Here is a 42,748-nt window from a genome sequence, read left to right as displayed (position 1 = left end):
ACCAAGTCTCACGTGCGTTCGACTTGAATTTTCTGTCAGCTGGTTATTTACCTAAATATGCCTTTAACAGTGCAAGCGTATTTCTGACTCCGTCTATATGAGAGCGCTCATAGTTGTGGGATGCATACACACCCGGTCCGATAAGTCCGTGGCGGATATCAAAGCCGCCGCGCAGGCTGGCTTCTACGTCAGAGCCATAATGCGGATATACGTCGATCGCATAGTCAAGACCGTTTGCTTTTGCAAGTTCGGACAGCTCTGTTACCAGATCATAGTTGTAAGGTCCACCGGAATCCTTTGCACAGATGGATACCATGCGCTCGGTACAACCCAGATCATCACCGACACAGCCCATATCCACGCAGATCATTTCTTCGGTATCTGCCGGGATGGAACTTCCGCCGTGTCCGACTTCCTCATAAACAGTAAATAATAAGGAAACTTTGCGATTCAAAGTAATTGTTTTCTCAGCCACTTCTTTTGCAATACCAAGCAGGATAGCAGCAGAAAGTTTATCATCCAGAAAACGACTTTTTATGTAACCGCTTGGAGTTACAACCGTGCGGGGATCCATTGCAATGATATCACCCACCTGTATGCCCAGTACTTTTACATCTTTCTCTGTACTTACATTCTCATCCAGCAGGATTTCCATATTTTCCTCTGTCGCTTCTACTTTCTGATCCGCTACGTGTGCGGACGGTTCCTTGTTTAATACGACACCTGTGTATACTTTTCCATCTCTTGTATGTACGGTGCAGTTTTCACCGTCAGCCGTGCACCACTGATGTCCGCCCAGTGTCGTCGGACGCAGGCGGCCGTTGCTCTTGATGGAACGCACCATGGCACCTAACGTATCTACATGAGCGGCCAGGATCAGCGGACTTCCTTCCCCACCGATTGTTACACAGACATTGCCCTTGCGGGAACGTTCCGGTGTAAATCCCATTTCTTCTAAGGTGGAAACCAGATACTGTGCCACTTCTTTTGTGAAGCCGGACGGACTTGGAATAGAGGTCAGAGCTTTCATCTGATCCGTAATAAAAGTAATCGTTGAATTTTCCATAATCGAACTCCTTAATTATATACTTTTAATTTTATGATGCCAGGGTCAAAAGCCTGAAACCACGATGTGCTTGCACAGGAGTGGTTTTATGGCTTAATGACCCGCCCTGATATGAGCATAAAAGTGGAGCGTCAGCTTCACGATATGCGAATATTGGGTAGAATTGTGGGAGTACGAAGTACGGAACAATTCGTACGGCATCTTTTGCCCCCAACATCATTTTACTCTGTTATTCTATAACGAAACAGAAAAATATTCCAGTACAAAAATAGGGCAGCGTCAGCTGTGGCACCGTTTGGAGTAAATGAAATGCGGATGCAGAAAAATGTCCGTGTCCGTGTGCATGTCCTCCGCCAGCCCTCCATTTCAGAAAAGTAAAATTATACAAAAAACCGTATTTTTCACTACGGACTTTTGCGTGTTTTTACCTTATTCTGAATATAATTCTGTAAGATAAGGACAAAAAGAGGAGAAGTGTACGCACATCGAAAACAGCTGTCCGAAAAATAAATACAAAAATTAGCTGTTTTGGTTGACCATTATGTAAAAAACAGGTATAATAAACAATATTGTCGACAATTTACAATAGTAAAGTGTTACAGAATTGTACAGAATTGGCGACAAAGTGACGTATGAGAATGAGAGAGGAAAGGTGTAAAAAATGGCAAAGTACACAGCACGAAGAGTCTTAATGGCGATTGTCACGGTGCTGGTAGTTGCATGTGTTACGTTTTTCTTGATGAACGCAATCCCGGGAAATCCGTGGTTATCTGAGAAAACTCCGACACAGGCCACTATCGACGCTTTAAATGCTAAATATGGACTTGACCAGCCCCTGATTGTTCAGTTGGGCAAATATCTCGGAAATCTTCTTCACGGAGATTTCGGTACATCAATCAAAATGCAGAAAAACCGTGCAGTTTTAGACATCATCAAAGATATGTTCCCAGTTTCTGCAAAAATCGGCGTATTTGCGCTTTTATGGGCAATTGCAGTCGGACTTCCGCTTGGATGTCTGGCAGCTTACAAAAGAGGTACATGGGTAGACAGCTTCCTTAGAGTTGTTTGTACAATCGGTATCTCCATGCCTGGATTCGTAGTCGCAACAATGCTGTTGCATACATTATGTGGGGGTATTCCGGGAGTAAAAGTTTTCCCGGCATTATTTGACGGAACACCAAAGAGTTATGTCCTGCCATGTCTGGCACTGGGATTTTACCCAATGTGTTATCTGTCAAGACAGACCAGAACAGCGATGCTTGATTCTATCAATCAGGAGTATATCAAGACTGCGCGTGCAAAAGGTCTGAAAAACAGCAAGATTATTTTCAAACATGCACTGAGAAATGCACTGATCCCGGTTATTACTTATCTGGGACCGCAGATTGCATTTACACTGTGCGGCGGTATGGTTGTTGAGCAGGTATTCTCTATTCCGGGACTGGGCCGTTACTTTATCCAGGCTATCCAGACCCGTGATTATCCGTTGATTATGGGAACCACTATTTTCCTGGCTTCCTTCATCATCATCATGAACCTGATCGTAGACCTGTGTTACAAACTGGTAGACCCGCGTATCAATCTGTCGAAGGGAGGAAACTAAGTATGTCTGGAAAGAAAAGATTTCAAAAGCCAGGCTCTCTTCAACCGAATATTGATGATATTTTAGAGTGGAGCAAATTACCGGAGGATGCATTTGATGCGGCAAGCTCACAGGAAAAAGCAGATTTTATCAAAGATCGTAAGAGTGTTTCCTACTGGGCAGATGCATGGCGTCGTCTTCGTAAGAATAAAGTGGCAATGGTTGCACTGGCAATCATCATTGCCATGGTTATTTTCGGATTTGTGGGACCGAGCCTGGTTCCATATACTTACAAACAGCAGGTGCGTGGTTCCGAGGCATTGCATCCGTGGCATTATACACTGGAAGACCAGCAGAAAATCAATGATTACATGGAAGAGAAAAATCAGACTGCAAACCTGACACCGGATGAGGCTGTCGAGAAAGCCAAAGCAGAAGCGGCCGCAAAAGGCAAAGAGTTATCCCGTATTGAGGAATCCAAGATTCGTGCGAAAGCAAATGTTTCTCAGTCAAAAGAGAGTGAGGAGCACGTGACGGAAGCCGAGGCTGCAAAAGCCCTGGGCATCAAGCATAAAGCATTTGGTTATTCCACACAGGAGCTTCAGAAAAAAGCAGACGGGGAGAAAGTATTCCCACATGTATTTGGTACCGATGACCAGGGACGTGATATCATGGTCCGTGTCATGGTCGGAACAAGAATTTCTATCATCGTTGGTGTATGTGCGGCAATTATCGTACTGATCATCGGTGCGTTATACGGATCCGTTTCCGGTTACTGCGGTGGCGCGGTAGATACCGTAATGCAGCGTATTGTTGAGATCATCTACTCCATTCCGGAGATGCTGATCATCCTGTTGCTTTCCGCAACTTTAAAACCGGCGTTGGAGCAGTTCCAGAACTCCGGTGACGGCCCGATGCAGAATCTGGTAACGATTCTCGGACCAAACCTGATCTCCATGTTTATCGCATTCGGTTTATTATACTGGGTAACCATGAGCCGAATCATCCGTGGACAGATCCTTCAGTTAAAACAGCAGGAATATGTAACAGCTGCCCGTGTCCTTGGCGCAAAAGGCGGACGTATCATTAGCAAGCATCTGCTTCCGAACTGTATTGGACAGATTATTACAACCACATTCCTGCAGATTCCATCCGCAATCTTCCTGGAATCCTTCCTTTCTTTCATCGGTGTAGGTGTATCTGCTCCGCTGACAAGTTTGGGATCTATGTGTTCTGAGGCTCTGAGTGGTCTGAGCACATATCCATACAGATTATTTATCCCGGCATTCATCCTGAGTCTTATGATTCTGGCTCTGAACCTGTTCGGTGACGGACTTCGCGACGCATTAGATCCGAAGTTAAAGAAATAAGGAGAGGAGGAGACGATATGGAACAGGAAAATAAAACAGATAAACTGTTAGAGGTCAGAGATCTCCAGGTCTCTTTCTTTACTCCGGCAGGAGAAGTCAAAGCAGTAAACGGAATTTCATATGACGTAAACTACGACGAAGTTATGGGTATCGTAGGTGAGTCCGGTTCCGGTAAAAGTGTGGAAGCATATTCTATCATCGGATTACTTCAGAATCCTGGTAAAGTAGTAGGCGGATCTATTACATTTGAAGGACAGGATATGCTCTCCAAGACAAAAGACGAAATGATCGCATTTCGTGGAAAAGAAGTAGCAATGATCTTTCAGAACCCGATGACTTGTCTGAATCCGGTATATACGATCGGAAATCAGCTGGTAGAGGCTCTGAAAGCACATGATAAAAGTGTCAGCAAAGAGGATGCTGAGAAGCACGCAATGAAAATGCTGGAAGAAGTAGGTATCAACAACGTTGAAAAACGTATGAAACAGTACCCGCATGAACTTTCCGGTGGTATGCGTCAGAGGGTTATGATCGCAATGGGTCTGATCTGCCATCCGAAGCTTCTGATCGCCGATGAGCCGACAACCGCTCTGGATGTAACCATCCAGGCACAGATTCTCGAACTGATGAAAAAACTTCAGAAGCAGAATCACATGGGTATTATTTTTATCACACATAACCTTGGTGTTGTTGCTGAGGTCTGTGACAAAGTATCCGTTATGTATGCAGGTAAAATGGTAGAGCAGGGACCGGTGGATGATATTTTCTATAATCCGGGTCATCCTTATACAAAAGGTCTGCTTCGTTCTATGCCGCGTGTAGATGCAGAAAGCTATGAGCGTCTGATCCCGATCGAGGGTTCACCGGTCGATATGCTGAATCCGCCGGAAGGATGTCCGTTTGCACCGCGTTGTGAACATGCGATGAAGATCTGCCTGCAGAAGATGCCGCCATATGTAGAGATGGGAGAAAACCATCATGCAGCATGTTGGCTGCGTGTACAGGATTGTCTGGCAGAAGCAAAAAAAGGTAATACTGAGACAGCGAATATTGAAAAAACGGAGGTAGACAGCCATGAGTGAGAAGAATGATGTACTCGTTCAGGTTGATCACCTGAAAAAATATTTCCCGGTTAAGGGATTAAAAGGACCTGGTGTACAGGCGGTAGAAGATATTTCTATCTTTATCAACCGCGGTGAGACACTTGGCCTCGTAGGAGAGTCCGGATGTGGTAAAACCACTCTGGGCCGTACGATCCTTCAGCTGCACGAGCCGACTTCCGGAAAAATTGTTTACGATGGTGAGACAATTTTCGAGGGACAGGATCCGTGGCAGAGAGATGCAGAAGGACAGTTACATCATGTAAAAGTCCCGAAGGCAAAACAGGCGAATATGCTTCCATACAGACGGAAAATGCAGATTATTTTCCAGGATCCTTCCGCAAGTCTGGATCCGCGTATGACAGTCGGAGAGATTATCGGAGAGGCACTTGATATTCATAAGCTTTTTCCGAATAAGCAGGACCGTACGGATCGTATCAAAGAGCTGCTTGGCAGAGTAGGATTGAATACAGAGCATGCAAACCGTTATCCGCACGAGTTTTCCGGTGGACAGCAGCAGCGTGTCGGTATTGCCCGTGCACTGGCTGTAAATCCTGAGTTTATCGTATGTGATGAGCCGATTTCCGCACTGGATGTTTCCATTCAGTCACAGGTAGTAAATATGCTGGAAGATATGCAGGAAGAGATGGGACTGACCTATCTGTTCATCGCACATGATCTTTCCGTTGTTCGTCATATTTCACACCGTATCGGCGTAATGTATCTTGGAACTATGGTAGAGCTGGCTGAGAGCTATGAGCTGAACCGCCATCCACTGCATCCGTATACACAGACACTGCTTTCTGCAGTACCTGTTCCGGATCCGGAGGTGAGCAGAAGCAGACAGCGTATCGTTCTGGAGGGAGATATTCCGTCTCCGATGAATCCGCCAAGCGGATGCCGTTTCCATACACGTTGTCCATATGCAATGGATAAATGTAAAGAATGCGTTCCGAAATTCAAGGAATATGAGAAAGGACACTGGGTGGCCTGCCATCTGTTAGAGCAGTAGAATACTGCCGTTGTCTTGTTTGAGACTGTTCTCACTTTTTGGTGGGAGCAATTGAAATTGGGTAATGCAGGGTAGTCCTGTTTTATCAATAAATTTATAAAGGAGAGTACTATGAAAAAGAGATTGGTATCAGTTGTATTAGTTGCAGCTTTCGCTTTTTCCATGCTTGCGGGCTGTGGAAGCGACAACAGCGCATCTAAAGACAACAAAAACAACACATCTGCAGAAGCAGAGAAGACAGCTTCCAAAGACGGTGATTTCAACCTCACTGTAAACTTCGCATCTGAGCCGATGACAATGGATCCGGCCCTGAACTCCTCCGTGGATGGAGCTGTCATGGCAAACCATTTATTCGAAGGTCTGATGAAATGGGAGAGCACAGGTGAGGAAGTTGAAGGTTCTGACGGAACATGCGATAGTGCAAAACTTACTTACGGTCAGGCTGAGAGCTATGACAAAACAGCAAATGATGATGGAACTGTAACATACACTTTCCACCTTCGTGATGGCATCAAATGGTCTGACGGAAAAGACGTTACAGCAAAAGATTTCGAGTATGCATGGAAACGTCTGGTTAATCCGGCTACAGCAGCAGATTACAACTACATGCTTGATTGTGTTGTAAATGCAAATGAGATTATGGCTGGTGAGAAAGATCCTTCTGAGTTAGCTGTAAAAGCAGTTGATGACAAGACATTTGAAGTAACTTTAACAACAGATCTTCCATATTTTGAAGAGCTGTGTGCATTCCCGGCTATGATGCCTGTACGTCAGGACATCATCGAGGCAAATGGAGATCAGTGGACATTTGATCCTTCTACATACATCTCCAATGGTCCATACAAACTGACAGAGTGGACACATAACTCACAGATCGTAATGGCAAAAGATGAGAACTATTACGATTATGAGAACCTTGGACCTGATACTCTGACTTTCAAACTGATGGATGATACAAACGCTATGCTTTCCGGTTTCAAATCCGGCGAGCTTGATTACATCCAGGAAGCTCCGCAGGCAGAACTTCCGAACCTGATCGCTTCCGGCGATATGAAGATCGTAGACTACCTTGGAACATATTATGTATGTTTCCAGACACAGAAAGCTCCGTTTGACAATCCGAAAGTACGTGAGGCATTCACACTGGCTGTTGACCGTAACTACATTGTTGATAAAGTAACTCAGTCCGGACAGGTTGAGGCTGGTGCATATGTACCAAGCGGTATCTCTGATGCTGAGGAAGGATCTGACTTCCGTAAAGAAGGTGGCGATTACTATGATCCGACTAAGGATGCTTACGAAGCAAACTGTGAGAAAGCCAGACAGCTCCTTGCAGAGGCTGGTTACCCGAACGGCGAGGGATTCCCGGTTGTAGAATATCTGTACAACACAAGTGATGCTCATAAAGCAGTTGCTGAAGCACTTCAGAATATGTGGGAGCAGGAACTTGGCGTAACTGTTACACTGAACAACCAGGAGTGGGCATCTTTCCTTCAGACACGTAAAAACGGTGATTACTCTATCGCACGTAACGGATGGATTTCTGATTACAATGATCCGGTTTCCTTCCTTGATATGTGGGTAACAGGCGGCGGAAATAACGACGCTCAGTACTCTAACCCGGATTACGATAAACTGATCGAGCAGGCAAAAGCTGAATCTGATCCTGCTGCACGTATGAAACTGTTACATCAGGCAGAGGACATCTTAGTAGGTCAGGATTACGTAGTTGATCCGCTGTACTTCTATACACAGAAATATATGCTGCGTGATGGAATCGAAGGCATGTACTACACACCACTGGGATACTTCTTCTTTGGATATTGTACACAGTCTAAGTAGTAAATGACATGAAAAGGAATCCTGCTTGCAGGATTCCTTTTTTTGAAATAAATGGAATGGTAAAATTTTAGTGAAAAGCATATGAGCAACGGGATCATGTTTTTTTCAATGGAATTTTATAAAAACATATAAATACATAGGAGCATTTGCTTTAGGAGGATTCAGTATGCGAGCTTATGAAAGATTATTAAATTATGTAAAAGTCTGGACGACGAGCGATGAGGAGAGTACCACTTCTCCGACTACGGCACGTCAGTTTGATCTGGCAAAGCAGCTGGTGGAAGAAATGAAAGGCATGGGTATTGAAGATGCCATGATGGACGAGTACGGATATGTATACGGTCATATTCCGGCGACTCCGGGTTATGAGAATTGTACTGCCATCGGCTTCCTTGCACATATGGATACCGCACCGGATTACAGTGGAGAGAATGTGAATCCGCAGATTATTGAAAATTATGACGGAAAAGATGTGGTTCTGGGCACTTCCGGCAGAACATTGACGGTAAAAGATTTTCCTTCATTAAAAAATATGACAGGGAAAACATTGATCACCACAGACGGAACCACATTACTTGGCGCAGACGACAAAGCAGGTATTGCTGAGATCATGACGGTTGCCGAGGAGTTATTAAAAGGTGATATTCCGCATGGAAACGTGTGCCTTGCTTTTACAACCGATGAGGAAGTAGGAAGTGGCGCCTGCCACATGGATCTGGAACGATTTGGTGCACCGTATGCCTATACGGTAGACGGTGGTCCGGAAGGAGAAATCCAGTTTGAAAACTTTAATGCAGCTTCTGCGGAGTTTGCCATTCATGGTGTCAATGTACATCCGGGCGAGGCAAAGGATATTATGGTTAATTCCATGAAAATTGCCATGGAGTTACAGGGTATGCTGCCGGAGCAGGAAGCACCGGAGCACACGGAAGGTTATGAAGGATTTTTCCACCTGATGGAAATGAACGGAAGTGTGGAAGAGACGACCATGAGCTATCTGATCCGTGAGTTTGATGCAGAAAAATACGAAGCACGTAAAGCTTTGATGCAGGAGATTACTGCAAAAATAAATGCAAAATATGGAGAGGGAACCGTAGAACTGAAACTGGAAGATTCTTACCGCAACATGCGTGAGATGATCGAGCCTTGTATGCAGCTGATCGATTTTGCAGTTCAGGCATGCAAAGATGCTGATGTGGAGCCGGATATCGCACCGATCCGCGGCGGTACAGACGGTGCACGTCTCAGTTTTGTCGGACTTCCGTGTCCGAACCTTGGAACAGGTGGTTATGGCTTCCATGGTGCGTATGAGCACATTACTGCAGAAGGCATGGATAAGTCTGCAGCAATTATAAAAAATATTATATCACAGTTCGCACACCAAATGTAGCAGTGGGAAAGAGTAGGAACATTTTATGGGTGCATTATTGTATCAGACGTTAAGAGAAAGTATTGTGGATGCCATCCGCAGTAAGATCTTTAACCATGAGATCAAGCCCGGACAGCGTATTGTGGAGCTGGAACTGGCGAAAGAATTTCATACAAGCCGGGGGCCGATCCGTGAGGCACTCCGACAGCTGGAAAATGAAGGCATCATTGTGTATGCGAGAAATGTAGGATGTTCTGTGAAAGAACTTTCTTTTCAGGACTCCTACGAAGTATATCTGCTGAGAACCAATTATGAGGTAGTCAGTGTCAGATTTTTACAGGGAAAGATCCCGGAGAAGTCCATGCAGCATCTGGAAGAGATTCTGAAACGTATGAAAAATCTGACGGCAGAGGAATTTGACCAGGTATTTGAATGTGATAATGAATTTCATGAAGAACTGGTAAAAATGTGTGGTATGCCACGGGTTCAGAAAGCGTGGAAAGAGCAGTACTACGGTAATCTTTTCGCCGGATATGATCTGGTGCAGGACAAAGAAGCTATCGCAAAACGGCAGTATGCATCGCATAAGATCATTTATGATGCATGTGTGGCAGGAGATTGTGAGGCAATCTGTAAAGCCATCAAAGGCCATTACTGGAGAACCATCGGTGAAATGATGCGTGAACAAAATGTAGATGCGCCAGATCTTGAGCGTGGCTGGGAGAGTGCGTTTTAAAAACCGGATAAATGATAAAAGTGTCTTATATAGTAAACAGGAAAAACAGTTTGTTTTGATAGAAGTGATTTCGTCAAGGCAGACTGTTTTTTGCTGTAAGAGAAAAGTTTCTTTCAAAAACCCACGATTTCCCAAAAGCGTTGCTTTTTAGACGAAAGCTGGAAGATGTGTGGTTGACTGTAAAATTTGATTTTCGTATAATATTTATTCGATACCAATAAATTTATCAAAAAAGCATGGAGCATAAAACAGGAGTGTGCAGAACAAATATGAAAAACGTACTGAAGATATTTCGAAGAGATTTGAAGCGGCTGCTCCGAAATCGTGCGGCAGTGATGGTACTGGGCGGCGTATGTCTGTTACCGTCGTTGTATGCATGGTTTAATATTGCAGCAAATATGGATCCCTATGGAAATACACAAGGCATTAAGGTTGCTGTGGCAAATTGTGATGAAGGTGCCGACACCGCGCAGATGTCGTTGAATGCGGGAGCCAGCATCATGGATAACCTGAAAGAAAACAAGAAACTTGGCTGGACTTTTGTGGATGAGGAGGAAGCCATTGAGGGAGTAAAATCAGGTGCTTACTATGCAGCCATTGTCATTCCGGAGAATTTCAGTGATTCACTGCTGAGTATTTTATCCGGAGACGTTAAGAAGCCGCAGCTGGATTACTATATTAATGAAAAGAAAAATGCCATTGCACCGAAAATCACAGATACGGGTGCCACGACATTGCAGCAGCAGATCAACGATACTTTTTCGTCCGTGGCTTCTGAAGCAATTTCAGAGATGGTCAGTACATCTGCCGGAAACCTGACAGTGGATGTGGACAATACCAATTCGGAATTGCTCAGTTCTATTTCTGCTGTGCGGGAGAATCTGACCGGTTATCAGAATGTGTTGGATCATTTCCGGGAAACAGTAGGAAGTTCAGATGTATTGATCCGGGATACCCTGTCTTCGTTGGAAAAGCTGAAGAAATCAGCAGCATCTGTATCTGATACGCTGGATCAGAGCACAGATCTGCTGGGTGAGAGCCGTAAGGCAGTTTCTGATTTTTCGTCGGTATTTTCTGACAGTCTGACGAGTGGGGATCTGTTTTTGAATGATGCATATATTACTGCATCGATCAAACTGGGAAATCTGGAATCGAAAGTGACACAGGTGAATACGTCTGTGGGTGGTGGCCTCGATTCAGTGACAGATTTAAATCAGAAAAATCAGCAGATTCTGGATGAACTTGCAAGATTGCAGGGAAGTATCGCAAACGATTCACAGATTTCTGCAGCAATCACAGAGCAGATCGCAAATCTGCAAAAGCAGAATCAGGAGATTGGCCAGGTGCTTGATTCCATGGATAAAAGCAATTCAGCCATCGCAGATATGGTAACTACTTCGCAAAATACCAGACAGAATCTGGAACAGATTATGGGAAACAGCCGGGATGATCTGAAAAAATACCGCAGTACTCTGACGCAGTCTACCGTTCCGCAGATCAGTCAGTCTCTGGATGGACTGGCAGCGGTCAGTGGAGAAATGTCTGCAACATTATCAGGAATCACACCGATGGTGGATCAGCTGAGCACGATGCTGCAGCAACTGCAGACCAGTCTGGATGACAGCGTGAATGCGCTGACCAAAACCGGTTCTGCACTGGAGAAGGTCGATGCGCAGCTGGAAACGGTACAGACGGATATTAAGGCAATGCAAAGTTCTGAGGCTTATCAGGAAATTTTAGAACTGGAAGGCATTGATGCCGAGGCTATTTCCGAGTTTATGGCATCTCCGGTGTCTATTAATTCTGAAGTGTTGTATGATGTGAAAAATTATGGAACCGGTATGACGCCGTTTTATACAAACCTTGCACTTTGGGTAGGCGGTCTTATTCTGGTATCAATTCTGAAACAGGAAGTGGATAAGGATGCAGAAGTATCTGATTTTTCCAATACCAGTGCATATTTCGGCAGATGGATGTTGTTTGTTGTACTTGCAGTGATCCAGGGATTTATCGTCTGCATCGGTGATATTGTATTGTTGAAAGTGCAGTGTGTACACCCGGTACTGTTTGTGGCAAGTGGCATGTTCTGTTCTTTTATCTATGTAAATATTATTTTTGCAATGGCACTTACCTTCAAGCATATTGGAAAAGCATTGGGTGTATTCCTGATCATCTTGCAGATCCCGGGCTCCTCCGGTACGTATCCGATTGAGATGATGCCGGGCTTTTTCAAAAAACTGAATCCGTTCCTGCCGTTCACGTATTCCATCCGTGGCATGCGTGAGTGCATCGCAGGATTTTACGAGAATACTTATGTGAAAAATATGGCAGTGATGTTTGTATTTTTAGCACTGGCGCTCTTTATTGGTCTTGTGCTTCGGCCGCTGTTGATGAATTTGAACCACCTGTTTGACCGTCGTCTGGAAGAGACAGAAATGATGGTCGGTGAGACCGCCGGCAGTGAAAGACAGCTTCCGCAGATGCAGCTGATGCTTGAAATCTTGATGCGGGATGATTTGACAAAACGTCGTTTTTTGGAAAAATCCGGAAAGTTTGAATTGAAATATCCGAAAATGGTGCGCATTGGATTCGCAGGAATCCTCGTGATTCCACTTGTATTTCTGATTTTATCCTTTGTATTACCGGCAAAATTTGTATTTCTGGTGCTCTGGATCATTTCCCTGATCGCACTGGTGGTTTATCTGATCTGTGTGGAGTATGTGCATGACCGTATTGTACGTCAGCTGGAGATGAGTGGACTGGAACCGGAAGAACTGGTAAAAAAGATTAAGGAGGGAGACATCTGATGAAAAATGTATGGAAAATCTTTCAGCGGGATATGATGCGTGTCCGTAATAATGTCATTGCGCTGGTTGTCATTATTGGTATCAGTGTCGTTCCCTGCCTGTATGCGTGGTTCAACATTGCAGCCAGCTGGGATCCGTATTCCAACACCGGAAATCTTAAGGTGGCTGTGGCCAGCGTGGATGAAGGATATGAGGGAAGTCTGATCCCGATTGAAATCAATATCGGTGATAAAGTGTTGTCTGCTTTGCGGGAAAATACCCAGATGGAGTGGGTGTTTACCACAGAGGAAAAAGCTACCAGCGGAGTGAAATCCGGAAAATATTATGCAGCGATCGTGATTCCGAAGGATTTCAGTAACAAGATGATGAGTGTTTTTTCTGAAAAGGTAGAAAAACCGGAGATTACCTATTATTCTAATGCCAAGGAAAATGCGATTGCACCGAAGGTAACAGATAAAGGAGCCGGTGCAGTGCAGCGTCAGGTAAATGAGGTATTTATCGAGACGGTTTCGGATACAACACTGACGGTACTGCAGGCAGTTTCCAATATGACACAGGCCAGTGGTGCGGAGACGATCGTGGATAATCTGAATACAAATCTGAATCAGATTGCCGGAGATCTGACAGCTTCTGCCGGTTTGCTGGAATCTTTCTCGGATATGACAGGTTCCGCGCAGAAACTGTTGAATTCTACTACGGAATTTCTGCAAACCGTACAACAGCAGACGAAGGAGAGCAGGCAGACATTTCAGGAGACATCAAAAACATTTTCCGGTCTGGATGATTCCATGGATGCGGCCGCAGACAGTGTCGGAACAGCACTGAAATCTGCAGAAAATGTGTATGATCAGATGGATCAGGTCATTTCAGGCGCCTTTTCTGATGAAAGTGCGGATGCACAGCAGATTGCATCCACGCTGGATACTCTGGCTGGTCAGGTTGGAAATGTGGTGACTGCCTATACTTCCGTCCGGGACTCTGTAGCAGCAGTCGCAGATAAATATCCGGAGACATCCCCACTTGTTGATGCAATTGTGGTTCGGATGGATACTTCCATTCAGCAGCAGAAAAATCTGCAAAGCAAATTACAGGACAGTGCAAAAGGCCTGCGGGATGCCACCACCGATCTTGGCACCGCACGGAATGAGTTAAAGGATCTGGTAGCAAAGAACCGGGAAAATATGTCCGGTATGTCTGCAAGTTATAAATCTTCGGTACAGAAATCATTAAATCAACTGTCAGCGTCCCTGACATCTTCCAAACAGGAGATTTCCAGTCTGTTGTCGCAGCTGGATCAGAGTGCCAACGGCATTTATAAACTGACGGATACGGCAGATTCTGATCTGTCAGAAATCCAGAAAGTGCTGGGAGATTCCGGTGAACTGCTGACGGAAGCTTCTGACAGGATTGCAGATACGACAGCTAAGCTGGATGAGATGGAAACGAGCGGAGATTTTTCCGAGCTGGAAGCTTTGATTTCCGGAGATAAATCTGCGATCAGTACATTTTTGGCAGCTCCTGTCTCACTGGATACGCACAAAATATATGAAATTGCTAATTACGGTTCTTCTATGGCTCCGTTTTATTCCGTATTGTCGATCTGGATCGGTGGTATCGTTCTGGTGGCAATGCTGAAAGTCAATGTATCTGAGAATTGCACGAAAGGATTAAAAAATGTCAAGCTGCATCAGATTTATTTTGGGCGTTTTATTACATTTATGATCGTTGGGTTATTCCAGAGTACATTGATCGCATTAGGTGATCTGCTCTATCTTGGGATTCAGTGTGAGCATCCATTTTTGTTTCTGCTGGGCTGCTGGTTCTCAAGCCTGGTATTTGTAAATATTATTTATACGCTGACGGTGTCTCTGGGAGACATTGGAAAAGCGGTCAGCGTCATTCTGCTGGTTGTGCAGGTAGCCGGAACCGGTGGAACCTTTCCGATAGAGGTAGCACCGTCCTTCTTCCGTGCGGTTTATCCGCTGCTTCCGTTTACACACAGTATGGCTGCGCTGCGGGAGACGGTGGGAGGCATGTATGGCATGAATTACTGGATCGATCTTGGAAAACTTGCAATATTCTTAGGTATTTCCCTGATCGTCGGTCTGGTGCTTCGCAAACCGATCATCAAGGCAAATGATGCTTTTACAGAAAAACTGGAAGAGACAAAACTTATGTAATGCTCCAAGTGGATGTAAATTTACGCAAAATGAATTTTTGAAAAAAATCCCCGTTGTTACTTAAAGATATAAGCAACAGCGGGGATTTCTTTGTCCCAATCGTTAAAAACCACAGGTGCATTTTTAAAAGTCATTTTCATGATCATTTATATAAGAAAGAATAAAAGCAATGTGCGCCTGGTAATCTTCACATTCGTTCTGCATAATGGAAACCGCTTTTTTTACTTTATTCAGTACCGTATTGCGGTGCTGGAAAATAGCGGTGGCTGTCTGGTTGATATTTCGCCCGTTTTTCAGAAATTGCATAAAAATATAACACAGATCGCCGTTGTGGGTCTCATCATACTGGCGGAGTACTTCGTAACAGGGGGAAGCAGCCATTTTTACCACACCGGTCTTTTTCAGCTCCTGCAGCAGATACTTGGCATAATAATCTGAGAACGAATAGAAGGACGGGGCAGGAGCTTCCTCTCCGGAGGTGCCAAGCGCAAGGGCTTCCCGGGCCTGTGCAGCAGCCGTAGGCAGATCCATCAGAGAGAAAAAGGTGTTGCTGATGCCACATTCAAACTGCCGGTTGCGGAAGTTTTTGCGGAAAATCGTCTGTTCTTCCGGAGCAAGAAAAGTGGCATAGGATTCATTCTCACTGTTATTTTTCAGTATGTATAAAGTATTCTGATAGACAAACGGTTTTAACTGCGGGATCGAAGTACGCAGATTCCAGCTGACAAAGGAAAATGGAAGCTCCTGTTCTCCGTTGTAGCGGATGACCGCGAGCATAAAGCGCCCATTCATGGTCAGATCGGGAATATAACCAAGCTGATCTTCAATCTGCTGCTGCGGGATCTCCGGGTGCTCTAAAATATCATGGAAGACCGGCTCATAAATCTCAGAAGAAGACCGGTTGGTAAAACGTTTCTGCTGGAAAAACAGCTGCAGGTTTTCGGTCACGATATTCATCAGATAGAGGTAATTTGTTCTCGGATGAACGGCACAATGAAAAATCAGTGCATAGCCAACGGTATGATTATTTGCTTTGAAGCGGTACATCATGCTGTAGTAGCAGTCATGGGTGGTCAGGCTGTACCAGCTGATCAGCGGATTTTCCGTCTGTTCTGAGGTGGAGATGAGTCCGTTCTGACGCAGGCGCTCCATGATCTGTGGTGTCACATAACCGGCAGACAGAATGGATTCCATGATCGGATCACTGACTTCCGGATTTTTGAGGTAACCAAGAATGGAGTAATTGCGATCCAGTACCACCATCGGGTGAACAAGAAAATCTCTGGACAGATTCAAAAGATCCTGCAGGGATTTCTGCTGGATCAGCATCAGATGAAAGTTTTTGTCCCAGACATCAAAATCATGAAAGATCTTCAGAATCCGATTGAACACAAGCGGAAAAGACTCATCGGTATATAAAAGAACCATGGAAAGGCCGGATGGAAAATCTGATACATGGAGTTTTTCATCCTGACAGATACACAGGAACGTACAGTTTGACTGGAAATCCTGGTCTGAAGTTCTGTTTAAAGCAGTTAAAAGCACCTGATCCGCAACCAGATAGAGTTCATTTTCATAAGTTCCGGCAAGCTGCGTCTGGTCAAAAAGCTGTACACCGTCAAAGCTGCAGGTCAGATCAATATTCTGGTTTTCATATATGCTGTTGGCAGAAAGCTGATATAAAAGTACGTTTAATGGTATCCGCATCGTGGTTCTCCTTTGTAAAAAACATATGCGCTCATTATATCACGATATGCAAATGTGTGAACAGCATAATTTCAAAGTGCATTTTTGTTTTTTCTGACATACAAAGAGGGGATGCATTGTATTAATATAGATACAAAAGTATAAGGAATATAAATGGGAGGTATAATCATGAACTTTTTTACACCGGCCGAAGTGGCCCAAAATTACATTGCAACCGGAAAAAGTAAGGTCAATACACCGATTCCGAAAATGATCATTCTTGCAATCCTGGCAGGTGCATTTATCGGATTCGGAGGTGTCGGAGCAACTACCGTGGCAGTGTCCATCACAGAACCGTCTCTGGGTAAATTCATCGGAGCCTGTGTATTCCCGGGTGGACTGACGATGGTTCTGATTGCTGGAAGTGAACTATTCACCGGAAACTGTCTGTTGACGATCCCGCTTCTGGAGAAGGAGATCACTGTAAGCCAGATGCTGAAAAACTGGGTGATCGTGTACATCGGTAACCTGATCGGCGGAATCCTGGTAGGTGCAGGCGTTGCGTTTAGTCATCAGCCGTCTCTGTTTGGAAATGGAATGGCCGTATCGGTATTATCTACGGCAGTAAGTAAATGTTCCATGCCATTTAGTGATGCATTTATCAAAGGCATTCTCTGTAACTTTCTGGTATGTACCGCTGTATGGATTTCCTTTGCGGCAAAAGAAGTAGTCAGCAAGATCGTGGGGCTGTTTTTTCCGATTATGATGTTTGTGCTCTGTGGATTTGAGCATAGTATCGCAAATATGTATTACATCAGTGCAGGCCTTTTTGCAAAAACAAATGCAGCTTATGTACAGGCTGCCACAGATGCAGGAGTGGATCTGACAAATCTGACCTGGGGCAATTTCTTTGGTAAAAATCTGCTGCCGGTTTCCCTGGGAAATATCATAGGCGGTGCAGTCTGTATCGGATGTGTGTACTGGTTTATTTATCTCAGAAAAAATAAGGCAGATGCTTAAGAACAGAACGACAAAAATGTATGGATTGCACAAATTCAGATACAAAATTGTGCTTTTGCCATATGCTGAGAGCACAATTTTTTCGTTATAATAGATGCATTACAGTATCCTGTTGTGATACTGGATAGGAGGGATATTAGAAAAATGAGTAAGATTTATCTTGCCGGAAAGCACAGCCGTGATGTGATCATCGGGGATCTGTTAGAGAAATTCTCCAGAAAAGTAGAAGTCTACCCGCCTGGAACATGTCCGTTGACCGTACAGTTATCACTGCTGCACGCTTCCATGAATCAGACCTGTGGAAAATGTGTACCATGTCGTGATGGTCTTCCACAGCTTGCAAAATTACTGGAAAAAATATTAAATGGCGTTGGAAGCATGGAAATGCTGGATAAAATGAAAGAAATCGCTATCATGATCCGTGACAGTGCGGACTGTGCCATTGGTTACCAGTCTGCCATTGAAGTTCTGGAAGGACTCGAAACGTTTGCCTCAGAGTATGAAAGCCATATCAGGGCACATGAATGTCCGCAGAATGTGGGACAGAAAGTGCCGTGTGTAACGCTCTGTCCGGCCCATGTCGATATTCCGGGCTACATTGCACATGTACACGAAGGAAACTACGCAGATGCGATCAATCTGATCCGCCGGGACAATCCATTACCGACTGCCTGTGCCATGATCTGTGAGCATCCGTGTGAGGAGCGCTGCCGCAGAAATCTGATTGATGATTCCATCAACATCCGCGGTATCAAAAAATATGCGGTAGATCAGATCGCAGCGGATCAGGTAGCAGTTCCGAAAGCAAATGTATCCACCGGCAAAAAAGTTGCCGTCATCGGTGGCGGCCCTGCCGGAATGACTGCGGCATATTTTCTGTCTCTGATGGGACATAAAGTAACCGTTTATGAAGCAAAAGAGCATCTCGGTGGTATGCTGATGTACGGAATCCCAAATTACCGGTTCCCGAAAGACCGCATGGATGAGGATATGAACGCCATCCTTTCCACAGGAAATATTGAAGTAAAATATAATACAAATGTAGGTGTGGATATTTCCGTTGAGGAAGTAAGAAACAGTCATGATGCCATGTTTGTTGCAATCGGTGCACAGAAGGGTAAAAAACTCCGTCTGGAAAATATTGATGCAAACAACGTGTTCTCAGCCGTAGAGATGCTGGATGAGATCGGACATGGCCACCGTCCGGATTATACCGGCAAGACCGTAGCCGTAATCGGCGGCGGAAACGTAGCCATGGATGCGGCAAGAAGTGCCCTGCGCTGTGGAGCAAAAGATGTCCGTATCATATACAGAAGACGTCAGGAAGATATGACCGCTCTGGATACAGAGATTGAATCCGCGGTTATGGAAGGAATTGAGCTGATGCTCCTTCAGGCACCAAAGAGCATTGAGAAGGACGAAAACGGCGACTGCTGTGCACTCTGGGTACAGCCGCAGATGATCGGTGCATACCGCGGAGGAAGACCGTCACCGGTCGATTCCGCATCCAAAGAACCATTGCGTGTTCCGTGTGATGTCGTACTGATCGCCGTTGGACAGGATATTATCAGTGAACCGTTCGAAGCGTTTGGTATGCCGGCAGAATGGCATGTATTCCAGGCAGGACTTGATACTGCGGTAGAGGGTATGCCGGGTGTATTTGTCGGCGGTGACTGCGCGACCGGACCGGCAACTGCAATCAAAGCGATCGCAGCCGGAAAAGTAGCAGCACACAATATCGATGAATATCTTGGTTACCACCATACGTTAAACTGTGGTGTGGAAGCACCGGAAGCAAGAGAAAACAACCGTGTTCCTACCGGCCGTGTCAACATTGGCGAGCGTCCGGCTTATGAGAGAAAACACGATTTTGAGCATGTAGAATGCCCGATGACGCACGAAGAGGCGATGCAGGAGTCCGGCAGATGCTTAAGATGTGATGTGTTCGGATGCGGTAAGCTTCAGGATGCCATCGACAAATAATACGGAAAATGTTCAAGTTTATATATGGAGGTAATAACAGATGCGTTTAACCATAGATGGAAGAAACGTGGAAGCAGCAGAGGGCATGACAATTCTTGCAGCAGCAAAAACTGCCGGTATTGAAATCCCTACACTCTGCTACTTAGAGGGCATCAGTGACATCGGAGCCTGTCGCCTGTGTGTAGTAGAAGTAGAGGGGAAAAACGAACTTGCCACAGCCTGCAACACAAAAGTAAAAGAAGGTATGGTTGTGCAGACCGCCAGCCGGAAAGTAATCGATGCGAGAAAGACGGTTTTAAAACTGCTTCTTTCCAATCATAATATTGACTGCTTTAACTGCGAGAAAAACGGTGACTGCCAGCTTCAGAAATATTGTAATGAATATGATATCGATACAACTCCTTACATTGGATCCAGAAGCCTGCTGGAATGTGATGTTCCGAAAAAAGATTCACATCCGTTCCTGTCCTATGATCCGTCCAAATGTATTTACTGCCAGCGCTGCGTACAGACTTGCCGGGTTGCAACCGGAAGAAGAGCGATCAAACTGCGCAGAACCGGTAAATATACAATCATTGACGCACCGTTTGGTGAGGACTGGGAAGAGACACGCTGTGAGTCCTGCGGTAACTGTGCACAGGCCTGCCCGACTGGTGCCCTGACCATCAAGAGAAGAAAAAATTACCGTGCGTGGGAAGTAAAACGTGTGCGTACTACCTGCCCGCACTGTGCAACCGGATGTCAGTATGACCTGATCGTCAAAGACAACAAGATCGTAGACGTAGAGGGTGCAGATGGCCCGTCCAACCACAACATGGTCTGTGTCAAAGGCCGCAGTGGTTCTTTTGATTTCGTAGATCATCCGGACAGAGTACGTCATCCGCTGATTAAAAATAAAGAGACCGGTGAATTCGAGCAGGCGACCTGGGAGGAAGCACTGGATTATGTGGCAAAGAAATTTACTGAGTTAAGAGATACTTACGGTGGGGATTCTCTGGCAGGATTTGCCTGTGCACGTTCTGCAAACGAAGATATCTACATGCTTCAGAAGATGGTAAGAACCGCGTTCCATACCAACAATACCGATAACTGTGCACGTGTCTGCCATGCACCGACCGTAGCCGGACTGGCAACCACACTTGGTTCCGGAGCCATGACAAATACGATTGAGGATATCACACAGAAATCCGACCTGATCCTTTTGGTTGGTTCCAATCCGGAGCATGCACATCCGGTACTTGGTATGCAGATCCGGCGTGCCGTACATAAAGGAACCAAACTGATTGTTGTAGATCCGCGTGATATCGATCTGGCACATGCCGCCGATGTACATCTGAAACTGACACCGGGTACAAACGTAGCATTTGCAAACGGTATGATGAATATTATTCTTTCAGAAGGACTCGAGGATCGTAAGTTTATCGATGAGCGTACGGAGAACTTTGAGGAGATGAAGAAAGTCATCGACAAATATCCGGCAGAGAAAGTAGCAGAGATCTGTCACGTTGATGTGGACAAACTGATCGAGGCTGCCAAGATGTATGCAAGCGCAAAAAATGCAGCCATTATCTACTGTCTGGGTGTTACAGAGCATCATACCGGTACAGAGGGCGTTATGTCTCTCTCCAATCTGGCAATGATCACCGGAAACTTCGGACGCCCGGGATGTGGGGTCAACCCGATCCGTGGTCAGAACAACGTACAGGGTGCCTGCGATATGGGTGCTTCTCCGGATCAGTTCCCGGGTTATCAGAAACTGAGTGCACCGGGTGTCCTGGAGAAATTTGAAAAAGCATGGGGCACAAAACTGAACCCGAAAGAAGGAACAAAGGCAACGGAGTGCTTCGGAAAGATGCTGACCAAAGAGATCCGCGGTCTGTTTATCTTCGGTGAGGATCCGGTCCGCACGGATCCGGATACCGCACATGTGATCAAAGCATTAAAGAACCTGGATTTCCTTGTTATGGATGAATTATTTCTGACAGAGACTGCAAAAATGGCAGATGTTGTCCTTCCGGGCCGTTCCTATGCGGAGAAAGAAGGAACGTTCTCCAATACAGAGCGTCGTGTACAGCGTATCCGCAAAGCAGTTGAAATCGAAGGCGAGACCAGAGAAGATATCTGGATCTTTACCGAGATCATGAACCGTATGGGTTATCCGCAGCCGCATCTGACCTCTGCACAGGTTATGGACGAGGTCGCTTCAGTGACACCTTCCTTCGCAGGTATCAGCCATGCACGTCTGGACAGCGAGGAAGTAGCAGGAAGAGGTCTGCAGTGGCCTTGTACCGCTAAGGATCATCCAGGCACACCGATCATGCATGTCGGAAAGTTCTCCCGGGGACTTGGTCTCTGCAACCCGATCGAGTACATTCCGTCCATGGAACTTCCGGATGAAGAGTATCCGATGAAGATGATGACAGGCCGTGTCCTGTATCATTACAATGCATGCGCCATGACGGACAAGACCGAGGGACTGAACGAGATTTCCGGACATTCCTTCATTGAGATAAATACCGAGGATGCAGAGCGTATCGGTATCAAAGACGGCGACAGAGTAAAAGTATCTTCCCGTCGAGGAAGTATCGAGACGACAGCAAATGTATCCGGAAAGACGAATCCGGGTGAGTGCTGGATGCCGTTCCACTTCCTGGATGGTGGTGCAAACTGGCTGACATCCGATGCGCTGGATTCTATCTCCAGTACACCGGAGTACAAAGTTTGTGCGGTTAAGATAGAAAATACGAAGTAATAGATAAGGAAGAAGCTTATGACAGAACATATCAGTGATGAATATTTCGTAACCCGCGAGGTGGTCACTTACAATGGAAGTGCACTGGTTTCAGGGGAAAAAGATCTGGTAGTGGAAGAATGTTATCAGTTAGTTGTAAATGGCAGGGGGGCAGGTGAGATAACCTGTTCCCCATGGGACAAAAAGGAAGCATTTCTGGGGTATCTTTACCTGCGTGGTTATATTTCCGGCGCAGGAGATGTACGCACCATCGATGTGGATGAGGAACATGGAATGGCAAATATCACGATCCGTGAATATCTGACCAACGTCACTGATATGGAAAACCTTCTGCCGGAAGATGAAGTGCTGCTGAACGAACAGGGAGTCATTCCAAAATGGGATGATGTAAGGCTTTCCGTCAGTGAAGTGCTTACTTATTCCAGAGAATTGGAGGAGCGTTCGGTACTGTTTCATCGTACCGGTGGTGTACATTGTGCAGCATTAGTCCATCATGGAACTTTTTTATCTTACAAAGAAGATATCAGCCGGCATGTGGCTGTAGACAAGGTGGTTGGTGACTGCCTGCTTCGAAAAATTCCGATGAAGGATGGAATTCTGGTCTTTTCCGGACGTGTTCCGGTGGAAATCCTGCAAAAAGTGGGAGCCATGGGCTGTTCTGTGTTGATTGCAAAGTCGGCACCGACAAATTATTCCTGCCGGCTGGCGCAGCAGCTTGGGATCACATTGATCGGTTTTGCAAGAGATGAAACCTTTAATATCTATTCTCATCCGGAGCGGATTTATGAGTACAGTTCACTCAGCGTGTGAACGGTAACAATGTATGCGATATAATTAAAATCTGTCTGTTGACATCCAAAAAACTATGTGTTATATTACAAGTGTAACAAGAAAAAGAATCCCCGGGAATTTCCCGGGGATTTATACTATCGAAAAATGCAGTGTTTTAACAGTGAAGGCAATGGCGCATATCTGCTTTATGAGGAAAGAGGCAAAACATTGCATGTTACATATCGTATATACAGTAAGAAATGGATGGTGATTTGTATGGCAGCAAAACAGGATTATTATGAATTACTCGGCGTTGCAAAAAATGCAGACGCCACGGCGATAAAAAAAGCATATCGAAAACTTGCAAAGAAGTATCATCCGGATACCAACGCCGGAGATCCGGCTGCGGAGCAGAAGTTCAAGGATGTGACAGAGGCCTATACGATCCTGAGTGATCCGGAGAAACGGAAACTGTACGATCAGTTTGGCCATGCAGCCTTTGACGGCAGTATGCCGGAGGGCGGTGCTTATCAATACAGTGGAGCCGGTGCCGGTCAGAATGGCGGTTATCAGGAATTTCATTTTAACGGTGCAGATATGGGTGACATGTTCGGTGATATCTTCGGGGATATGTTCCATGGAAGATCCAACGGTGGTGGAAGAAGTTATAGTTTCCACAGTGATGGAAATGGTGGATTTCATCAGTATTACAGCAACGGATCGGGTGCCGGCGGATTCGGACAGGATGGCCATTTTGGAGACTTTGGCAGCAGCGGCGGTTTTGGCAGAGGTCAGTTCCGGCAGAAAGGAAGCGACATTCATGCAGATGTCACCGTAAGTTTTGATGATGCTGCGTTTGGATGTGAGAAAATGATTCATCTGCAGGATGGAAACGGTCAGATACAGTCCCTGAAAGTCAATATCCCGGCAGGTATCGATACCGGTAAAACCGTACGTCTGAAAGGCAAGGGAAATCCGGGATTTAACGGTGGCGAAGCCGGTGATCTGCTGCTGAAAGTGACGGTTGGCGACAGAGCCGGATTTGAACGGAAAGGTATGGATGTGTATACCAACATTACAATTCCGTTTACCACAGCAGTTCTTGGTGGTGAGGCCGTTGTGCCGACATTAACTGGAAACGTGGTCTGCAGTATCCGTCCGGGTACACAGTCCGGAAGTAAGATCCGTCTGAGGGGCAAAGGCATTGTATCGATGAAAGATAAGAATATCCATGGGGATGAATATGCAGTTGTCCAGATTCAGGTACCGAAGAATCTGAATGAGACAGCGAAGGAAAAACTGAGAGAGTTTGCGAAAGCCTGCTAATAAAAAATGTTGAAAAAAGAAAGAAGTGTTTTCTGAGGAAATGCTTCTTTCTTTTTTTGTGCGGAAACGCATTTTTTTGAGAAAAATATTCAACTGGCGGAAAAATCAGGATTTCAAATTGACAGCGATTCTTCGGTCTGCTAAAATTGCAAAATGTTAGTTAATACAAACAAAAATTACGCATAAGAAACACACATTATGCAAAAAGAACAAGTGTTAGCAATAACAAAAAGGAGGAGCATATGAAAAAGACCTGGAAAAAAATAACATCGCTGTTCTTGTCATTATTGCTCATGCTGTCTATGGTGGTGACACCGGTTATGGCAGCAGAGGCAAAGGATGCAGCGAAAGACGCACCATCGGAGGTAAAAGAATGTGTACATAATGGTTTCTGGACAGACAATATCAATCTCCGATTCGAAGATACAGCCTGGCTGAATGCAGTAAACAGCGTGACTGTCAATGGTACTGCATATACAAAAGGAACGATTAATTCCTTTAGCAGTGATACCAATGTATGGGGTATCGGAACGGCAACCGGAGCTTATGATTCATTCAAAGCACTTCAGATTGCCAGTCCATCAGGTATCACATATCCGCTGACGATTGCGATTACAGCAGACGGCTACAAAGATCTGACCGTAAAAGTAGAAAAAAACGGATATGATTACACTGCTTCGGTCATAGCAAATAAACAGCCTGCTGAGAAAACTTATACAGCAGAGGCAGAAGCAAGTGCACATGGAGTCGTAGCGTTAAGTGCTGTCAAAGATCTGAAAGAAGGCACAATTGTGACGGTAACATTGACACCGGATGATGGTTATGAACTGGACATGATCCGGGTGACAGGTGAGAATGGCACAGCCGTTGCGCTGGAAAAAGAGTCTGAAACGGTATATACGTTTACCATGCCGGCAGAAAATGTGAGTGTAAAAGCTACATTTAAAGAGGCTGCACCGAAGAAAATCGAACTCAGTGGGGTAAAGATTGTCACTGATTATTTTGGAAATGCGTGGGAAGTCTCATTTAAAAATGCTGGCGGTTATGCAGCAGCTGTCACAGGTGTGAAAGTAAACGGAACGGATTGGGAGCAAACTGCTTACAGCCCGTCTGCAGGCGGAAAATACTATGTGAATACATCTGACAACAAACTGGTATTTGCAGCAAAAGATTACAGTAGCACACCGGTTATTCCAGTGTTGAAAAGCGGCGACGTGATCACTGTAAGTGCAAAGGGATATGAAGATCTGACCATGAAACTTGTCATTGATACCGACGGAAAAGCATCTCTGACAGAAGATGACGGTCAGGGTGATCCCTACCAGCTGTTTGTAAAAATCAAAGGAACTTTTGACAGTGCGATCACAGGACAGAAAAACTATGATACTGTATCCGGTGCAAGTACCGGCGGAGCGAATTCCAACAAAAACAGTGATGTTACCGTATACGGCGCATTGGTGAAAAAAGGAGAAGAACCGAAATCCAGTGACTGGGAAGAACTGGATAACCTGTCAAAAATCAATCTGAATGGTAAAAAATGCAGTGTCAGCATCATTCCGGATACAGAAAATGGCACATCAGCAGATTGTGACAGCGGTATGCAAGGGGTCTATATGACCATCAGCAGTGGAGTGACCCTGAGTGGAATACCGAAAGATGCAGGAAATTATGTTGTTTCCGTATCGATCGAAGATATGCAGGGCCGTAAGGCAGTCAGCAACACGCTTCCATTTCATGTATACACCGGGGAAGAGACACTGGCAGAAGAACTGGTTACAGAAAATCTGAAACACTATGCCGGCGGAAAATATGCATGGAATATTATGGAGCCATGGGCAATCAAAAACTTTGGCAGCAATGTCGAAGGGGAAAAAGAGAGCGTTCGTGTACCGAAGGAGCTGGCAGCATGGTTTGGCTCCAGGAGCAGCGGACTTTACGGATATCTCGGTTATGATCTGGCATGGAAAGAAGTGGAAAAAGGAACTATTCCACAGACATTGTACATTCCGGACGGATGCGATCTGACACTCACAAACATGAAAGTGCTCAGCAGTGTCCGCATTGTAGTAGAAAAAGGCGGTAAACTGACACTGAATGACTCTGTGGTACAGGGAATCATTGATGTAAAAGACGGTGGAACATTTTCCATGAATTATGACGCATTTCATGAGGAGTTTACAACAGGTGCTTCCATCTGCGGACAGCTTCGGCTGGAGGATGGTGCTGTATTGGAAAACGCAGCCATTTATTCCCATGCAAACTATCTGGCAAACGGAAATCTGACAGATCGTACAACTTCTGAGCCGGTAGTAACTGCAACCGGAAATGTAACCATCAAAGGCAACGTATATATTGCGGGTGACGATGCCGGAAGTGAGATCGGACAGACGGCTTTGCGTGTGTCAAATGGAACATTGCATCTGGAAGATGATGCACAGCTGGTTGCTTACGGCGGAAGCGGCAAGACCTTACTGTATACGGATGGTGGTACAGCAATTGAACTGGATGACGCAGTAATCGAAGGAAACGGTCAGGTTACCGCTATCGGAGGAGATGTTCTCTGGGGAAATGGTGGAAATGCAGTATCAGGAAACGGTGTGATCACTGCAAACGCTGCATTTTTACAGGGGGCAACTGCAAGTTCATCCAGGCATGCAGCACCGGGACAGGCCATTGACGGAACGGTATATGTGACAGGACCAAACCGCCACATGGCAAACGGTACCGTCATTGACAATGGGGATGACCCGCTGGCGAGTCTTTACTGGAAGGCGGGGATTGATGCAGAAGCACCACTGGATCAGTTTGTGACGGAGAAAGTGACAAAAGGAATTTCGGTGGCTGATATTGAGAATCAGACTTATACCGGAAAAGAACTGACACCGGTAGTCAAAGTAACCGATAAAGGCGATGAGACAAAAGTACTGGAAGAAGGTAAAGATTACTTTATCCGTTATGAAGCTCCGGCAGAGAGAGCAGCAGGAAATGGTTTTTCAGCGGCTGGTACTTATAACGTAACAGTAACCGGAATCGGGGACTACTATGGAACCGTGGCAAAGACATTTACCATTGAGCCGAAACAGGATGATTCCAATAACAACGGATCTGATAAGAATAACGGCAGTGACAATGGAAACAACAATGGTTCCAATGACAATACTTTGGACAATAACGGAACAGATAGTGGGTTAAATAACAGCTTCGGCAATAATGCAAACAGCAATGGAGCAAACGCCGGTTCCGGTAATCATGGAACAGGTAGTTCCGGTAATAACGTTTCGAACAACGGAAGCAATGCTGGAATGATTACTTCTGGTACAACAAATGCAGATCAGACCGTAAATGGAACCCAAACATCCGATGCAGCCACCAACACAGCTGCTGCATCTGCGGTACCGAAGACAGCAGACAGCAATGGAATGATTCTCTGGTTTGTAATGATCGCACTTGCAGGAGGTGCATGGACAACGATCGTATGCGCAAACAGACGCAGACAGTAATGCTTCTGGCGTGTTCCATATAACCGATGATGAGAAAAACAGAATAGCAAAAGAAACGATTTAAAGCAGTCTTTCAGTTGATTGACTGCTTTTTCGTTTGACAGGAAAGTACGATGAATTACGAGAAGTTCCTGTCAAACAAAAGCACTTTCTTGTGGACATGAGGAAGCCTGCGTGATATACTTAAAAAAAGCATTGTTCAATAGGAAATATGTAATGTAGATGATTTATATGCGAGAGTGTACGATGTGCCGTGATTCTGAGAAGAGTTAGTCAGCTTACTCTGACCGGAATCACGCACCAAGTCTCACAAACGTTCGACTTGAATAGCAAACCGGTTGAAAAACCGGGACGCAAAGCCAGAAGGAGCTAAAGTCAGATAGAAATCTGATCATGCTAGCCGGTTGCATCATACCTCGATAAAGATAAAAGGTAAGTGTTAAGTTGGTATTATGGAAAAAGTTCCTGTAAATTTTTATTTACATGGGACTTCTTTTGCGTTATACCACGCGTTTTACTGAAAAGAAGAAAAGGAACTTGAGATAAGAAGAATATGAATGAAAAGCAGACAATACTTATTGTAGATGATTCGAAATTTAACAGGGATATATTAAAGGAGATTCTCGGAGAAACGTATCATTATCTGGAAGCGGAAAACGGAAATCAGGCCATTCAGCTGGTAGGAGATAATCTGGGAATCGATCTGATGCTTTTGGATATCCATATGCCACAGATGGATGGTTTTGAAGTTCTGGAAATGATGAACAAAAGTCAATGTATCAATGAAACACCTGTAATTATGATCTCTTCGGAAGAATCTGTTACTATGATGCGCAAAGCATATGAAATGGGAATTACAGATTATATTACACGGCCGTTTGACACTGTTATTGTAAAAAAAAGAGTGCAAAATACATTGGATCTTTATGTAAACCAAAAACGTCTGATCAATGTAGTTGTTGATCAGGTTTACGAAAAAGCAGAAAATAATAATATTATGATCCGGATTCTGAGTAATGTACTGGGATCCCGTAACAGTGAGAGCAGCGAACATATTCTGCATATCCGGACAGCAACAGAATTGATGCTGAGAAAACTGATAAAAATATCGGATACCTATCATCTGACAGAGGCAGACATTGCTTTGATCACAACGGCATCTTCTCTTCATGACATCGGTAAGATCCGTATTCCGGAAGAAATATTGAACAAACCGGGAAAACTGTCTGATGAAGAATTTAAGATCATGAAAACGCATAGTGAACTGGGAGCATCTATCATTCGGGATATGCGCTTCCCTCAAAATCATCCGCTGGTACATACTGCGTGGGAAATCTGCAGATGGCATCATGAAAGATGGGATGGAGGCGGTTATCCGGATGGACTGAAAGGCGAAGAAATACCAATCTCTGCACAGGTGGTATCGATTGTCGATGTATATGATGCGCTTACCAGTGAAAGATGTTATAAGAAAGCATTTGATCATGATACGGCAATGAACATGATCCTGGATGGACAATGCGGACAGTTTAATCCGATTCTGCTGAAATGTTTGAGAGAACTGAGCCTTCCATTTTCAAAAATGCTTAGTACCGAGATGAATGATAATAAATATTATCATGAAGTACAGAGTCTTTCGAATGAAATACTCAGTGATAAATCCTTACCGAATCGAAACTATTCACAGAGTGTTATTAAAATTCTGCAGGAAAAGATTGATTTCTTTAAAACAAACAGTGGAATGAATTCGATTGATTACAATGCATTGTCAGGTCAATTAATGATACTGAATGAAAAACAGCAGATCTTATGTCAGAGAAATGCTTCAAAGTTTGATCTGTTCAGAGAATTCGGAGTAAGTGAAGAAGATAGTCAGCAGATTCAGGTTCTGCTACATCAGACATCTGTACAAAATAAAGAACTTTCGGTGCAGATAAAAGCGAAGGTGGAAAATAAGAGGCAGATGTATAAGCTGAAACTGCACACATTGTGGTCTCCGTTAAAGAAAGACGAATATATAGGGATTATCGGATATTTTGATACGATATAAAGTCCGTGATAACAAAGAGTGGAAAACAAGTAGGGAGAGTTGTAATGAAAAAGAAAAAATGGAATAAGTTGCTTGCGGTATTTCTAGTGATGGCGACAGTTCTGTCACTTCTGGCAGGCTGTGGCGGAAAGCGTGCAGAAAAAGAAGACGCGGAAACAATTACCGTGTATTTATGGAGCACAAACCTGTATGAAGCATATGCACCATACATCCAGGAACAGCTTCCAGATATCAATATTGAATTTGTAGTAGGCAATAATGATCTGGATTTTTACAGGTTTCTTGAGGAAAATGGTGGATTGCCGGATATTATAACCTGCTGTCGTTTTTCACTGCATGATGCAAGTCCGCTCAAAGACAGTCTGATGGATCTTTCCACAACCAATGTGGCCGGTGCGGTCTATAGTACATACCTGAACAATTTTATGAATGAAGATGGAAGCGTAAACTGGCTTCCGGTGTGCGCGGATGCTCATGGATTTGTCGTGAACAAGGATCTGTTTGAAGCGTATGATATTCCGCTTCCGACCGATTATGAAAGCTTCGTTTCTGCCTGCCAGGCATTTGACAAAGCAGGAATCCGTGGGTTTACGGCAGACTATTTTTATGATTATACCTGTATGGAGACTTTGCAGGGCTTATCCGCATCTGAGCTGTCTTCCGTAGACGGACGCAAGTGGCGTACTTCCTACAGTGATCCGGGTAATACAACGCGTGAAGGTCTGGACAGTACTGTCTGGCCGGAGGCTTTTGAACGTATGGAGCGGTTTATCCGGGATACAGGATTGAGCCGGGATGATCTGGAGATGAATTACGATGATATTGTTGAATTGTATCAAAGTGGTAAGCTTGCCATGTACTTTGGCACCTCTGCCGGTGTAAAAATGTTTCAGGATCAGGGCATTAAAACTACATTTCTTCCATTTTTTCAGGAGAATGGCGAAAAATGGCTGATGACGACACCGTATTTCCAGGTGGCTTTAAATCGTGACCTGACACAGGATGAAACACGCCGGAAGAAAGCAATGAAGGTACTGAGTACCATGCTTTCTGAGGATGCACAGAACCGGATCATCAGTGATGGACAGGATCTGTTAAGCTACAGTCAGGATGTCGATATCCATCTTACGGAATATCTGAAAGATGTGAAACCTGTGATTGAAGAGAACCATATGTATATCCGGATTGCATCAAATGATTTTTTCTCTGTTTCCAAGGATGTAGTATCTAAGATGATTTCCGGAGAATACGATGCAGGGCAGGCCTACCAGTCATTTGACACGCAGCTTCTGGATGAAAAAGCAACTTCTGAGAAAGTAGTATTGAATTCAGAGAAGTCTTATTCCAACCGCTTTCATAGCAGCGGAGGAAATGAGGCATATTCGGTTATGGCAAACACGTTGCGTGGCATTTACGGGACGGATGTGCTGATCGCAACCGGAAACAGTTTTACGGGAAATGTGCTGAAAGCCGGCTATACAGAAAAAATGGCAGGCGACATGATCATGCCAAATGGTCTTTCTGCTTACAGCTGCAAGATGAGTGGGGCTGAACTGAAAGAAACAGTCAGAAATTTTGTAGAAGGCTATCCGGGCGGCTTTCTTCCGTTTAACCGGGGTTCTCTGCCTGTGTTCAGTGGGATTTCTGTGGAACTCATGGAAACGGAGGATGGTTATACAGTGCGCAAAGTAACAAAGGATGGGAAAAAAGTGCAGGACAATGATACATTCACGGTAACCTGCCTTGCAACTCCGCAACACATGGAAGCGTATCCGGCGGATCAAAATATGGTATTTGCTGGAGGGGAAACCTCTGTGAAAGACACCTGGACAGCATATGTTTCAGATGGCAATGCCATTCTGGCAGAGCCGGAAGATTACATTAATGTGAGATGAGAAAAATGAACAGTAAAAATTATAATATAAAAAGAAAAAAACGTGTCAGGAAAAAGCCGTTAAGGATAGCTGTTTTTGCGGTTCTCTTTATCGGAATCGCCGTGACGGTTTCCCAATATTTTAAGTTTGTTTCAGAAACGGTCTATGAGGAAAGTGTTTCTCATCTGACAGAGGTTTTTCACCAGTCGGATAATATGTTGCGGGAACTGACAAATAAGAATCTGACGTATCTTCATATGTGGGGCGAGAATCTTCAGCATACTGCCGGTGAAAATGAAATCCGTGATTATATAGAGAAAGCGCAGGAAGATGCCGGCTTTTTGGAGTTCTATTTTTTGTCAGCTGACGGGGACTATAAGACAGTAACCGGTGAAACAGGGTACCTTGGATTACAGGAAAATATGGAAGAGGAGATCCGGAAGGGAAATGATGTCATAACGAATGCAGCAGTTCCCGGAAAATCCCAGCTGCTTGTTTTTGCCACTCCAAATGCTCATGGAAGTTATCAGGGATTTGAATATGATGCGATTGCCATTGCTTATGAAAACGCTGATATCGTAAAGGTACTGGACATTTCTGCGTTCAACGGAAATGCCCAGAGTTTTGTTGTTCATCCGGATGGCCGTGTTGTGGTCGATCATTCTTCCGGGTCGTGGGGAAATGTGTACAATTTCTTTGGTGTTCTGAGCGAGCATTCGGATATGACTGAAAAAGAGGCCCTTGCGCTTTCGGAGAACTTTAAAGCGGGACAGGCAGATGCGATGCTGGTGAATCTGGATGGAAAGAACTATTATCTGGTTTATGAAAAATCGGATGTTCAGGACTGGATATTTCTGGGACTTGTAAATGAGGATATCGTCAATGCCGGCATGAACAGTTTGCAGCTTAGTACGCTGATTCTTGTGGTTGTGGTCGTGCTCTGTATTGCCTCCTTTTTTATCGGCCTTATGATTCAAAAAAACAGGAGCAGGCTTAAGAAAAAGGATACGGAGATCCTGTACAGGGATGAGTTGTTTCAAAAGCTGTCAATGAATGTAGATGATGTTTTTCTGATGTTGGATGCACAGACATATCAGGTAGATTATGTCAGCCCTAATGCGGAAAAACTATTGGGAATTACCGTAGAACAGATCCGTGAAGATATTTGTGTTCTGGGAAAACTTTATCCGAAAGAGACAGAAGCTTCAAAGAAGAATTATCTGGAAGAAATCCGGGATCAGGAACAGAAAGAATGGGATTTTGAATCTCTGCATCAGAAAACAGGGGAACACCGCTGGTTTCATATTGTCGCCATAGGCAGTGTGGTAAATGGAAAAAAGAAATATATCCTTGTTATGTCGGATCGTACTTCTGATAAAAAAATGAACCAGGCACTTTCCGAGGCTGTCCGTGCTGCGGAAAATGCAAACCGGGCAAAGAGTACATTCCTTTCCAACATGTCTCATGATATCCGGACACCAATGAATGCGATTATCGGTTTTGCGACGCTGGCTGCAAGCAGCATTGAGGACAGAAAAAAGGTCAGGGATTATCTGGGCAAGATCCTTTCATCCAGTAATCATCTGCTCTCGCTGATCAATGATATACTGGATATGAGCCGGATTGAGAGTGGAAAGATCCAGCTGGAAGAAACAGAGGTCAGTCTGTCGGATGTGCTTCATGATCTGAAGACGATCATCAGTGGACAGATCCATGCAAAGCAGCTGGAGCTTTATATGGATGCCATGGATGTGACAAATGAAGATGTCTATTGTGATAAAACGCGGCTGAACCAGGTGCTGCTGAATCTTTTGTCTAATGCGGTTAAGTTTACGCCTGCAGGTGGAACCGTTTCTGTCCGGCTGAAACAGTTCCCGGGGATAGCAAAAGGAAGTGAACTATACGAAATCCGGGTAAAGGATAATGGAATCGGTATGAGTCCGGAATTTGTACAGAAGATTTTTTCTCCTTTTGAACGGGAGCGGACTTCCACAGTCAGCAGAACCCAGGGTACAGGGCTTGGCATGGCCATCACCAAGAACATTGTGGATATGATGGGCGGAACCATTGAGGTTCAGACAGAACAGGGAAAAGGAACGGAATTTATTGTCCGCCTGCCATTCCGGATCCAGCCTGAGCATCATCGTACCGAGAAGATCGCAGAGCTGGAAGGTCTTAAGGCATTGGTTGTAGACGACGATTTTAATACCTGTGACAGTGTAACAAAAATGCTCGTAAAGGTTGGCATGCGTTCGGAATGGACCCTTTCCGGTAAGGAAGCGGTTCTCCGTGCACGGCAGTCTATGGAATTAGGTGATGCATTCCATGCGTATATCATCGACTGGCGTCTGCCGGATATGAATGGTATTGAAGTCACCCGGCAGATCCGCAGTCTTGGTGATGATACGCCGATCATTATCCTGACTGCTTATGACTGGTCAGATATTGAAGTGGAAGCCAGGGCAGCAGGGGTAACTGCATTCTGTGCAAAACCTTTGTTTATGTCAGATATCAGAGAGACGCTGCTGGCTGCGATTGGTCAGAAGCAGGCCGAGACAGAGGATTCGATTCTTCCGGCAGCAGGTTCAAATTTCAAAGATCGGTGTATATTGCTTGTGGAAGATAATGAACTGAACAGGGAAATTGCAGTGGAAATACTGAATGAATATGGCTTTCTGGTGGATACCGCAGAAAATGGAGCCGTAGCAGTGGAGAAAATGAAAAATTCATCGCCGGGAGACTATGATCTGGTGCTTATGGATGTGCAGATGCCGGTAATGAACGGATATGAGGCCACGAAGCAGATTCGTGCCCTGGATCATCCGGCACTGGCAGGAATTACCATCCTTGCAATGACTGCCAATGCTTTTGACGAAGACAGAAAGAAGGCACTGGAATGCGGTATGGATGGATTTTTATCCAAGCCTATCGTGATAGAGGAATTGATTACTACCTTGCAAAACAATTTGCAGGATTAGAAGTTCCTGGCAGTGCCATAATCCGGTAAATGGCAGCCAGTTGTATAAAATAAGGTGTACTGTCTGTTTGACAGTGTTTTTACGGCGTTATTTCATAGACGTAATTATAATGATTTTATTAGCGGGGATGGAAGATAAATGAAAGGAAAAAGAGTGATTGCAGGCATTCTGCTTGCGGGAATTTTAGCAGTCACCATGGTAGGGTGTAAAAACACAGATAACACGAAAGAAGAAACAGAAAAGCCTGTTATTACCCTCGGAAGCGACAACTATCCACCATACAATTATCTAAATGAGGATGGTATACCGACGGGTATCGATGTAGAACTGGCTACGGAAGCGTTCAAAAGAATGGGATATCAGGTGGAGGTTGTGCAGATCAACTGGGAGAAGAAAAAAGAACTGGTGGAGAGCGGAGAGATTGACTGTATCATGGGCTGTTTTTCTATGGAAGGGCGTCTTGATGATTACCGTTGGGCAGGACCGTACATAGCAAGTCGTCAGGTGGTCGCTGTAAATGAGAACAGTGATATTTATAAACTGAGTGACCTGGAGGGTAAAAACCTGGCTGTTCAGTCCACAACCAAACCGGAAGGCATTTTTCTGAACCGGACGGATGCGAGAATCCCAAAGCTGGGCAATCTGATCAGTCTTGGACACAGGGAACTGATCTATACATTTCTGGGAAAAGGTTATGTAGATGCAGTCGCCGCACATGAGGAATCGATTGTTCAGTATAGGAAGGATTATGACGCAAGCTTCCGTATCCTGGAAGAGCCTCTGATGATCACCGGAATAGGTGTTGCTTTTGCAAAAGATGACGATCGGGGAATCTGTGAGCAGATGGACCAGACGCTGGAAGAAATGCGTCAGGATGGCACATCCCTGAAAATCATTGAAAAATATCTGGATGATCCGGAGAAGTATCTGGAGGTGGATGCTCTTGGATATTAAGAGAAAGAAAAAAGAAAAACGGATCCAGCTGCTCGGTGGCCTGCTTGGAATCTGTGTGGCGGTAGGTTCTCTGTTTTATTTCTTCCACGCAGAAAAAGTGGAAGTCGAGAAAAGAATGGTAGAGATTGTAAATTATGTCAAAGTGCAGTGCTCCACCTACACCCATTATAATGAATCTTCGGAATCCAAAAGTCTCCTCCGTGCCATTGAAAGTGCCAGACAGATGAGTACAAATATTCACATGGAAATAGATAACGGCGGTCAGCTGAGCCGGGAATTTCTGCGAGGAAATCTGCAGACTCTCTGGGTGGATGGTATCATTGTACTGGATGCAGAGGGAAAGACGGACTGTGAATACAGCACGGATGAATCTCTGACGAATGAGCTTACGGAGTACCTGCAAAAAGAAATTATCATGGATTTTGCCGGATATGAAGAAAGAAGCTATTCGGAACGGTTTACCAGGAAAGACGGATCACATATTGACATTGCAGCCTGTGCCAGAAAAGATGCGCCGGGTATCGTTGCAATCTACTATTATACATCTCCTGAATTTACGAGAAATTATACTTTGACGATACAAAGTCTTTTAAATGGCTATAGTACGCAGAAAGATGGAACGATTATTGTTGCAGATAATGGAGTAGTTGTAGCCAGTAATGATGAAAAACTGCTGGGGCAGAGTACAACCGACAACGAAGTTGTTCAGGCAATGAAAAAGCATACAGACAGTCAGCACATTTTTCATTTGAAGAATGAAGGAACCGGATGTTACGGAATCATGCTGAAGCAGCGGGATTATTATATCTATGCATATCTTCCGGATACGGAAGTGTTCCATAACCTTCCATTAAGTGTAGCAAGTGTTATATTTCTTTATTTCCTGATATTCAGTATATTTTGGTTCTGGGCATACAGAACAAATCTGACGCATCAGAAAATGGAACAGGAAAAAGACGAAAAATATAAAGCAGAACTTCTGATTGCTGCAAAAAAGGCAGAGGCTGCCAATGAGGCAAAAACAGAGTTTCTCCAGCGGATGAGCCATGATATCCGGACGCCGATCAATGGAATCTGCGGCCTGGTCAATATGGCAGACCATTATGCCGATAATGTGGAGAAACAGACGGAATACAGGACAAAGGTAAAAGAGGCATCCACTCTGTTGCTGGAACTGGTAAATGATGTTCTGGATATGAGTAAGCTTGAATCAGGTGAAATCGTTCTGGAAGAGATTCCATTTAATCTGAGCAGTATTTCCAGGGAAGTATTTATTGTGATCGAACAGATGGCTGCAGAACAGAATATCCGGATCATGTGGGAGAAAAAAGAAATCACACATCGGGATTTTATTGGAAGCCCGGGGTATGTGAAACGTGTGATGATGAATATTCTGTCGAATGCAGTGAAATATAACAGAGAAAACGGACAGATTTATATCAGCTGCATGGAAATCCCATCCGAACAGCCGGAAATGACGACAATGGAATTTGTCTGCAGGGATACAGGAATCGGAATGACTGCGGAGTTCCAGAAATGTGTGTTTGAACCATTTGCACAGGAACACACAGGAAGCCGCACAAAATTTGCAGGAACAGGTCTGGGAATGCCGATTGCAAAGAATCTGGTCGAAAAAATGGGAGGAACGATTACTTTTGAAAGTAAAGAAGGCGTCGGGACGACATTTGTGATCCGGGTTCCATTCAAAATAAATCTGTATGCGGATAAACGGGAAGAACAGAAGGATGTATCCGAAAAAGCTATAAAGGGACTGCATATTCTTCTGGCAGAGGACAATGAGCTGAATATGGAAATTGCAGAATTTATGCTTCAGAATGAAGGTGCCGATGTGACAAAAGCCTGGAATGGTCAGGAGGCTGTTGAACTGTTCAGAAATAGTGAACCTGGTGAATTTGATGTCATTCTTATGGACATTATGATGCCGGTCATGAATGGTTATGAAGCAACGAAGATGATTCGGTCTCTGGACAGAGAGGATGCTAAGGCAATACCAATTATTGCAATGACAGCAAATGCGTTCACGGAGGACAGACTGAGCGCGAAAAAAGCAGGAATGGATGAACATATCTCCAAGCCTGTTGATGTGAGATTACTGGTAAAAGTAATTTGCGAATTGGTGGAATAGGTCAGTCTGTCAGGAAAAATACAAAAGAATCAGGAAAGAAGAATGAATAAAAGTAGAAAAACACCAGCTGTACTATTTGCATGTATATTTGTGATCCTGGGAATGTGGATGATGTTATCCGTATACTGCCAGGCTGCTGAAACGCATAAGGATGAAAAACAGCCACAGACCATTCGTGTCGGCTCATTTGAGGATACTTTTAATTATGTCGATGAAAACGGTGTAAGACAAGGATATGGGTACGAACTCATGCAGGCTCTGGCAGGCTATACAGGATGGAAATTTGAGTATGTGAAATGTGACTGGTCCAATTGCTTTGATAAGCTTGAAAACGGTGAGATTGATATCATGGGGGATATCTCTTACACTGATGAACGTGCACAAAAAATGTTTTTTTCGGATGAACCGATGGCTGAGGAAAAGTATATCCTTTATGCTGATTTATCGAATCTGGATATTGGAACGTCTGATTTCAAGTTTATGGACGGGAAACGTGTCGGTGTACTTAGAGATACAGAACCTGAAATCATGCTGACAGAATGGGAAAATAAGAATGGCATACATACAGAACATGTAAATGTGAATAATGATGATGATGTCGAAAAAAAATTAGCGAATCATGAGATCGATTGTTTTGTATCTCTGGAGGAATCCCTTTGGTCTGAACAGGGAATATCATCTGTTACTACGATTGGCAAGTCAGGCATCTATTTTGCAATAAATAAAGAGCGCAGCGATATCAAGACGGAACTGGATTATGCGATGCGCCAGCTGGAACAAGATAGTCCTTTTTTTAAGGCAGATCTGTATAAGAAGTATTTTACACTTGATTATAATCAGAGTCTTACCGGTGAAGAAAAATCATGGCTGGAAGAACATGGCAGTATTCGGATCGGTTTTGTGAATAATGATCCGGCAATCTTTTCCATGGATGAAGAGACTGGAAAACTTACCGGTATGCTGGCAGAATATATTTCGTATGCAAAAGACTGTCTGGGTAATCAGAGACTGGATTTTGATATACAGGAATATGATGATTACAACGAGATGCTTCGGGAACTGCAGGATCATGAAATTGACATGATTTTTTATGTCGGCAGAAATCCTGATCTTGCAGAAAAAAATGGATATACACTTACAAACACAGCCTGGACCTACAGCCTGATGGCGGTAACGGATGAAAAATATTTCAATGAGAACGAGGCGTATACGGTAGCTGTGGCAAAGGAACACGAAGCTTTAAAACAGCATATTGCGTTCAGTTATCCCCACTGGAAGCTGATAGATTGCGATTCGCTTGCTGATGCGACAGATATGGTTCTTCATCAAAAAGCAGACTGTTTTCTTATGGGAACCAGTCAGGCACTGAAATATGATAACAATCGAGATTTTAAGAGTATTCCACTTACAAAAACAATGGAAGCATGCTTTGCAGTAAGAGGTGGAGAGGGAACCCTTTTGTCGATACTGAATAAAACTTTGAAGACGATGCCTTCTGATATGCTTACAAGTACACTTGCGATCTATGACAGTACGGTAGATAAGGTGACTTTTTGTGATTTTGTAAAAGACAACATGCTTGCTTTTTTTGCCACGGCTGGATTTTTTGTACTAAGCATCATTGCTGTGATCCTCGTATTTTTACGGAAGGCAAGAAAGGCAGAAGCTGCCGCAAAACTTGCGGCAAATGATACACAAAAACTGAATGACAAACTGGAGATCGCCCTGAAAAAAGCAGAGGATGCCAGTCTCGCAAAGACCCGTTTCCTTAACAATATGTCACATGACATCCGCACTCCTATGAATGTGATCCTGGGTTATGCACAGCTTATGGAGGATGAACTAAAAGGAAAGGATATGTCTGAAACTTCAGAACACCTGGAAAAGCTGAAGCAGTCTGGCAATCTTCTCCTGTCAATTATAAATAATGTACTTGATATGGCCAAGATTGAGAGCGGAAAGATGGAGTTCAATGAGAACTATGGTCAGATTAGTGCGATTCAGCAGTCTTTGTTTGAAATATTTGAAGATGAAGCAAAGAGAAAGAATCTTGCACTTCATTACACGATAAATGTAGAACATGAGCATATATTGACAGATACGACCAAAGTAAAAGAAATATTTGTCAATATTCTTGGCAATGCCATAAAATATACGCCCCCCGGTGGTTCTGTTATGGTGAACCTAGATGAACTGCCATGCGATGAGCATGGGTACATGATGGTAAGGACCCGGATAAGCGATACCGGAATCGGCATGAGCGAAGAATATCTGACAGAGATTTTCGAAGCGTTCACGCGTGAGCAGAATACGACAAAGAGCAAAATCGCGGGAACCGGACTAGGAATGTCGATCGTAAAGAAATATGTGGATCTGCTCGGTGGAACAATAGAGGTAGAGAGTGAGCTTGGAAAAGGCAGTACCTTTACTGTAACACTAAAACACAGGATAGCGGATGAAAGCTATTATGTGAAAACACATCTTGAAGAGTCTGGGATAAGCAGAGCGCTCCTTAAAGACAGGAGTATTCTTTTGGCAGAGGACAATGATCTGAATGCCGAGATTGCAGCGGTAATACTTGAGCGTGCCGGTCTTAAGGTTGAACGTGTGGAGGATGGTCTTCAGTGTATAAGCAGGATAACGGAAATGCCGGCGGGAACCTATGATATCATCCTCATGGATATCCAGATGCCAAAAATGGACGGTTACAAAGCTACACAGACAATCAGGAACCTGTCAGATCAGGAGAAAGCATGCATACCGATCATTGCAATGACAGCAAATGCGTTCGAAGAAGATAAGCGGGCTGCTATTGCAGCCGGAATGAATGGGCATATCGCAAAGCCGATCCAGGTTGATAAGCTGCTGTCGATATTAGCAGAAATGATAAGGCAACAAGAAAATTGAGCATAAGAGAGGAAGGAACTAAGATGAGTAAAGCATGGTGGAAAAGCAGTGTGATTTATCAGATCTATCCAAGAAGTTTTGCGGATAGTAACGGAGACGGCATCGGTGATCTGAACGGTATTACGGAACATCTGGATTATCTGAAGAAACTGGGTGTGGATGTAATCTGGCTGTCCCCGATTTATAAATCACCGAACGATGATAATGGATATGATATTTCTGATTATCAGGATATCATGACTGATTTCGGAACAATGGAAGATTTTGACCGGATGATCACAGAGATGCATAAACGCGGTATCAAACTGGTGATGGATCTGGTAGTAAATCACAGCTCCGATGAGCACAGATGGTTTCTGGAAAGTAAAAAATCGAAAGATAATCCATACCGCGATTATTATATCTGGAAAGATCCGAAAGACGGCAAAGAGCCGACAAACTGGGGAGCATGTTTTGGTGGTTCCGCATGGCAGTTTGATGAGACAACCGGCATGTACTATCTGCATTGTTTCTCCAAAAAGCAGCCGGATCTTAACTGGGAGAACCCGGCAGTACGTGACGAAGTATTTCGCATGATGACCTGGTGGTGTGAAAAAGGAGTAGACGGATTCCGCATGGATGTTATCAGTATGATTTCCAAAGACCCTGCATATCCGGACGGAGAAATCAAGGATGGTCTGCATGGTGATATGTCTCCATATGTATGTAACGGTCCCCATGTACATGAATATCTGCAGGAAATGAACAAACGTGTACTTTCCAGATTTGATCTGATCACTGTTGGTGAAACGCCGGGTGTTACAACGGAAGAAGCAAAGAAATATGCGAATCTGGATGGAAGCGAACTGAACATGGTGTTTCAGTTTGAACATATGGGAACCACAGACGGCAAATATGGTAAATGGACAACCAGAAAACCGGAGATGAAAAAAGTGCGTGCTGTCATGAACAAATGGCAGACTGAACTGGAAGGAAAAGCATGGAACAGTTTGTATTGGGATAATCACGATCAGCCCCGTGCGGTATCCCGATTTGGTGATGACAGTCCGATGTACCGGGAAATATCTGCAAAGATGATCGCAACTTGTCTGCATATGTTAAAAGGATCTCCATATATTTATCAGGGAGAAGAAATAGGTATGACAAATGCATATTTCAAATCGATCAGTGATTACAGAGACATCGAAGCGATCAATGCGTACAAAGAGTATACAGAAAGCGGGCTGATGACAGAAGAAGAAATGTTGAACTGCCTGAAGATGATCAGCCGTGACAATGCCAGAACACCAATGCAGTGGGATGACAGCGCAAATGCAGGATTTACTACGGGAACCCCCTGGATCAGTGTAAACAAAAATTATACACAGATTAATGCAAAAGCAGCACTGGAAGACAAGGATAGTGTATTCTACTACTATCAGAAACTGATCCGGCTGCGTCACCAGTATGAAGTGATCGTGGAAGGAGTATTCCACGGACTGCTGGAAGATAATGATGATATCTATGCATATGAGAGAACGCTTGGAAACGAAAAACTGGTGGTAGCATGCAACTTTACAAATAAGGAAGTCTCATGCGAACTGTTCGAAGAAAACGAAGGCGAAGAGTTGATCACAAACTACAAAAACCATGTAGCAGGAGCTTTGCAGCCATACGAGACAAGAGTGATTCTCTACAAATAGCAACGGATTCAGAAAAAATATTGAGAGACTGTAATTAATTCTGTGTAAACTCTAA

The 42,748-nt window shown here is 44.4% G+C and carries 24 protein-coding genes and 1 riboswitch; of the genes, 22 read left to right on the top strand and 2 right to left on the bottom strand.

What is annotated here, in order from left to right; genetic code table 11:
• Nucleotides 1-43: 43 nt before the first annotated feature.
• Entirely contained in the window at nt 44-1,066 is a 1,023-nt protein-coding gene (locus HMPREF0373_RS01235) for a M42 family metallopeptidase (protein WP_021737726.1), read from the bottom strand.
• Between the two features lie 661 nt (nt 1,067-1,727).
• Here HMPREF0373_RS01235 and HMPREF0373_RS01230 point away from each other — a divergent pair.
• The 9 genes from HMPREF0373_RS01230 to HMPREF0373_RS01190 all read left to right on the top strand — a co-directional run bounded on the left by HMPREF0373_RS01230 (nt 1,728) and on the right by HMPREF0373_RS01190 (nt 15,064).
• Nucleotides 1,728-2,669, top strand: a complete 942-nt coding sequence (locus HMPREF0373_RS01230) for an ABC transporter permease (protein WP_021737724.1) — start codon at nt 1,728-1,730, stop codon at nt 2,667-2,669.
• A 2-nt stretch (nt 2,670-2,671) separates the two neighbouring features.
• Nucleotides 2,672-4,018: an ABC transporter permease gene (locus tag HMPREF0373_RS01225; protein ID WP_021737723.1), complete on the top strand. Its 1,347-nt coding sequence runs from the start codon at nt 2,672-2,674 to the stop codon at nt 4,016-4,018.
• Between the two features lie 17 nt (nt 4,019-4,035).
• On the top strand, nt 4,036-5,100 hold the full coding sequence (locus HMPREF0373_RS01220; protein WP_021737722.1) for an ABC transporter ATP-binding protein: 1,065 nt from the start codon (nt 4,036-4,038) through the stop codon (nt 5,098-5,100).
• Complete coding sequence (locus HMPREF0373_RS01215) at nt 5,093-6,130, top strand: ABC transporter ATP-binding protein (protein ID WP_021737721.1); 1,038 nt, start codon at nt 5,093-5,095, stop codon at nt 6,128-6,130. Before HMPREF0373_RS01220 ends, HMPREF0373_RS01215 begins: the two co-directional genes overlap by 8 nt.
• Before the next feature lie 111 nt (nt 6,131-6,241).
• Nucleotides 6,242-7,972, top strand: coding sequence for a peptide ABC transporter substrate-binding protein (locus tag HMPREF0373_RS01210; protein ID WP_021737720.1), 1,731 nt, complete (start codon nt 6,242-6,244; stop codon nt 7,970-7,972).
• Between the two features lie 166 nt (nt 7,973-8,138).
• Nucleotides 8,139-9,362, top strand: coding sequence for a peptidase T (gene pepT / locus HMPREF0373_RS01205; protein WP_021737719.1), 1,224 nt, complete (start codon nt 8,139-8,141; stop codon nt 9,360-9,362).
• Nucleotides 9,363-9,387: 25 nt separating this feature from the next.
• The gene (locus HMPREF0373_RS01200) at nt 9,388-10,077 is read left to right on the top strand and encodes a GntR family transcriptional regulator (protein WP_021737718.1); all 690 of its coding nucleotides are present in this window, start codon (nt 9,388-9,390) and stop codon (nt 10,075-10,077) included.
• 269 nt (nt 10,078-10,346) lie between these two features.
• Nucleotides 10,347-12,884, top strand: a complete 2,538-nt coding sequence (locus HMPREF0373_RS01195; RefSeq protein WP_044962542.1) for a YhgE/Pip domain-containing protein — start codon at nt 10,347-10,349, stop codon at nt 12,882-12,884.
• A complete protein-coding gene (locus HMPREF0373_RS01190; protein WP_021737716.1) occupies nt 12,884-15,064 on the top strand; it encodes a YhgE/Pip domain-containing protein in 2,181 nt (726 codons plus the stop codon). Before HMPREF0373_RS01195 ends, HMPREF0373_RS01190 begins: the two co-directional genes overlap by 1 nt.
• Before the next feature lie 123 nt (nt 15,065-15,187).
• On the opposite strand, the gene HMPREF0373_RS01185 is transcribed toward HMPREF0373_RS01190, so the two are convergent.
• Nucleotides 15,188-16,771 carry a helix-turn-helix domain-containing protein gene (locus HMPREF0373_RS01185; RefSeq protein ID WP_021737714.1) on the bottom strand — a complete coding sequence of 528 codons (1,584 nt, stop codon included), beginning with the start codon at nt 16,769-16,771 and terminating at the stop codon, nt 15,188-15,190.
• A 168-nt stretch (nt 16,772-16,939) separates the two neighbouring features.
• On the opposite strand from HMPREF0373_RS01185, the gene HMPREF0373_RS01180 reads away from it, so the two are divergent.
• From HMPREF0373_RS01180 to HMPREF0373_RS01120, 13 genes are all read left to right on the top strand, one after another.
• Nucleotides 16,940-17,770 (top strand): formate/nitrite transporter family protein, encoded by an 831-nt coding sequence (locus HMPREF0373_RS01180; RefSeq protein ID WP_044962541.1) that lies wholly within the window; start codon nt 16,940-16,942, stop codon nt 17,768-17,770.
• Between the two features lie 144 nt (nt 17,771-17,914).
• A complete protein-coding gene (locus HMPREF0373_RS01175; protein ID WP_044962540.1) occupies nt 17,915-19,753 on the top strand; it encodes an NAD(P)-binding protein in 1,839 nt (612 codons plus the stop codon).
• A 40-nt stretch (nt 19,754-19,793) separates the two neighbouring features.
• Nucleotides 19,794-22,505: a formate dehydrogenase subunit alpha gene (gene fdhF / locus HMPREF0373_RS01170; protein WP_021737711.1), complete on the top strand. Its 2,712-nt coding sequence runs from the start codon at nt 19,794-19,796 to the stop codon at nt 22,503-22,505.
• Between the two features lie 18 nt (nt 22,506-22,523).
• Nucleotides 22,524-23,315, top strand: coding sequence for a formate dehydrogenase accessory sulfurtransferase FdhD (fdhD, locus tag HMPREF0373_RS15840; protein WP_021737710.1), 792 nt, complete (start codon nt 22,524-22,526; stop codon nt 23,313-23,315).
• A 237-nt stretch (nt 23,316-23,552) separates the two neighbouring features.
• Nucleotides 23,553-24,602, top strand: a complete 1,050-nt coding sequence (locus tag HMPREF0373_RS01160; RefSeq protein ID WP_044962545.1) for a DnaJ C-terminal domain-containing protein — start codon at nt 23,553-23,555, stop codon at nt 24,600-24,602.
• Between the two features lie 242 nt (nt 24,603-24,844).
• Nucleotides 24,845-28,102 (top strand): InlB B-repeat-containing protein, encoded by a 3,258-nt coding sequence (locus HMPREF0373_RS01155; protein WP_021737707.1) that lies wholly within the window; start codon nt 24,845-24,847, stop codon nt 28,100-28,102.
• Between the two features lie 318 nt (nt 28,103-28,420).
• A riboswitch (cyclic di-GMP riboswitch) is annotated at nt 28,421-28,514 on the top strand.
• Nucleotides 28,515-28,655: 141 nt separating this feature from the next.
• The gene (locus tag HMPREF0373_RS01150; RefSeq protein WP_021737706.1) at nt 28,656-30,152 is read left to right on the top strand and encodes an HD domain-containing phosphohydrolase; all 1,497 of its coding nucleotides are present in this window, start codon (nt 28,656-28,658) and stop codon (nt 30,150-30,152) included.
• 44 nt (nt 30,153-30,196) lie between these two features.
• Nucleotides 30,197-32,047, top strand: coding sequence for an ABC transporter substrate-binding protein (locus tag HMPREF0373_RS01145; protein ID WP_044962539.1), 1,851 nt, complete (start codon nt 30,197-30,199; stop codon nt 32,045-32,047).
• 5 nt (nt 32,048-32,052) lie between these two features.
• Nucleotides 32,053-35,004 (top strand): response regulator, encoded by a 2,952-nt coding sequence (locus HMPREF0373_RS01140; RefSeq protein WP_044962544.1) that lies wholly within the window; start codon nt 32,053-32,055, stop codon nt 35,002-35,004.
• A gap of 138 nt (nt 35,005-35,142) precedes the next feature.
• On the top strand, nt 35,143-35,958 hold the full coding sequence (locus tag HMPREF0373_RS01135; protein WP_021737703.1) for a substrate-binding periplasmic protein: 816 nt from the start codon (nt 35,143-35,145) through the stop codon (nt 35,956-35,958).
• Complete coding sequence (locus tag HMPREF0373_RS01130; protein ID WP_021737702.1) at nt 35,942-38,104, top strand: ATP-binding response regulator; 2,163 nt, start codon at nt 35,942-35,944, stop codon at nt 38,102-38,104. Before HMPREF0373_RS01135 ends, HMPREF0373_RS01130 begins: the two co-directional genes overlap by 17 nt.
• Before the next feature lie 42 nt (nt 38,105-38,146).
• Nucleotides 38,147-41,011: a transporter substrate-binding domain-containing protein gene (locus HMPREF0373_RS01125; RefSeq protein WP_021737701.1), complete on the top strand. Its 2,865-nt coding sequence runs from the start codon at nt 38,147-38,149 to the stop codon at nt 41,009-41,011.
• Between the two features lie 23 nt (nt 41,012-41,034).
• Nucleotides 41,035-42,693, top strand: a complete 1,659-nt coding sequence (locus HMPREF0373_RS01120; RefSeq protein WP_044962538.1) for a glycoside hydrolase family 13 protein — start codon at nt 41,035-41,037, stop codon at nt 42,691-42,693.
• Nucleotides 42,694-42,748: the final 55 nt, after the last annotated feature.

Source organism: Eubacterium ramulus ATCC 29099, assembly GCF_000469345.1.
GTDB classification, from domain to species: Bacteria; Bacillota; Clostridia; order Lachnospirales; family Lachnospiraceae; genus Eubacterium_I; species Eubacterium_I ramulus.
Note: the sequence above shows the minus strand (reverse complement) of the source record. Positions and strands in the feature narration are given on the sequence as shown.

Excerpts from the sequence above, each read along its gene's own strand:
- HMPREF0373_RS01235 (WP_021737726.1), bottom strand. The coding sequence starts at position 1,066 with ATGGAAAATTCAACGATTACTTTTATTACGGATCAGATGAAAGCTCTG.
- HMPREF0373_RS01230 (WP_021737724.1), top strand. The coding sequence starts at position 1,728 with ATGGCAAAGTACACAGCACGAAGAGTCTTAATGGCGATTGTCACGGTG.
- HMPREF0373_RS01225 (WP_021737723.1), top strand. The coding sequence starts at position 2,672 with ATGTCTGGAAAGAAAAGATTTCAAAAGCCAGGCTCTCTTCAACCGAAT.
- HMPREF0373_RS01220 (WP_021737722.1), top strand. The coding sequence starts at position 4,036 with ATGGAACAGGAAAATAAAACAGATAAACTGTTAGAGGTCAGAGATCTC.
- HMPREF0373_RS01215 (WP_021737721.1), top strand. The coding sequence starts at position 5,093 with ATGAGTGAGAAGAATGATGTACTCGTTCAGGTTGATCACCTGAAAAAA.
- HMPREF0373_RS01210 (WP_021737720.1), top strand. The coding sequence starts at position 6,242 with ATGAAAAAGAGATTGGTATCAGTTGTATTAGTTGCAGCTTTCGCTTTT.
- pepT (WP_021737719.1), top strand. The coding sequence starts at position 8,139 with ATGCGAGCTTATGAAAGATTATTAAATTATGTAAAAGTCTGGACGACG.
- HMPREF0373_RS01200 (WP_021737718.1), top strand. The coding sequence starts at position 9,388 with ATGGGTGCATTATTGTATCAGACGTTAAGAGAAAGTATTGTGGATGCC.
- HMPREF0373_RS01195 (WP_044962542.1), top strand. The coding sequence starts at position 10,347 with ATGAAAAACGTACTGAAGATATTTCGAAGAGATTTGAAGCGGCTGCTC.
- HMPREF0373_RS01190 (WP_021737716.1), top strand. The coding sequence starts at position 12,884 with ATGAAAAATGTATGGAAAATCTTTCAGCGGGATATGATGCGTGTCCGT.
- HMPREF0373_RS01185 (WP_021737714.1), bottom strand. The coding sequence starts at position 16,771 with ATGCGGATACCATTAAACGTACTTTTATATCAGCTTTCTGCCAACAGC.
- HMPREF0373_RS01180 (WP_044962541.1), top strand. The coding sequence starts at position 16,940 with ATGAACTTTTTTACACCGGCCGAAGTGGCCCAAAATTACATTGCAACC.
- HMPREF0373_RS01175 (WP_044962540.1), top strand. The coding sequence starts at position 17,915 with ATGAGTAAGATTTATCTTGCCGGAAAGCACAGCCGTGATGTGATCATC.
- fdhF (WP_021737711.1), top strand. The coding sequence starts at position 19,794 with ATGCGTTTAACCATAGATGGAAGAAACGTGGAAGCAGCAGAGGGCATG.
- fdhD (WP_021737710.1), top strand. The coding sequence starts at position 22,524 with ATGACAGAACATATCAGTGATGAATATTTCGTAACCCGCGAGGTGGTC.
- HMPREF0373_RS01160 (WP_044962545.1), top strand. The coding sequence starts at position 23,553 with ATGGCAGCAAAACAGGATTATTATGAATTACTCGGCGTTGCAAAAAAT.
- HMPREF0373_RS01155 (WP_021737707.1), top strand. The coding sequence starts at position 24,845 with ATGAAAAAGACCTGGAAAAAAATAACATCGCTGTTCTTGTCATTATTG.
- HMPREF0373_RS01150 (WP_021737706.1), top strand. The coding sequence starts at position 28,656 with ATGAATGAAAAGCAGACAATACTTATTGTAGATGATTCGAAATTTAAC.
- HMPREF0373_RS01145 (WP_044962539.1), top strand. The coding sequence starts at position 30,197 with ATGAAAAAGAAAAAATGGAATAAGTTGCTTGCGGTATTTCTAGTGATG.
- HMPREF0373_RS01140 (WP_044962544.1), top strand. The coding sequence starts at position 32,053 with ATGAACAGTAAAAATTATAATATAAAAAGAAAAAAACGTGTCAGGAAA.
- HMPREF0373_RS01135 (WP_021737703.1), top strand. The coding sequence starts at position 35,143 with ATGAAAGGAAAAAGAGTGATTGCAGGCATTCTGCTTGCGGGAATTTTA.
- HMPREF0373_RS01130 (WP_021737702.1), top strand. The coding sequence starts at position 35,942 with ATGCTCTTGGATATTAAGAGAAAGAAAAAAGAAAAACGGATCCAGCTG.
- HMPREF0373_RS01125 (WP_021737701.1), top strand. The coding sequence starts at position 38,147 with ATGAATAAAAGTAGAAAAACACCAGCTGTACTATTTGCATGTATATTT.
- HMPREF0373_RS01120 (WP_044962538.1), top strand. The coding sequence starts at position 41,035 with ATGAGTAAAGCATGGTGGAAAAGCAGTGTGATTTATCAGATCTATCCA.